Annotated in this window: 48 protein-coding genes (1 of these 48 only partly in view); 25 read left to right on the forward strand and 23 right to left on the reverse strand. The window is 72.9% G+C overall.

From position 1 onward, the window contains the following. Together ACFY2L_RS10340 and ACFY2L_RS10345 are read left to right on the forward strand one after the other, a co-directional pair. On the forward strand, nucleotides 1-164 hold the 3' portion of the coding sequence (locus ACFY2L_RS10340; protein WP_390656486.1) for a hypothetical protein. Its footprint begins 97 nt before the window's first position; only the last 164 of its 261 coding nucleotides appear in the window; its start codon lies beyond the left edge, outside the window; it ends in the stop codon at nucleotides 162-164. A 22-nt stretch (nucleotides 165-186) separates the two neighbouring features. After that, nucleotides 187-1,248 carry an NAD(+)/NADH kinase gene (locus ACFY2L_RS10345; RefSeq protein WP_390656487.1) on the forward strand — a complete coding sequence of 354 codons (1,062 nt, stop codon included), beginning with the start codon at nucleotides 187-189 and terminating at the stop codon, nucleotides 1,246-1,248. Nucleotides 1,249-1,319: 71 nt separating this feature from the next. On the opposite strand, the gene ACFY2L_RS10350 is transcribed toward ACFY2L_RS10345, so the two are convergent. The 5 genes from ACFY2L_RS10350 to ACFY2L_RS10370 all read right to left on the reverse strand — a co-directional run bounded on the left by ACFY2L_RS10350 (nucleotide 1,320) and on the right by ACFY2L_RS10370 (nucleotide 4,401). Further along, a complete protein-coding gene (locus ACFY2L_RS10350; RefSeq protein WP_390656488.1) occupies nucleotides 1,320-1,862 on the reverse strand; it encodes a GNAT family N-acetyltransferase in 543 nt (180 codons plus the stop codon). Nucleotides 1,863-1,993: 131 nt separating this feature from the next. Continuing rightward, entirely contained in the window at nucleotides 1,994-2,347 is a 354-nt protein-coding gene (locus tag ACFY2L_RS10355; protein WP_390822032.1) for a VOC family protein, read from the reverse strand. 88 nt (nucleotides 2,348-2,435) lie between these two features. Then, nucleotides 2,436-3,401 (reverse strand): pirin family protein, encoded by a 966-nt coding sequence (locus tag ACFY2L_RS10360; RefSeq protein WP_390656490.1) that lies wholly within the window; start codon nucleotides 3,399-3,401, stop codon nucleotides 2,436-2,438. Nucleotides 3,402-3,454: 53 nt separating this feature from the next. Next, entirely contained in the window at nucleotides 3,455-3,943 is a 489-nt protein-coding gene (locus tag ACFY2L_RS10365; RefSeq protein WP_390656491.1) for a hypothetical protein, read from the reverse strand. Next, nucleotides 3,940-4,401 carry an ATP-binding protein gene (locus ACFY2L_RS10370; RefSeq protein ID WP_390822033.1) on the reverse strand — a complete coding sequence of 154 codons (462 nt, stop codon included), beginning with the start codon at nucleotides 4,399-4,401 and terminating at the stop codon, nucleotides 3,940-3,942. Before ACFY2L_RS10370 ends, ACFY2L_RS10365 begins: the two co-directional genes overlap by 4 nt. 175 nt (nucleotides 4,402-4,576) lie before the next feature. Here ACFY2L_RS10370 and ACFY2L_RS10375 point away from each other — a divergent pair, with 175 nt between their 5' ends. Further along, nucleotides 4,577-4,798, forward strand: a complete 222-nt coding sequence (locus tag ACFY2L_RS10375; protein ID WP_390657112.1) for a DUF397 domain-containing protein — start codon at nucleotides 4,577-4,579, stop codon at nucleotides 4,796-4,798. A gap of 109 nt (nucleotides 4,799-4,907) precedes the next feature. Next, nucleotides 4,908-5,822, forward strand: a complete 915-nt coding sequence (locus ACFY2L_RS10380) for a helix-turn-helix domain-containing protein (protein WP_390656493.1) — start codon at nucleotides 4,908-4,910, stop codon at nucleotides 5,820-5,822. A 36-nt stretch (nucleotides 5,823-5,858) separates the two neighbouring features. On the opposite strand, the gene ACFY2L_RS10385 is transcribed toward ACFY2L_RS10380, so the two are convergent. Next, the gene (locus tag ACFY2L_RS10385) at nucleotides 5,859-6,677 is read right to left on the reverse strand and encodes an SAM-dependent methyltransferase (RefSeq protein ID WP_390822034.1); all 819 of its coding nucleotides are present in this window, start codon (nucleotides 6,675-6,677) and stop codon (nucleotides 5,859-5,861) included. A gap of 170 nt (nucleotides 6,678-6,847) precedes the next feature. Here ACFY2L_RS10385 and ACFY2L_RS10390 point away from each other — a divergent pair, with 170 nt between their 5' ends. The 3 genes from ACFY2L_RS10390 to ACFY2L_RS10400 all read left to right on the forward strand — a co-directional run bounded on the left by ACFY2L_RS10390 (nucleotide 6,848) and on the right by ACFY2L_RS10400 (nucleotide 9,023). Continuing rightward, nucleotides 6,848-7,546 (forward strand): transcriptional regulator, encoded by a 699-nt coding sequence (locus tag ACFY2L_RS10390; protein ID WP_390822035.1) that lies wholly within the window; start codon nucleotides 6,848-6,850, stop codon nucleotides 7,544-7,546. Further along, nucleotides 7,543-8,520 carry a threo-3-hydroxy-L-aspartate ammonia-lyase gene (locus ACFY2L_RS10395; protein ID WP_390656496.1) on the forward strand — a complete coding sequence of 326 codons (978 nt, stop codon included), beginning with the start codon at nucleotides 7,543-7,545 and terminating at the stop codon, nucleotides 8,518-8,520. The genes ACFY2L_RS10390 and ACFY2L_RS10395 overlap by 4 nt, the downstream gene beginning before the upstream one ends. Nucleotides 8,521-8,657: 137 nt before the next feature. Continuing rightward, complete coding sequence (locus ACFY2L_RS10400; RefSeq protein WP_390656497.1) at nucleotides 8,658-9,023, forward strand: cupin domain-containing protein; 366 nt, start codon at nucleotides 8,658-8,660, stop codon at nucleotides 9,021-9,023. Nucleotides 9,024-9,085: 62 nt separating this feature from the next. Here ACFY2L_RS10400 and ACFY2L_RS10405 read toward each other — a convergent pair whose 3' ends face one another. Continuing rightward, nucleotides 9,086-10,438 carry a VWA domain-containing protein gene (locus ACFY2L_RS10405; RefSeq protein WP_390822036.1) on the reverse strand — a complete coding sequence of 451 codons (1,353 nt, stop codon included), beginning with the start codon at nucleotides 10,436-10,438 and terminating at the stop codon, nucleotides 9,086-9,088. Then, nucleotides 10,435-11,292, reverse strand: coding sequence for an AAA family ATPase (locus tag ACFY2L_RS10410; RefSeq protein ID WP_390656500.1), 858 nt, complete (start codon nucleotides 11,290-11,292; stop codon nucleotides 10,435-10,437). Before ACFY2L_RS10410 ends, ACFY2L_RS10405 begins: the two co-directional genes overlap by 4 nt. Nucleotides 11,293-11,399: 107 nt before the next feature. Between ACFY2L_RS10410 and ACFY2L_RS10415 the strand changes: the two genes are divergently transcribed. Both ACFY2L_RS10415 and ACFY2L_RS10420 read left to right on the forward strand, forming a co-directional pair. After that, nucleotides 11,400-11,972 carry a hypothetical protein gene (locus tag ACFY2L_RS10415; RefSeq protein ID WP_390656501.1) on the forward strand — a complete coding sequence of 191 codons (573 nt, stop codon included), beginning with the start codon at nucleotides 11,400-11,402 and terminating at the stop codon, nucleotides 11,970-11,972. Between the two features lie 392 nt (nucleotides 11,973-12,364). Further along, entirely contained in the window at nucleotides 12,365-13,903 is a 1,539-nt protein-coding gene (locus ACFY2L_RS10420; protein WP_390822037.1) for an FAD-dependent oxidoreductase, read from the forward strand. Between the two features lie 139 nt (nucleotides 13,904-14,042). Here ACFY2L_RS10420 and ACFY2L_RS10425 read toward each other — a convergent pair whose 3' ends face one another. The 6 genes from ACFY2L_RS10425 to rhaI all read right to left on the reverse strand — a co-directional run bounded on the left by ACFY2L_RS10425 (nucleotide 14,043) and on the right by rhaI (nucleotide 21,820). Further along, nucleotides 14,043-14,684, reverse strand: a complete 642-nt coding sequence (locus ACFY2L_RS10425; RefSeq protein ID WP_390656504.1) for a lactate utilization protein C — start codon at nucleotides 14,682-14,684, stop codon at nucleotides 14,043-14,045. Continuing rightward, entirely contained in the window at nucleotides 14,681-16,168 is a 1,488-nt protein-coding gene (locus tag ACFY2L_RS10430) for a LutB/LldF family L-lactate oxidation iron-sulfur protein (RefSeq protein ID WP_390656505.1), read from the reverse strand. Before ACFY2L_RS10430 ends, ACFY2L_RS10425 begins: the two co-directional genes overlap by 4 nt. Beyond that, entirely contained in the window at nucleotides 16,165-16,941 is a 777-nt protein-coding gene (locus ACFY2L_RS10435) for a (Fe-S)-binding protein (RefSeq protein ID WP_390656506.1), read from the reverse strand. The genes ACFY2L_RS10430 and ACFY2L_RS10435 overlap by 4 nt, the downstream gene beginning before the upstream one ends. Before the next feature lie 106 nt (nucleotides 16,942-17,047). Then, complete coding sequence (locus ACFY2L_RS10440; RefSeq protein ID WP_390822038.1) at nucleotides 17,048-18,499, reverse strand: rhamnulokinase family protein; 1,452 nt, start codon at nucleotides 18,497-18,499, stop codon at nucleotides 17,048-17,050. Between the two features lie 5 nt (nucleotides 18,500-18,504). Further along, complete coding sequence (locus ACFY2L_RS10445; protein ID WP_390822039.1) at nucleotides 18,505-20,544, reverse strand: bifunctional aldolase/short-chain dehydrogenase; 2,040 nt, start codon at nucleotides 20,542-20,544, stop codon at nucleotides 18,505-18,507. A gap of 115 nt (nucleotides 20,545-20,659) precedes the next feature. Continuing rightward, nucleotides 20,660-21,820, reverse strand: a complete 1,161-nt coding sequence (rhaI, locus tag ACFY2L_RS10450) for an L-rhamnose isomerase (protein WP_390656509.1) — start codon at nucleotides 21,818-21,820, stop codon at nucleotides 20,660-20,662. A 271-nt stretch (nucleotides 21,821-22,091) separates the two neighbouring features. Here rhaI and ACFY2L_RS10455 point away from each other — a divergent pair, with 271 nt between their 5' ends. The 11 genes from ACFY2L_RS10455 to ACFY2L_RS10505 all read left to right on the forward strand — a co-directional run bounded on the left by ACFY2L_RS10455 (nucleotide 22,092) and on the right by ACFY2L_RS10505 (nucleotide 33,709). Further along, nucleotides 22,092-23,609 (forward strand): sugar ABC transporter ATP-binding protein, encoded by a 1,518-nt coding sequence (locus ACFY2L_RS10455; RefSeq protein WP_390656510.1) that lies wholly within the window; start codon nucleotides 22,092-22,094, stop codon nucleotides 23,607-23,609. A gap of 28 nt (nucleotides 23,610-23,637) precedes the next feature. Then, on the forward strand, nucleotides 23,638-24,708 hold the full coding sequence (locus ACFY2L_RS10460) for an ABC transporter permease (protein WP_390656511.1): 1,071 nt from the start codon (nucleotides 23,638-23,640) through the stop codon (nucleotides 24,706-24,708). After that, nucleotides 24,701-25,702: an ABC transporter permease gene (locus tag ACFY2L_RS10465; protein WP_390822040.1), complete on the forward strand. Its 1,002-nt coding sequence runs from the start codon at nucleotides 24,701-24,703 to the stop codon at nucleotides 25,700-25,702. Before ACFY2L_RS10460 ends, ACFY2L_RS10465 begins: the two co-directional genes overlap by 8 nt. Before the next feature lie 36 nt (nucleotides 25,703-25,738). Beyond that, entirely contained in the window at nucleotides 25,739-26,818 is a 1,080-nt protein-coding gene (gene rhaS / locus ACFY2L_RS10470) for a rhamnose ABC transporter substrate-binding protein (RefSeq protein WP_390656514.1), read from the forward strand. A gap of 19 nt (nucleotides 26,819-26,837) precedes the next feature. Next, entirely contained in the window at nucleotides 26,838-27,158 is a 321-nt protein-coding gene (locus ACFY2L_RS10475; protein WP_390656516.1) for an L-rhamnose mutarotase, read from the forward strand. Between the two features lie 48 nt (nucleotides 27,159-27,206). Beyond that, nucleotides 27,207-28,631 carry a BNR repeat-containing protein gene (locus tag ACFY2L_RS10480; protein ID WP_390822041.1) on the forward strand — a complete coding sequence of 475 codons (1,425 nt, stop codon included), beginning with the start codon at nucleotides 27,207-27,209 and terminating at the stop codon, nucleotides 28,629-28,631. 91 nt (nucleotides 28,632-28,722) lie between these two features. Next, nucleotides 28,723-29,748, forward strand: a complete 1,026-nt coding sequence (locus ACFY2L_RS10485) for a LacI family DNA-binding transcriptional regulator (protein ID WP_390656519.1) — start codon at nucleotides 28,723-28,725, stop codon at nucleotides 29,746-29,748. A gap of 103 nt (nucleotides 29,749-29,851) precedes the next feature. Further along, the gene (locus ACFY2L_RS10490) at nucleotides 29,852-31,153 is read left to right on the forward strand and encodes an alpha/beta fold hydrolase (RefSeq protein ID WP_390656520.1); all 1,302 of its coding nucleotides are present in this window, start codon (nucleotides 29,852-29,854) and stop codon (nucleotides 31,151-31,153) included. 28 nt (nucleotides 31,154-31,181) lie between these two features. After that, on the forward strand, nucleotides 31,182-31,925 hold the full coding sequence (locus tag ACFY2L_RS10495) for a PIG-L deacetylase family protein (protein WP_390822042.1): 744 nt from the start codon (nucleotides 31,182-31,184) through the stop codon (nucleotides 31,923-31,925). Nucleotides 31,926-31,954: 29 nt separating this feature from the next. Next, nucleotides 31,955-32,854, forward strand: coding sequence for a sigma-70 family RNA polymerase sigma factor (locus ACFY2L_RS10500; RefSeq protein ID WP_390656523.1), 900 nt, complete (start codon nucleotides 31,955-31,957; stop codon nucleotides 32,852-32,854). 24 nt (nucleotides 32,855-32,878) lie between these two features. Beyond that, a complete protein-coding gene (locus ACFY2L_RS10505; protein ID WP_390822043.1) occupies nucleotides 32,879-33,709 on the forward strand; it encodes a pentapeptide repeat-containing protein in 831 nt (276 codons plus the stop codon). Here the strand turns inward: ACFY2L_RS10505 and ACFY2L_RS10510 are convergent. Next, the gene (locus tag ACFY2L_RS10510) at nucleotides 33,671-35,209 is read right to left on the reverse strand and encodes a cytochrome P450 (protein WP_390822044.1); all 1,539 of its coding nucleotides are present in this window, start codon (nucleotides 35,207-35,209) and stop codon (nucleotides 33,671-33,673) included. The two genes, ACFY2L_RS10505 and ACFY2L_RS10510, sit on opposite strands and share 39 nt — an antisense overlap. Before the next feature lie 106 nt (nucleotides 35,210-35,315). On the opposite strand from ACFY2L_RS10510, the gene ACFY2L_RS10515 reads away from it, so the two are divergent. Together ACFY2L_RS10515 and ACFY2L_RS10520 are read left to right on the forward strand one after the other, a co-directional pair. Further along, nucleotides 35,316-35,927, forward strand: a complete 612-nt coding sequence (locus ACFY2L_RS10515) for a TetR/AcrR family transcriptional regulator (protein ID WP_390822045.1) — start codon at nucleotides 35,316-35,318, stop codon at nucleotides 35,925-35,927. A gap of 125 nt (nucleotides 35,928-36,052) precedes the next feature. Beyond that, nucleotides 36,053-36,778 (forward strand): DUF2470 domain-containing protein, encoded by a 726-nt coding sequence (locus ACFY2L_RS10520; RefSeq protein ID WP_390822046.1) that lies wholly within the window; start codon nucleotides 36,053-36,055, stop codon nucleotides 36,776-36,778. Here ACFY2L_RS10520 and ACFY2L_RS10525 read toward each other — a convergent pair. The 4 genes from ACFY2L_RS10525 to ACFY2L_RS10540 form a co-directional block, all read right to left on the reverse strand. Next, entirely contained in the window at nucleotides 36,746-37,984 is a 1,239-nt protein-coding gene (locus ACFY2L_RS10525) for a lactonase family protein (RefSeq protein WP_390656529.1), read from the reverse strand. The genes ACFY2L_RS10520 and ACFY2L_RS10525 overlap by 33 nt on opposite strands. A gap of 103 nt (nucleotides 37,985-38,087) precedes the next feature. Beyond that, nucleotides 38,088-39,173, reverse strand: a complete 1,086-nt coding sequence (locus ACFY2L_RS10530) for a hypothetical protein (RefSeq protein ID WP_390822047.1) — start codon at nucleotides 39,171-39,173, stop codon at nucleotides 38,088-38,090. Nucleotides 39,174-39,219: 46 nt separating this feature from the next. After that, nucleotides 39,220-40,473 carry an FUSC family protein gene (locus ACFY2L_RS10535; RefSeq protein ID WP_390656531.1) on the reverse strand — a complete coding sequence of 418 codons (1,254 nt, stop codon included), beginning with the start codon at nucleotides 40,471-40,473 and terminating at the stop codon, nucleotides 39,220-39,222. Between the two features lie 120 nt (nucleotides 40,474-40,593). Then, entirely contained in the window at nucleotides 40,594-41,088 is a 495-nt protein-coding gene (locus ACFY2L_RS10540) for an FBP domain-containing protein (RefSeq protein ID WP_390656532.1), read from the reverse strand. Nucleotides 41,089-41,356: 268 nt separating this feature from the next. Here ACFY2L_RS10540 and ACFY2L_RS10545 point away from each other — a divergent pair, with 268 nt between their 5' ends. After that, the gene (locus ACFY2L_RS10545; protein WP_390822048.1) at nucleotides 41,357-42,646 is read left to right on the forward strand and encodes an ROK family protein; all 1,290 of its coding nucleotides are present in this window, start codon (nucleotides 41,357-41,359) and stop codon (nucleotides 42,644-42,646) included. A gap of 64 nt (nucleotides 42,647-42,710) precedes the next feature. Continuing rightward, nucleotides 42,711-42,938 carry a hypothetical protein gene (locus ACFY2L_RS10550; protein WP_390656534.1) on the forward strand — a complete coding sequence of 76 codons (228 nt, stop codon included), beginning with the start codon at nucleotides 42,711-42,713 and terminating at the stop codon, nucleotides 42,936-42,938. Nucleotides 42,939-43,087: 149 nt separating this feature from the next. Here ACFY2L_RS10550 and ACFY2L_RS10555 read toward each other — a convergent pair whose 3' ends face one another. The 4 genes from ACFY2L_RS10555 to ACFY2L_RS10570 form a co-directional block, all read right to left on the reverse strand. Continuing rightward, nucleotides 43,088-44,116 carry an SDR family oxidoreductase gene (locus ACFY2L_RS10555; protein WP_390656535.1) on the reverse strand — a complete coding sequence of 343 codons (1,029 nt, stop codon included), beginning with the start codon at nucleotides 44,114-44,116 and terminating at the stop codon, nucleotides 43,088-43,090. A 69-nt stretch (nucleotides 44,117-44,185) separates the two neighbouring features. After that, nucleotides 44,186-45,157 (reverse strand): SDR family NAD(P)-dependent oxidoreductase, encoded by a 972-nt coding sequence (locus ACFY2L_RS10560; RefSeq protein WP_390656536.1) that lies wholly within the window; start codon nucleotides 45,155-45,157, stop codon nucleotides 44,186-44,188. A gap of 60 nt (nucleotides 45,158-45,217) precedes the next feature. Then, nucleotides 45,218-45,874: an HAD family hydrolase gene (locus tag ACFY2L_RS10565; RefSeq protein ID WP_390656537.1), complete on the reverse strand. Its 657-nt coding sequence runs from the start codon at nucleotides 45,872-45,874 to the stop codon at nucleotides 45,218-45,220. 37 nt (nucleotides 45,875-45,911) lie between these two features. Then, the gene (locus ACFY2L_RS10570) at nucleotides 45,912-46,952 is read right to left on the reverse strand and encodes a PHP domain-containing protein (protein WP_390822049.1); all 1,041 of its coding nucleotides are present in this window, start codon (nucleotides 46,950-46,952) and stop codon (nucleotides 45,912-45,914) included. Nucleotides 46,953-47,147: 195 nt separating this feature from the next. Here ACFY2L_RS10570 and ACFY2L_RS10575 point away from each other — a divergent pair, with 195 nt between their 5' ends. Further along, entirely contained in the window at nucleotides 47,148-47,384 is a 237-nt protein-coding gene (locus ACFY2L_RS10575; RefSeq protein WP_390656539.1) for a hypothetical protein, read from the forward strand. The last annotated feature ends 111 nt before the right edge of the window (nucleotides 47,385-47,495 follow it).

Below are 47,495 nucleotides of genomic sequence, written 5' to 3' on the forward strand. Positions count from 1 at the left end.
CCGATGGCCGGGCGTCCGGGGTGAAGGCCGTCGGAGGGGCCCCGCCGCACCGGGAACCCGGCTCCCCGCGCACCCTTGCCGGCTGGCGGCCGCGTCCGGCCACCGACTACGTTCGCAAGGAGGACACCCGGGTCGTGCCGCGCACCGAGGCCACCACCTGGTGACCGAGATCGTCCGGAGGCGGATGTGACAGTGAACCGGCTGGGCCTGGTCGTGCACGGCGGCCGTCCGGAGGCCGTGGCAGCGGCCGGACTGGTCCGCGCGTGGTGCGGGGAGCACGCCGTGCACTGCTCGGACATCGACGTCTGGCAGGGCGGCGGCCGGCGCGGCGCCCGTGCGGAGGTCGAGGCGGCGGGTGACCCCGACCTCGTGGTGACCCTGGGCGGCGACGGCACCTTCCTGCGCGGCGCCCGGCTGGCCGCCGCGAACGACGCCCTGGTCCTGGGTGTCGACCTGGGCCGGGTGGGCTTTCTGACGGAGGTGTCGGCCGCCGCGGTGCGGTCGGCGCTGGACGCGGTGCGGGAGGACCGGTTCGAGGTCGACCCCCGCATGCTGCTCGCCCTGCGTGCCTCGCGCCGGCTGGAGGTGCCGTCGGGCATGGAGTCCCTCATCGAGTACGGCCGGGGTCCCCTGCTGCCGCCGCCGCAGGTGCGCCAGGACTGCGAGGCCGACAAGGACTGGGGCATCGCCCTGGACGTGACCGCGCTCAACGACGTGGTGGTGGAGAAGCTGGTCCGGGACCGGCAGGTGTCGGTCGGGGTCTACATCTCCGGCCGGCTCCTCGCCTCCTACTCGGCCGACGCGCTGCTCGTGGCCACGCCGACCGGCTCGACGGCCTACAGCTTCGCCGCGGGCGGGCCCGTCGTCTCGCCCCGTGCGGAGGCCCTCGTCTTCACGGCGGTCGCCCCGCACATGGCCTTCGACCGCTCGGTCGTCACCGCCCCCGACGAGCCCGTCGGGCTGCGTCTCCTGGAACGGTCCGGTCCGGCCGCGGTCAGCATCGACGGCCAGCTGCGCGGCGTGCTCGACCCGGGGGACTGGGTCGGCGTGTACGCCGCCCCGCGCCGCCTGCGGGCCGTCCGGCTGAGCCCGATGGACTTCTACGGCCGGCTGCGCGAGCGGATGAACCTGACCGACGCCCCGGCCGCGATCGCCGATGGTTCGCCCGCCCCGCTGTGGTCGGTCACCACTCCGCCGCCCGGCGACCTCGCCCATCTGTCCCTGCTGACGGCCCCGGACGGTTCCTGACCGGCCGGTTCGGCTCGCCCGCGCGAGCGCCGGTCACGCGCGGGCGGAAGACGCCACTTTCGCCACAGGCCCTAGCCTCGCGCGTCGGGCTTGTAGTCCTGGACGAGGAGACCGAGCAGCACCTCGTCCAGGAACTCGCCCATCACCCAGGAGGAGGAGCGCAGCACGCCCTCGCGGACGAAGCCGTTGCGCTCGGCCGAGCGCAGCATCGCCGCGTTGTCCGACAGCGTCTCGATCTGCAGCCGCTGCAGGCCGCGCACGACGAAACCGTAGTGGCACAGCACCGCGACCACGTCGGCGCCGTAACCCTTGCCGCGGGAGGAAGGCAGCAGTCCCAGCCCGATGTGCGCGGAGCGGTTGTGGTTGTCGATGTTCCACAGCGTCGCGGTGCCGACCAGCGTGCCGCCGTCCAGCTCCACCACGGAGAACGGGACGTGCTGGTGATCCTTGTCGTCCACCGCGAACGGCGAGTCCTTCGCGCCGGGCGCGATCGGCCGCCAGGGCCGGCCCGCGGCCCGCGACTGGGTGACCACGTCGTCGTGAAGGCCGGCCTGCAGGATCGGGATGTCGTCCTCGTGCCGGGCCCTGAGCCCGACCTTGCTGCCTGTGAGCATGCGAGCTTCCTATCCGACCGTTCGGCCGGTGGCAAACCAATAAGCGAGCGGAGCCGACCCTGCCCGCGCCCGGTCACAGCGCTGAACGAGGGCGCCGGAGAGGGGAGTTGGGCACGGCGGACCGGACGCGGTCAGGCGGGCTGCCACAGCTCGACCCGGTTGCCCTCCGGGTCGGTGACCCAGCCGAATCGGCCGACACCCTCCATGTCCTGCGTCTCCTCGGCCACGTCCGCTCCCTTGGAGCGCAATTGCGCGAGCATCGCGTCCAGGTCGCGGACCCGGAAGTTGAGCATGGTGTGCTGGGCGCGGGACCCGAAGTAGTCGGTCTCGGACGCGAACGTCGCGAACACCGTCGGCCCTGCCTGCGGATGCCACAGGCCGTGTTCGTCCAGGTCGAGGCCCAGGCAGTCGCGGTACCACGCTCTCAGCGCCGCCGGGTCGGCGGCCCGCATGAAGTATCCGCCGATTCCAAGCACACGTTCCATGCCGCCATCCTGCCAGGCCCGCGGTCCGCCGGACTGCCACCACACCGACTCGCCCGGTTCCGGCCCCGCGGGGTGGGAGCGGTCCGGATCAGCGCGTCCTTCCCCGCGGTTTCAGCGGTGTGGGCGGCAGTTCCGGCGCGGGCAGCGGAGCCCCGTCGTAGCCCCGCACCTCGCCGAACCGCGTGCCCGTCATCCAGTCCTGGCGGGCCTGTTCGATCTCGGCCTGGGTGCGGCCGACGAAGTTCCACCACATGATCAGTTCCTCCTCGAACGGCTCACCGCCGAGGAGCATGAGGCCGGCGTCGGACTCGGCGCGCAGCGGCAGCTCGGTGCGGCCGCAGCCGAGGTAGAGCATCGAGCCCGGCAGCACCGGCACTCCGTCCACGTGCACCTCGCCGGACATCGACAGCACGCCGTACTCGAAGTCGGGTACGAGCGGCAGTCGTACGTCCGTCCCGTGGGCGAGGGCGAGGTCGGCGCCCACGATCGGGGTGTACGCCGTTCCGGGGGAGCGCGAGCCGTCGAGGTCGCCCAGGATCAGGGTCGCCGTGAGGCCGGGAGCCGTGACCGTCGGCAGTTCGGCGTGGTGTTCGAAGCGGGGCTCGGTGTGGCGGTGGGCGTCCGGCAGCGCGACCCAGAGCTGGGCGCCGTGCAGGAACCGGGCGTGCGCCCTGGGGCTCTCCTCGGAGTGGCTGATCGCCCGCCCCGAGGTCATCAGCCCCAGTTCCCGGGGCCGGACGGTCTGCAGGCTGCCCGTCGAGTCGCGGTGCAGCACCTCGCCCTCGTGCAGCCAGCTGACGGTCTGCAGGCCCATGTGCGGGTGCGGCGGGACCTGCATACCGGGTTCGTCGGCGATGTCGTCGGGGCCGTAGTGGTCGACGAAGGCCCAGGCGCCGATCATGCGCCGGCCCAGGTTCGGCAGCAGCCGGCGCACCTCGGTCGACTCGCCGAGCTTCACCTTCCGGGGGCTCAGCAGCTCGCGCACGGGCTCGGCGACGACGAATCCGCGCCCGCCGCACAGGCTCGGCACGGGCGCACGGTCAAGGTTGCTCATGCGGTCAACCTAGCGGTCGGGCGGGCCGGGTGGGCCGACCGGGGGCCCGGGCTTCAGTCGTTCAGCGTCGCCGCGAGTTCCCGGCCGGCCGCGGCGATCTCGCTGTCGCGGTCCCTGAGGACGTCCTGCAGAAGGCCGCGCTGGGCGCGGACGGCGCGGCGGGCCTCGCGTTCCCAGGTCACGTGGTTGCCCGGGTGGCGCAGCAGCTTGGGGTACGCCTCGGCCGTGGTCTCCCACTGGCGGGCGTCCGCGATGCTCTTCAGCAGGCGCAGTATGTCCGCGCGGCAGGTGACCTGCGGGAGCCGTACCAGCTCCCAGAGGAAGGGGACGGTCGCGGCGGTCGCCTGGTCCACGACGAAGCCGTAGCGGCAGATACGGCGGCGCAGTTGGCCGAGCGCGGTCGCCGCGGTGTCGGCGTCACCCAGGGCGACAGTGGTGAGCAGGGCGGGGATGCCGGCCGCGGATCCGGTGGTGTCCTGGATCTCGGGCCACGGGACGTGTCCCAGGTCCTTCAGGGGCGGGGTGCTCTTCGTGGCGGTCATGTCAACGGGGCGGTGCGGGTCGGCAGCATGGCCCAGACGGTCTTGCCCACGGGGGACCGGCGGGTCCAGCCCCAGTGCTCGGAGAGGGCGTCGACGATGCGCAGTCCACGGCCGTGCTCCAGCAGGTCGTCGCCGTCGTGCGGGTAGAGGGGCGGGCTGTCGCTGGGGTCGGTGACGGCGCACATCAGGTGCGCGCGGCGCAGCGTCAGTCTGAGCCGTACGTCGAAGTGGTCCGCCGAGGGATCCGGAAGGCCGTGCAGCACCGCGTTGGCGGCGAGTTCGGTGACCACGGTGAGCGCGTCGTCCGCGCAGTGCTCCAGCGACCAGGCGTCGAGGGTGCGGTGGGTGAAGTCCCGTGCCTCGGCGAATCCCTCCCGGCTGCCCTTGAGGTGCAGGATTGCGGTTCTGGACGAGTCGCGGACGGACTCGTGGCTCCGGAACTGCGCAGGTGCTGACACGGGGCATCTCCCTGAGGCGAGGTCAGGACGGCGGGCCGGAAGTGCGGTTGACGGCATGGTTATTATCCACGCTGACGATGTCCTCGTGCAATTTCACGGGAAATTGCGCGTAAGAGCGAGGAGAGTTGCCGTGTCGTCAGTACCGAACGCAGTGCCGGAGTCCGTGCCGGGTCCAGTGCCGAACGGAGTGCGGGCGAGCTCGCTGGGCGTCCGCTGGGTCAAGAGCAGTCACAGCAACGCGGAGGGCAACTGCGTCGAGGTCGCGGCGCTGGGCGGGGGAGGTGTGGCGATGCGCAACTCCCGCGATCCCGAAGGGCCGGCCCTGGTCTACACGCCGGCCGAGGTGGCGGCGTTCCTGGCCGGGGCTAAGGACGGCGAGTTCGACCACCTGCTGTGAGGGTGTCGTCCGGCACGGCGCACGGTTCAATTCCCGTGCTCCATACGGTTGTAGGCCGGAGGATGCGATAATGGGCTCTGTCGTCCGCCGGTCCGTGGGGAGTCACAGGATGTCCGCCGAGTCACCTCGAGTCTCCCGTCTCGAACCGTATCTGAACCGGGCCGAGCCCGCCCCGACCTTGCTCAAGATGCTGGTCGGGGTCCAGCTCGCCGGTATGCGGGAGGACGCCGGCCTCGCCCAGGACCAGGCCGCGCGTGCCGTGCGCTTCAGTCCGGCGAAGCTGTCGCGCATCGAGGCGGGCAAGGGACGCCGGCCCCCGACGGAGGCGGACGTCCGCGCGCTCCTGACGCTGTACGGCGCGGACGAGCACGAGGCCTCCGTGCTGCTGCGGTTGCTGCGGCAGGCGGGGGAGCCTGGCTGGTGGCAGCGGTACGACAAGCGGCTGATGCCCGAGTGGTTCGACCGGCTGGTCGGACTGCAGGAGGCGGCGACCGCGATCCGTACGTTCGAGATCCAGTACGTGCCGGGCCTGTTGCAGACCCCCGCCTACACCCGCGCCGTGGTGGAACGCGGGCTGCCCTCGGCCTCGGCCCGCGAGGTGGAGCGCCGGGTGGAGCTGCGGACCCGGCGCTCCCAACTGCTGCACCGCGCCGACGCCCCGCGGGTCTGGGCGATCCTCGACGAGTCGGTGCTGCTGCGCGTCCTGGGCGGCCGCGAGGTGATGCGGGAACAGCTCGCGCACCTCGTGGAGCTGGCCCGGCTGCCGCACATCACCGTGCAGATCGTCCCGTTGGACGTCACGCACGCCTCCGCGCCCGCCATACCCGTCACCTACCTGCGGTTCGGTGGCGCCGATCTGCCCGACGTCGTCTATCTGGAGCAGATCAGGAGCGCGACGTTCCTGGAGGACCGGGACGAGACGGAGGAGTACCGGGTCGCCCTGGACCGGCTGGCCGACCAGGCGCTCCAGCCGCGCGAGTCCGTCGGGCTGATCGAAGGGACCATACGGCAGCGGTACGCCTGACGGCCGGGCCGGGCCGGTGCGGCCCGGCCCGGTGGGTCAGCCCAGTCGGCCGACGCCGCCGAACTCGATCCACTCCTGCGTCAGCTGGCGGGGGGCGACCTCGCTGTCGGGCCGCCAGGTGGAGACCTCCACCAGCCCCGGTTCGAGGATCTCCAGCCCCTCGAACCACTCGGCGACGTCCTTCTCCTCCCGCACCCGGCCCCAGTGCCCCTGGGTGGCCTGGTCCATGAAGTCGGTGACGAACTCCCGGACCTTCGGGTCCTCGCTGACGAGCTGACACATCACCAGGAAGCTGCCGGGGGCGAGCCGTTCGGTGACCCGGCGCACCACGGCGGGCGGGCCGTCGGTCTCGCTGTCGGGGATGCAGTGGAAGACCGAGTTGAACAGCACGGCCACCGGCTGGGAGAAGTCGATCAGCCGCTCGGTGTCGGGGTGGGTGAAGATGGCCTCGGTCTCGCGCAGGTCGGCGTGGATGACCGTGGTGCGCTCGTCCTGTTCCAGCAGCGCACGGCCGTGGACGAGGACCATCGGGTCGTTGTCGACGTAGACGACGCGGGCGCTGGGGTCGACGCGCTGGGCGACCTGGTGGACGTTGTCCTGGGTGGGCAGGCCGGAGCCGTGGTCCAGGAACTGCCGGATGCCGAAGTCCTGGGTCAGGGTCCTCACGACCCGCTGCAGGAAGCGCCGGTTGTTCAGCGCGAGGGCGCGGGTGCTCGGGACGACCTTGTCGAGCTCCTCGCAGGCGGCCCGGTCGGCCGCGTAGTTGTCCTTGCCGCCCAGATAGTGGTCGTACATGCGCGCGGCTGTCGGAACCGTGGCATCGATCTTCGTGGACAGAGGCTTTCCAGACTGCATGTCTTCCCCCAGCTCCCAGCCGCGACCCGCTGCGTCGCGGTTGACAACACATCCTAGGGAAACGGCAATTGGCCACACCACCCCTTGATCGGCGGTTCCCCGGAAGGTGGTCCTCCGGGAGCGGATCCTGGACTACTGGTCCAGCTGCTGGACGTATGGTCTAATCAAGTATGGATTCCAGGGAAGCGGAGCGGGACGCCGTCCTGCGCGCGCTCGCCCCCGTCGTGGACGGGATCGCCGCGACGTTCGGGCCGGTCTGCGAGGTCGTCCTGCACGACTACCGGCAGCCGGAGAGGTCCGTCGTCGCCGTCGCCGGCTCGGTCACCGGGCGGACGGTCGGCGGGGCGATGAGCGAGATCGGCATGCGCGTCCTCGCCCGCGGTGACGACGCCCGTGACGAGCTGAACTACGTCACCCGTACCGGCACCGGCAAGCTGGTGAAGTCGTCCACCATGGTGCTGCGCGACTCCACCGGCGCGGTGTTCGGCGCCCTGTGCGTCAATGTGGACGTCACCGAGGTGGACCGGGTGCGGGGCCTGCTGGCCGCGCTCGCGGGGACCGCGGGAGGGCCGGAACAGGCGCCGGTGACCACCTTCGGCGACGACATCGACTCCGTCGTGGACGCCCTGCTCGACGATCATCTGCGGCGCCAGGACCAGACCTGGGCCGGTCTCGACCGGACGCGTCGCCTCGCGCTCTTCCGGGGCCTGGACGCACGCGGGGTGTTCGCCGTGCGCCGTGCCGTCGAACTGGTCGCCGGCCGCCTCGGCATCTCCCGCGCCTCCGCCTACCACTACCTGTCCCAGGCCAGGGCGACGGCCCCCGGCGGCACCCGAACCCACGACACCTCCGAGGGAGCACACCCGTGACCACCACACCCCCGCCGATCACCCTCGACGACGTCCGCGACGCGGGCGCCCGCCTCAAGGGCGTCGCCCACCGCACGCCCGTGCTGCGCTCCCGCACCCTGGACCAGGCCGTCGGCGCCGAAGTGCTCCTCAAGTGCGAGAACTTCCAGCGGGTCGGCGCCTTCAAGTTCCGCGGCGCCTACAACGCGGCCTCCCGCCTCACCCCCCGGCAGCTGGCCCGGGGCGTCGCCGCCTACTCCTCCGGCAACCACGCCCAGGCGGTCGCCCTCGCCGCCCGCGAACTGGGCACCACCGCGGTGATCGTCATGCCCGAGGACGCGCCGCGCTCCAAGCGGGCGGCGACCGAGGGCTACGGCGCCGAGATCGTGACGTACGACCGCTACACCGGGGACCGGGTGGCGATCGCCGAGGCCCTGGCCGCCGAGCGGGGACTGACGCTGATCCCGCCCTACGAGCATCCGCACGTCATGGCCGGACAGGGCACCGCCGCCCTCGAACTCATGGAGGAGGCGGGGGAGCTGGACGCGCTTCTCGCGCCCGTCGGCGGCGGCGGGCTGATCGCCGGGAGCGCCACGGCGGCGAAGGGGCTGCGGCCGGGCATCCGGATCGTCGGCATCGAGCCCGAGGCCGGCGACGACACCAAGCGGTCGCTGGAGGCGGGCCGGCGGATCGGGATCCCGGTGCCGCACACCATCGCCGACGGCCAGGCCCTGCACACGCCCGGTGAACTGACCTTCTCGGTGAACCGGCGGCTCGTCGACGAGATCGCCCTGGTCTCCGACGACGAGATCCGCGCCGCGATGCGGTTCGCCTTCGAGCGACTGAAGATCGTCGTGGAGCCGAGCGGGGCCACCCCGCTGGCCGCCCTGCTCGCGGGGCGCGTCGGCGCCCTGCCCCGGCGGGTCGGAGTGATCGTCTCCGGCGGCAACATCGACACCGGCCGCTTCGCCGAGCTGTGCGGCGGCGGTTCCTGAGCGGATCGCCCGAATGGCGGCCCCGGGTGGACGGACGGACGATGGAGGGGTGGGGTGCGGCCTCTCCCGGTGACGTCCAGGGCCGCCGGGGGGCCGGCCAGGGCCGTGGCGCAACACGGCCGGAAGGGAGAAGCGCCATGCTGGAAGTGAAGACGCTCGACAAGCCGGACGAGCGGCGCGACTTTCCCCGAGGACACATCGAAGCCGTCCACATGACGGGGCTCGACTTCGCGATGGCGACCTTCGAGCCCGGATGGCGCTGGACGGAGTCGGTGGCGCCGATAGCGGGAACCGACAGCTGCCAGATCCACCACAACGGCTATGTGGTCAGCGGGCGTATGCACATCACCATGGACGAGGGCGGCGAGACCGAGGTGGGCCCCGGCGACGTCTTCGTGGTCTCGCCGGGACATGACGCCTGGGTCGTGGGCGACGAACAGTGCGTGGTCTACGACTTCCAGGGATCGATGGCCAAGGAGTACGCCAAGTCCCAGGAGAGCTAGGTCGTGTCCGCAGAGTCCCGCCTGCCGCGCGACGCCCGGCACGCGCTCTCGCACCGGTTCGTTCAGACGGGAAGCAGCCTGCCGACCAGCACGCCGAGTTGGTGAGCGTTGCGGCACTCGTGCATCGCGACCAGCTCGGCGTACTCGGGTGCGGCCGAGTCACCCGTGCCCCACAGCGCACGCGGCTCCGGGTTCAGCCAGTGTGTGCGGCGGGCCCGTTCGGCGATCTCCCGGACCGCCGGCAGGTTCGGGTCGCTCATGTTCGTCCGCGCGTCCCCGAGCACGAACACCGTCGTGCGGGGGCCCACGGCGGCGCCGTACCGCTGCGCGAACTCGCCGAGCGCGACACCGTAGTCGCTGCTGCCGTGATAGCCCGTCAGCCGCGCCTCGGCCTGGATACGGGCACCGAGCCCCGCCGGGTCGGCCGCACCGCGTTGGAGCAGCCCCGTCACCTCGTCGATCCGGTTGACGAAGGCGAACACCCGGACCTTGCTGAACTGGTCGTGCAGCGCCTGCACCAGCAGCATCGTGAAGTCGGAGAAGCCGGATACCGAGCCCGACACGTCGCACAGCAGCACCAGCTCGGGACGGGCCGGACGCCGTCGGCGCAGCACGGGCCGCATCGGCACCCCGCCCGTGGACAGCGAGCCGCGCAGGGTGCGGCGCAGGTCGATCGTGCCGCGTGCGGCACGGCGGCGGCGCGCGGCCAGCCGGGTGGCCAGCTTGCGCGCCAACGGCTGTACCGTCCGCCGCAGTTCGGCCAGCCGGTCCCGCCCCGCGTACAGGAAGTCCACCCGGTCGGCGGTGGGTGCCACCGCGCGCCGCGCGATCTCGTCCCGCCCGCGCCGCTCCGCCACCCGGCGCCGCGCCTCCGCCGCCACCAGGCCCCGGAAGGCCTCGATGCGCCGCCGGATCTCGTCCTCCAGGAGCCGGCCGGTGAAACCGTCCGCACCGCCCCGGCGCCGCATGTCGTCCCGCACCCGCGCCAACAGCGTCTGCGGGCGCAGCCGTTCGAGCGTCTGGTACGACGACCAGCCGTCCGCCCCCGGCGAACTCCCGTAGCCGCCCAGCCCGTCGACCGCCTCGATCGCCAACCGGCCCAGCAGGGACGGGTCATTGACGGCCAGGGCCTCGGCGAGCCGGTCGCGCAGCTCCTCCCGGCCGCCGGGCTCCCCTCCGGGCGCGCCGACGCCGTAGGGGAAGTACAGGTCGAAGACGGTGTCGAACAGCCGCCGTTGGTCCGTCGTGTGCAGCAGCGTCGCGGCGAGCCCCTCGCGCAGCATCCCGCGGTCGGCGAACCCGAGCACCGCCGCCGCCTCGGCCGCGTCCACGGTCTCGCCGGTGCCGATCCGCACGCCGTGCGCCCGCAGCGCGGACACGAACCCGGTCAGCCGCCCGGCGGCGTCGCCGTTCACACGGCGTCCAGGTCGAGCTTGGCCCCGGCCTTCAGGACGTCGTCCTGGTGCTTGAGGATCACGCCCAGACTGTCGCGGACGACGGTCTCGTCCAGGGTGGTGGCGCCGAGCGCGAGCAGGGTGCGCGCCCAGTCGACGGTCTCGGCGACCGACGGCGCCTTGCGCAGGTCCATCGCCCGCAGCGCGGCGATCACCCGGACCACCGAGTCGGCCAGGGCCGCGTCGATGCCGGGCACCTTCAGGCGGACGATCCTGCGCTCCAGCTCCTCGTCGGGGAAGCCGATGTGCAGGAACAGGCAGCGGCGGCGCAGCGCCTCCGACAGCTCGCGGCTCGCGTTGGAGGTGAGGACGACGAAGGGCCGCCGGGCCGCGGTGATCGTGCCCAGCTCCGGGACGGTGACCTGGAAGTCGCTGAGCACTTCGAGGAGCAGGCCCTCCACCTCGACGTCGGCCTTGTCGGTCTCGTCGATCAGCAGCACCGTCGGCTCGTCGCCGCGGATCGCGGTCAGCAGCGGGCGCGGGAGCAGGAACTCCTCGCTGAAGATGTCCGTGCGGGTCTCGTCCCACGTCTCGTCGCGGCCGGCGCTGATGCGCAGCAGCTGCTTGGCGTGGTTCCACTCGTACAGCGCCCGGGACTCGTCCACGCCCTCGTAGCACTGGAGCCGCACCAGCCGGGCTCCCGCCACCTGTGCGACGGCCTTGGCGAGTTCCGTCTTGCCGACCCCGGCCGGGCCCTCCACGAGCAGCGGCTTGCCGAGCCGGTCGGCGAGGAAGACGGTCGTGGCGACGGCGGGGGAGGCGAGATAGCCGGTCTCGGCGAGGCGCGCGGAGACTTCGTCGACGGATGAGAACAACGTGGGCCTCCGGCAGTCGGTCGCGGATGGACGGGTCCGGGCACATATCTAAGCGCTTGTTCAGTGCTCTTGTCGATGTTGTCGGTGGCGGCGGCTACGGTGCGTCCATGGGTGTGTATCTCGTGAGCGTGAGCGCGCAGGACTGGTCGACGGCGGGGGAGGACGGCCACGGAGACCTCGCCTCGGCGCTGAACACGGAGCTGGAGCGGCGCGGGCTGCCGCCGTACCAGCCGAGGAGCCCGCAGGCCCCGGGCTGGTTCGAGGAGAAGATGAGCCCGCCGATGGACGGCTTCGACGCGCTGTGCCGGGAGCGGCTGACGCCCGAGGAGCGGCACACCCTGCTCAGCTGGTCGCTCCTGGTCCCGTTCGCCCTGGAGGAGGGCGTCCTGCTGCCCGTCGGCTCGGCGTACACGGACGAGACGCTGGTCGTCGGAGCGCCGTACGTGCTCGCCCTCGCCGAGCGGCTCGCCGGAGCGCTCGGCCTGCCCCTGGACCTGATTCCGGCGACTTTCGGCAACCTCGAACTGACCCTGTGGTTCCTGGAGGGCGAGGCGGAGAAGGCGGCGGCGACCCGGCCGGGCCCGTGGGCCGACGACCTGCCCACCGCGTTCTACACGGCGGTGTACCTGCGGGCCGCCCAGTACGCGCTGCGGTACGGCAGCGCGCTGACGTACTCCTGACCGCGGCGCCCCGGTGCCGCGCGACCCCGCTTCCCGCCCGCCCGGCCGGCCGCCCCCTCCATCCCGCCCGGCTGGCCCGTCCCTCCCGCCCGGCCGGCCTCTCCCTCCCGCCCGGCTGGCCCGTCCCTCCCGCCCGGCTGGCCCGTCCCTCCCGCCCGGCCTCTCCCTCCCGCCCGGCCGGCCTCTCCCTCCCGCCCGGCCGGCCTCTCCCTCCCGCCCGGCCAGCCTCTCCCTCCCGCCCGCCTCGTGCGTCGCTCCCACCCGGCCCGCGTGTCCCTGCCGCCCGGCCGGCCCGTCCCTCTCGCCCGGCCGGCCCGTGCGTCTCGCTCGCCCGGCCGTGCGTCCCTCTCGCCCCGCCGTGTGACCCGGGCGGTCGCGGGAACTCGGGGCGCATGGATCAGCAGGCGCGTCTTCACGGGTCGTACTGGCTGCAGACTGCCCCGCCCAGGGATCCGGCACCCCCACCGGAGGGGCCGCTCACCGTCGACGTCGCCGTCGTCGGCGCGGGGATCGCCGGACTGAGCACGGCGTGGGAGCTGGCCCGGGGCGGTCACTCGGTGGCGGTCCTGGAGGCCGGGCGGATCGCGGCCGGCGTCACCGGCCACACCACCGCCAAACTGACCGCCCTGCACACCCTCGTCTACGACCGGCTGCGCCGCACCCGGGGCCCGGAGGCGGCCCGGCTCTACGCCCGCTCGCAGAGCGAGGCCGTCCAGCGGGCCAAGGAGATCGCGGACCTGCTCGGCGCCGACTGCGACTGGGAGGAGGCCGCCGCCTACACCTACGCCGAGGATCCCGCCCGGGCCGACGACCTGCGGGCCGAGGCGGAGGCCGCGCGGGAGGCCGGACTGCCGGCCGAGTTCGTGACCGAGACGGAGCTGCCGTTCCCCGTCTCGGGAGCGGTCCGAGTCGCCGGCCAGGCCCAGTTCCACCCGCGCAAGTACCTGCTGGCCGTCGCCGACGGCATCCGGCGGCTCGGCGGCACGATCCACGAGTACACCCGGGTCACGGACCTCGTGGAGGGCGAGCCCTGTGTGCTGACCGCACGCTCGCCCGCGTCCGCGACCACGGTGACCGCCCGGCACGTGGTCGTCGCCACGCACTACCCCGTCTTCGACCGGGCCCTGCTCTTCACCCGGCTCTCCCCGCGCCGCGAACTGGTCGTGGCCGCCCCCGTCGGCGCCGCCGAGGCCCCCCGCGGCATGTACATCACTCCCGAGCGGAACACCCGCTCCCTGCGCACCGCGCCCCTGGACGACGCACACCGGCTGCTCGTCGTGACCGGCGAGCACTTCACGCCGGGCACGGGAGGCGACGTCGAGGAGCGCTTCGCCCGCCTCCTGGGCTGGGCGAAGGACCACTTCGGCGACCTGACCCCGACCCACCGCTGGGCCACGCAGGACAACGAGTCCACCGACACCGTCCCGCTCGTCGGCCCGCTCCACCCCGGCACCCACCAGGTCCACGTCGCCACCGGCTTCGGCGGCTGGGGCCTCAGCAGCGGCATCATGGCCGGCCGTCTGCTCGCCGATCGGATCGACGGCCGCCCCTGTGCCTGGAGCGAGCTGTACGACCCCCGCCGCATCGCCTCCGTGGTGCGCGAGGGCGCCGCGTTCCTCAAGCACCAGGCCGACGTGGCCCGCCACTTCGTCGGTGACCGGCTGCCGGCGCCGTCCGGTCCGTCGGTGGACGACATCGCCCCCGGCGACGGCGCGGTCGTCCGTGTCTCCGGCGAGCGCTGCGCCGTCCACCGCGACGACGACGGAAAGCTGCACGCCGTCTCCGCACGCTGCACCCACCTGGGCTGTCTGGTCGCGTTCAACCGCGCGGAGCGCGCCTGGGAGTGCCCGTGCCACGGTTCCCGTTTCGACGTCCACGGAGGGGTCGTCCAGGGACCTGCGATCGATCCCCTCGAGCCCAGGGAGCTATGAGGACCGGGGGCCTCGCAGGCCCTGACGCCTTCGCGGCCCGGAGGCTCGGCGGCGCATGAGGGCACCCGCCGTGGCGGCGTGGGACCGCCCCGGAGGGGGCGTGCGCGCGGCGGACGCCGCGAGGGCACCCGTCGGCCCCTCAGCCGACCAGGATCACCTCCAGGGTGCGCGGACCGTGCACCCCCTCCACCCGGTCCAGTTCGATGTCGCTGGTCGCCGACGGACCGGAGATCCACGTCAACGGGCGGGCCGGATCGAGGCGTTCGAGCGCCTGCGGCACGGACGCCACCACCTGCCCGGGCACGCGCACCACGCACACATGGTGGTCGGGGACGAGCGTGATCCGGCGCCGCCCCTGGTCCGGCCCGCCGTCCAGCACGATCGTCCCGGTCTCGGCGATCGCCACCGCACACGCGGTGACGACGCTGTCGACCCGGTCGAGCTCGTCCGGGGTGCTCCCGGCGAGGTCCTCGACCCGGTCGGCACCGGTCGCCGAGAGCCACCCCGCGTCCAGCCCCGGCGGCACGACCACCGACTTCGCCCCGCGCTCGGCCAGCAACCGACCGATCAGGGACGGCAGTTCATCCTCCGAGCACCGGTGCACGAGCGCCCGGTAGTCCGCCAGGTTCTCGGCCAGCAGCTCCACCGTCTCCTCGACGCCCAGGCCTCCGTGCTCGCGCAGGTACGCGCGGGGGACCGCCTGCTCGTACGGCGTGCCGTCCCGCGGCACATCGGCCAGCGCGCGGCGCACCCGCCCCAGGATCCGTTCCCTGTCGCTCACTTGGCGCTCCCCTTGCCGCTGTCCCCGCCGTTCGTACGCTGCCACCAGTCCCGGAACGGCTCCGCCGGCACGGCCGGCAGGTCCCGTGTGCCGCTCCACGCCCTGCCGGGCCCGGGAAGCGTACGGGGATGCAGGCGGCGCGTGCGGGACGCCAGCCGCTGGCCGCCGCGCAGGGCGGCGGGGTGGGAGAACGCCCAGCGTGCCGCGCGCATGGCCGCCCGCTCGGCCGCGTGTCCCTTCGCGGGCTTCAGCACCACCTTGTTGCCCTCCCGGGTCACCGGCCCGCCCTCCACGACCCGTTCCCGCAGGTGCACCAGCACCTCCGGGATGTCGATGGCGACCGGGCACACCTCGTAGCAGGCCCCGCACAGGGAGGAGGCGTACGGCAGCGAGGCGTCGATCTCGCTGCCCGTGCCCCGGAGCTGGGGGCTGAGGATGGCGCCGATCGGGCCCGGGTAGACCGAGCCGTAGGCGTGGCCGCCGGCCCGCTCGTAGACCGGGCAGACGTTCAGACAGGCCGAGCAGCGGATGCAGCGCAGGGCCTGGCGCCCGACCTCGTCGGCGAGGGTGTCGGTGCGGCCGTTGTCCAGCAGCACCAGGTGGAAGGTCCGCGGACCGTCGCCGTCCGTCGTACCGGTCCACGTCGACGTGTACGGGTTCATGCGCTCGGCCGTGGAGGAGCGGGGCAGCGTCTGGAGGAAGACCTCCAGGTCGCGCCAGGTCGGCACGATCTTCTCGATGCCGACGACCGAGATCAGCGTCTCGGGCAGGGTCAGGCACATCCGCCCGTTGCCCTCGGACTCCACGACGACCATGGTGCCGGTCTCGGCGACCATGAAGTTGGCGCCCGAGACGCCGACCCGGGCGCGCAGGAACTTCTCCCGCAGGTGCAGCCGGGCCGCCTCCGCGAGCTCGGCGGGCGTGTCGGTGAGGCCCTCCGGCGCCGGCCGCCCCCACGCGCTCATCTCGCCGCGGAAGATGTCCCGGATCTCGCCCCGGTTGCGGTGGATGGCGGGGACGAGGATGTGCGAGGGCCGGTCCTTGCCCAACTGCACGATCAGCTCGGCGAGATCGGTCTCGTACGCCCGGATGCCCTCCGCCTCGAGGGCCTCGTTGAGCCCGATCTCCTGCGTGGCCATCGACTTGACCTTGACGACCTCCGACTCGCCCGTCGCCTTCACCAGACGGGTCACGATCCGGTTGGCCTCGTCGGCGTCGGCGGCCCAGTGCACCGTCCCGCCCGCCGCGGTGACCGACTCCTCCAACTGGACCAGATACCGGTCGAGATGACGGAGCGTATGGTCCTTGATCCGCTTGCCGGCCTCCCGCAGCTCCGCCCAGTCGGACACCTCCGCGACGGCCTTGGCCCGCTTGGCACGGATGGTGTGGGTGGCGTGCCGCAGATTCCCGCGCAGGGTCGGGTTGTTGACGGCCTCGCGCGCGGCCTCCGGGAACGCGGGCATCCCGACGAAGGTCCCGCTCATACGGCGGCCCCCTCGCGCGTGCCGGCCGGCTCGTCCTCCGTGCTCGCCAGGATCTCCGCGAGGTGCACCGGCCGCAGGCCCGCCTTCAGCCGGGACATGGTCCCGCCGATGTGCATCAGACACGAGTTGTCGGCCGCGCACAGCACCTCCGCGCCCGTCGCCTGCGCGTTGCGCACCTTGTCCGCGCCCATCGCCGCCGAGACGTCGGCGTTCTTCAGGGCGAAGGTGCCGCCGAACCCGCAGCACTCCTCCGCCCCCGGCAGCTCCACCAGCTCCAGACCCCTGACCGCCTGAAGGAGCCGCCGCGGCCGGTCCCCGAGCCCGAGTCCGCGCAGCCCGTGACAGGTCGGGTGGTAGGTCACCGTGTGCGGGTAGTACGCGCCGACGTCCGTCACGCCGAGCACGTCCACCAGGAACTCGGTCAGCTCGTACGTCTTCGGCACCACGGGCGCCAGGGCCGCGGCGAGGGAGTCCCCGCGCCCCTCCGCCCGGGCCCGCTCACCCATCCGGGGATACAGCTCCCGCACCATCGCCCCGCAGGACCCCGAGGGGGTCACGATCGCCTCGTACTCGCCGAAGACATCGGAGAAGTGCCGGGCGAGCGGTTCGGCCTCATGGCGGTAGCCGGTGTTGTAGTGGGCCTGTCCGCAGCAGGTCTGCGCCATCGGGAAGTCGACCTCGACGCCCAGTCTGGTCAGCAGTTTCACCACGGCACGGCCGGTGTCCGGATAGAGCGTGTCGTTGACACAGGTCAGGAACAGTGCGACACGCATCGCGGCTCCTCGGGGTTGGTCATCGGATGAGTGCTGGGGTCCCACCCACACGCGTTCAGCGTAGTGGGGGAGGCCGTCCGGCACGGGTCGCGGGGGAGACCCCGGCTCACCGCGGGGCGAGCCGGGCCTGCGCCTCCCGCCACCGCCCCGTGCCGCCCTGCGGCTCGTAGCGCGTGAGGGGCTGGGTACGGGCGAGCAGACGCCGCATGCCGGAGCGGTCCCCGACCAGTCCGTGCGCCCGGGCCTGCACGAGCACGTTGCCGAGCGCGGCCGCCTCGGTCGGCCCGGCCACCACCGGCAGCCCGCAGGCGTCGGCGGTGAGCTGGCAGAGCAGCGTGTTGCGGGTGCCGCCGCCGACGACGTGCACGACGTCGACGGGATGGCCGGCGAGCCGCTGGGCGTCCTCGACCGCCCGCCGGTGGGCCAGGGCCAGCGAGTCGAGGATGCACCGGGTGATCTCACCCGGCGTCCGGGGGACCGGCTGCCCGGTGGCCCGGCACGCCTCGGCGATCCGCTCCGGCATCCGCCCCGGCGCGAGGAAGGCGGCGTCCCCCGCGTCCACCACCGACCGCAGCGCGGGAGCGGCGGCCGCCTCCCGCAGCAGGGCACCCAGATCCGGGTCGCCCCAGGCCCGTACGCACTCCTGGAGCAGCCACAGCCCCATGATGTTGCGCAGGTACCGGACCGTGCCGTCCAGCCCCAGCTCGTTGGTGAAGTTGGCGGCCCGGCTCTCCTCGGTGAGCACGGGCGCGTCCAGCTCCAGACCGGCCAGGGACCAGGTGCCGGTGCAGATGTACGCGAACCGCTCACCGGTCGCCGGCACGGCCGCCACCGCGGACGCCGTGTCGTGCGACCCGACGGCCGTCACCGGGACGGGCCCGGTCAGCCCCGTCTCCTCCAGCACCTGCGGACGCAGCACGCCGGCCGGGTCACCGGGCCGCCGCAGTGGCGCGAACAGCTCCAGGTCGATGCCCAGCCGCGCGGCGACGTCGTACGACCAGTCGCCCGTCCGGGGGTCGATCAGCTGGGTCGTGGAGGCGTTGGTCAGCTCGGTGCCCTGCTCACCGGTCAGCCAGTGGGACAGCAGATCGGGGACCAGCAACAGCCGTGCGGCGTGGCCCAGTTGGGCCGAACCGGCCGCCGCGGTCAACTGGTAGAGGGTGTTGAAGGGGGCGTACTGGACACCGGTCGCCGCGTACAGTTCGGCCGCCGGCACGGTGGCCCACACCTTCTCCGCGACGCCCTCGGTCCGCGCGTCCCGGTAGTGCACCGGGTTGCCGAGCAGGGCCCCGTCGGCGTCCAGCAGGCCGTAGTCCACGGCCCAGCTGTCGATGCCGACGGAGTCGAGCCGTCCACCGCTGAGGGCACCCGCCGCGCGCAGGCCCTCCAGGACGCCGGCGTACAGGGAGAGGATGTCCCAGCGCAGCCCTTCCGGCACCCGGACCGGCCGGTTCACGAACCGGTGCGCCTCCGCCAGCTCCAGCGAGTCGGTACCGACCCGGCCGACCATGACCCGTCCGCTGGACGCGCCGAGGTCGACCGCGGCGTACGACCGCACGGCCGTCACCGGAGGAACGCGGCCGCCACGCCCGCGTCGACGGGCACGTGCAGCCCGGTGGTGTGCGTGAGCTCCCCGCCCGTCAGCGCGAACACGGCGTTCGCGACGTGCTCGGGCAGCACCTCCCGCTTGAGGATCGTCCGCTGCGCGTAGAACTCGCCCAGCTTCTCCTCCTCGATCCCGTAGGTCGCCGCGCGCTGGGCGCCCCAGCCCCCCGCGAAGATCCCGGAGCCGCGGACGACGCCGTCCGGGTTGACGCCGTTGACCCGGATCCCGTGCTCCCCCAGCTCCGCGGCCAGCAGCCGCACCTGGTGCGCCTGGTCGGCCTTGGTGGCGGAGTAGGCGATGTTGTTGGGCCCGGCGAACACGGCGTTCTTGGAGGCGATGTAGACGATGTCGCCGCCCAGCCCCTGCGCGATCATCACCCGGGCCGCCTCACGCGAGACCAGGAAGGAACCCCGCGCCATGATGTCGTGCTGGAGGTCCCAGTCCTTCACCGAGGTCTCCAGCAGCGGCTTGGAGATCGAGATCCCCGCGTTGTTGACCACGAGATCGACTCCGCCGAAGGCGAGCACGGCGGCCCTGAAGGCGTCGGCGATGCCCTCCTCGGAGGTCACGTCCACGGTCACGGCGACGGCCTTGTCGGACCCGCCCAGCTCCTCGGCGACGGCGGCGGCGTTCTCGGCGTGGAGATCGGCGACGACCACACAGGCGCCCTCGGCGACCAGCCGGTGCGCGATGGCCTTCCCGATCCCGCTGCCTGCCCCGGTGACCAGGGCCACCCGGGTGGCGAGCGCCTTCGGCCGCGGCATCCGCCGGAGCTTGGCCTCCTCCAGCGCCCAGTACTCGATGCGGAACTTCTCCCGCTCCTCGATCGGCGCGTACGACGACACCGCCTCGGCCCCGCGCATCACGTTGATGGCGTTGACGTAGAACTCGCCCGCGACCCGGGCGGTCTGCTTGTCCTTGCCGAAGGAGAACATGCCCACGCCCGGCACGAGCACGATCGCGGGGTCGGCGCCGCGCATCGCGGGGGAGCCGGCCTCGGCGTGGCGCCGGTAATAGGCGGCGTACTCCTCCCGGTAGGCGGTGTGCAGCTCCTTCAGCCGCGCGACCGCCTCCTCCAGCGGGGCGGTGGGCGGCAGATCGAGGACCAGGGGGCGCACCTTGGTGCGCAGGAAGTGGTCCGGGCAGGAGGTGCCCAGCGCGGCGAGCCGCGGATGCTCGGCCCGCGCCACGAAGTCGAGCACGGCCTCGGAGTCGTTGTAGTGCCCGACCTGCGGCCGGTCCTGCGAGGCGATCGCCCGCACGTGCGGCGCGAGCGCGGCGGCCCGTTCCCGCCGCTCACCCTCGGGCAGCGCCTCGTAGCCCTCGACGACGGGCCCGAAGGGCTCGGCCCTCCCCCGCTCGGCGAGGAACTTCTCCGCGGTCCGGATGATGTGCAGCGAGTTGTGCTCGCACTCCTCGGCGGTGTCGCCCCAGGCGGTGATCCCGTGCCCGCCGAGGATCACGCCGATGGCCCGCGGGTTGGCCTCCTTGATGGCGGCGATGTCCAGCCCCAGCTGGAACCCCGGCCGCCGCCACGGCACCCACGCCACACGGTCCCCGAAACACTCGGCGGTCAGCTTCTCCCCGTCGGCGGCGCAGGCGAGCGCGATCCCGGAGTCCGGGTGCAGATGATCGACGTGGGCGGCGTCCACGAGCCCGTGCATGGCGGTGTCGATGGACGGCGCCGCCCCGCCCTTGCCGTGCAGGCAGTAGTCGAACGCGGCGACCATCTCGTCCTCGCGCTCGACGCCCGGATACACGTCGACGAGTCCCCGCAGCCGGTCCAGCCGCAGCACGGCGAGCCCGCTCTCGGTGAGCGTACCGAGGTCGCCTCCCGACCCCTTCACCCACATCAGTTCGACGTCGGAGCCGGTGACGGGGTCGGTGTCCGTCCCCTTGGCGGACGCGTTGCCGCCGGCGTAGTTCGTGTTACGGGGATCGGAGCCGAGCCGACGGGACCGGGCGAGCAGGGCTGCGGCTTCGGGATGGGTGGACATGGGGATTCCTCGCTTCTGGAACACGGGTGACGGAGCGCGCCCCCAGGGGCGCGGGGAACTGCGTGACCAGCCACGAGGGGCCCGCAGTCCGCGATGCACAGGTGAAGGCGGACGCTCACGCGCCCCAACCGGCCTGTTCCCCTCCCACTCGCTCAGCGACGATCTTCTCCGCCCACCCGGACGCCCGGTACGCGGCGATGGGGTCGGGGTCCAGCCCCATCTCCTCCCGCACCTCACGCAGCAGCGGACGCACGTCCGTGTTGTACGCGTCCATCAGCACGGCATTCGCCTCCAGCACATCCCCGGAGGCCTGCGCGGCGGCCAGCGCCGGCCGGTCGACCAGCAGGGCCTTCGCGGTGGCCTCCTGCACGTTCATCACGGACCGGATGATCGCCGGGATCTTCGCCTCGATGTTGTGGCACTGGTCCAGCATGAACGCCACCTCGGAGGTGAACCCGCCCCCACGCACGACCTCGTACATGATCCGGAACAGCTGGAAGGGATCCGCCGCGCCCACCATCAGGTCGTCGTCGGCGTAGAACCGGGAGTTGAAGTCGAACCCGCCGAGCTTCCCCTCCCGCAGCAGCGTGGCCACGATGAACTCGATGTTGGTCCCCGGCGCGTGGTGCCCGGTGTCGACCACGACCTGCGCCTTCGGCCCCAGCTTCAGACAGTGCGCGTACGCCGTGCCCCAGTCCGGGACGTCGGTGGTGTAGAAGGCCGGCTCGAAGAACTTGTACTCCAGCAGCATCCGCTGCCCGTCGCCCAGCCGTTCGTACACCTCGGCCAGCCCCTCGGCCAGCCGGTCCTGCCGGCCCCGCACATCGTCCTGGCCGGGATAGTTCGTGCCGTCCGCGAACCACAGCTTCAGATCCGCGGAGCCGGTCGCGTCCATGATGTCGACGCACTCCAGCAGATGACCGACGGCCTTGCGCCGCACCCCCGCGTCGGGATGGCAGACGCTGCCCAGCTTGTAGGCGTCGTCCTGGAAGGTGTTGGAGTTGATCGCCCCCAGCTTCACCCCCCGGTCCTCGGCGTGTTTCGCAAGTGCGGAGTAGTCCTCCACCTTGTCCCACGGGATGTGCAGCGCCACCGTCGGGGCCACACCGGTGACCGCGTGGACCTGCGCCGCGTCGTCCAGCTTCTCCTGCGGGGTACGCGGCACACCCGCTTGCGCGAACACCTTGAAACGGGTCCCCGAGTTCCCGTACGCCCACGACGGCGTCTCGACGGCCTGGGTCTTCAGCGCGGCCTTCACCGCGGCGAGGTCGGTCACTTCGGGCTCCTGTGACATCGGTCCGGCACCAGGGCCGGATGAAACGATTCAGAACGGGAAGCTATGAGGCCGCGGCGGGAGTGTCAACCCTTTCGTCCGTGCACCCTTTCCGTGACCGCCGCGTGACCTTCGGCTATCGAAAGATTTTCGAGACGGACCCATTGACGTGACATGCCCCGCATGCCTAACGTCCCGGCAATCCAGTTGAAACCTTTCACGACGCTGTGACGCCCCGATGGGACGGTCCGCAGCAGTCGTCGAGGAGCCACCCATGACCCACCCGTCCGACACGGGACCGGCCCCGGTGCTGGCGCTGAGGGACGTCGCCAAGTCCTTCGGCGCCGTACGCGCCCTGCGGGGCGTCTCCCTGGAGCTGTTCCCCGGCGAGGTGCACGCCCTCGCCGGCGAGAACGGCGCGGGCAAGTCGACCTTGATCAAGACCCTCGCGGGGGTGCACCGACCGGACGCCGGCCGGGTGCTGCTCGACGGCGAGCCCGTCGTCTTCCACGGCCCCGGCGACGCCCGGGACGCCGGCATCGCCGTGATCTACCAGGAACCCACGCTCTTCCCCGACCTTTCGATCGCCGAGAACATCTTCATGGGCCGCCAGCCCCGGCGCGCCCTCGGCCGGATCGACCACAAGGCCACCCACGCCGCCACCACCGCCCTGATGGCGCGGCTCGGCGTCGACCTCGACCCCGACCGCCCGGCGCGCGGACTGTCCATCGCCGACCAGCAGATCGTCGAGATCGCCAAGGCGCTCTCCTTCGACGCCCGCGTCCTGATCATGGACGAGCCGACCGCCGCCCTCACCGGCAGCGAGGTCGCCCGCCTCTTCGGCGTGGTGCGCACCCTGCGCGAGCAGGGCGCGGCCGTCCTCTTCATCTCCCACCGCCTGGAGGAGATCTTCGAGATCTGCCGGCGGGTGACGACCCTGCGCGACGGCGCCTGGATCGCCAGCGAACCGGTCGAGGGCATGACCGAGGACGACCTGGTCCGCCGTATGGTCGGCCGCGACCTCGACGAGCTCTACCCCAAGCAGGACGTCACCCCGGGCGAGGTCGCCCTCAGCGTCCACCGCCTCACCCGCGAGGGCGTCTTCACCGACGTCTCCTTCGAGGTCCGGCGCGGTGAGATCGTCGGTCTCGCCGGGCTCGTCGGCGCGGGCCGCACCGAGGTCGCCCGCGCGGTCTTCGGCATCGACCGCTGGGACGCCGGCGAGGTGACGGTCGACGGCCGCCCGCTCACCAACGGCGCCCCCTCCACCGCGATGGCCGCGGGCCTCGCCCTGGTGCCGGAGGACCGGCGCGCCCAGGGCCTGGTGATGGACATGTCCATCGAGCGCAACATCGGCCTCACCGGCCTGCGCACGACCGTCAGGGCCGGCCTGATGGACCGGAACGCCGAACGCAGCCGCTCCCTCGACTGGGCGGTCAAGCTCCAGGTGAAGTACGCCCGGATCGCCGACGCCGTCAACACGCTCTCCGGCGGCAACCAGCAGAAGGTGGTGCTCGCCAAATGGCTGGCCACCGCCCCCAAGGTGCTGATCGTCGACGAGCCGACGCGCGGCATCGACGTCGGCACCAAGGCCGAGGTGCACCGGCTGCTGAGCGAGCTGGCCGCCGACGGGGTCGCCGTCCTGATGATCTCCTCCGACCTGCCCGAGATCCTCGGCATGGCCGACCGCGTGCTCGTGATGCACGAGGGCCGGCTCACCGCCGAGATCCCCCGCTCCGACGCCACCGAGGAAACCGTGATGGCCGCAGCCACCGGGAGGGCCGCCGCATGAGGCCCACCACCGTCGGGAGGGCCGCCGCATGACGGTCACCGCTCCCGGACAGGCCCCCGTCGCCGAGGCGCCCAGGTCCAGTGGCACCCGCCTCGTCGACCGCGTCTTCAAGATGCGCGAACTCGCCATCCTGCTGGTCTTCCTGGTGATGATCGCCGTCACCCAGGCCGGCAACAGCGAGTTCCTCTCCGAGCAGGGCATCAAGGACCTGCTGCTGAACGCGACCATCCTGGTGCTGGTCGCCACCGGCCAGTCCCTGGTCGTCATCACCCGCAACGTCGACCTGTCGGTCGGCTCCACCCTCGGCATCACCGCCTTCGCCGCGGGCACCTACCTGCACGGCGGCGGCAACCCGGTGATCGCGATCGCGCTGGCCGTGCTGCTGGGCACCGGCTTCGGGCTCCTCAACGGCCTGCTCGTCAGCCTCGGTCAGGTACCGGCCCTCGTCGTCACCCTCGGCACGCTCTACATCATCCGGGGCATCGACTCCATCTGGGTCGGCTCCCGGCAGATCACGGCCGCCGACCTGCCCGGCGGCTTCGTGGACTTCGGCTCCGGCGGCATCTCGGCCGTGCCGTATCTCGCGCTGATCGCCCTGGCGGTGCTGGTGGCGACGGCGTACTACCTCAAGCACTTCGGCAGCGGCCGCGAACTGTACGCCCTGGGCTCCAACCCGGAGGCCGCCCGCCTCGCCGGCATCCCGGTGCGCAAGCGGATCCTCGCCGCGTACACCTTCTGCGGCGGACTGGCCGGCCTCGCCGGCGCGATGTACCTGGCCCGGTTCGGCAACGTCGACTCCGGGACCGGCAACGGCTACGAACTCACCGTGGTCAGCGCGGTCGTGGTCGGCGGTGTCGTCTTCACCGGCGGCTCCGGCAGCGTCTACGGCGCCGCACTCGGCGCGCTGCTGCTGACCTCCATCAACAGCGTCCTGCCCGCACTCGGCGTGAGCTCGGTCTGGGTGCTCGCCATCAACGGCGTCCTGCTCCTGCTGGCGATCGCGGTCGACCGGATCGTGGCCCTGCGGGTGGCGCTCGCCCTGAAGAAGAAGTCGGCGTCCGTGAAGCCGGCCGCAGTGAAGGGGGACGCACGTGCCTGAGTCCGGAACCCTCGCGCATCGCGTGGTCCGCTGGGACACCGTGGTGAGCGCCCTCCTGATCGTCCTGCTGCTGTTCTCCTTCTCCTTCGTCGACGGCTTCGGCAACGCGCTGAACCTGTCCTTCCTGATCGGCAACACCCTGCCGATCGCGCTGATCGCCCTGCCGATGACCCTGCTCGTGGTCTCCGGGGAGATCGACCTCTCGGTCGCCTCCACGGCCGGTCTGTCCGGCGCGGTGATGGGCGCCCTGTGGAACCAGGGCATGACCATCGAGACGATCATCCCGGTCTGCCTGCTGCTCGGGGTGGTCTGCGGGCTGGTCAACGGCCTGCTCGTGACCCGTCTCGGGCTGCCCTCCCTCGCCGTCACCATCGGCACCCTCGCCGCCTACCGGGGCATCGCCCAGATCGTGCTCGGCTCCGACGCGGTGACCGACTTCCCCTCCCCGTACCTGGACTTCGCGGCCGGACGGGTCGGGAACAGCTTCCTCCCACAGGCCTTCCTGCCCTTCCTGGTCCTGCTCGCGGTCGCGGTGGTCGTCCTGCACGCCACCCCCTTCGGCCGCTCGCTCTTCGCGATCGGCGCCAGCGAGGAGGCCGCGCGGTTCGCCGGCATCCGCGTCAAGCGGCAGAAGCTGATCCTGTTCACGGTGACCGGCCTGATGGCCTCCCTCACCGGGATCTTCTGGGCCCTGCACTACGCCAGCGCCCGCTACGACAACGCCACCGGCCTCGAACTCTCCGTCGTCGCGGCCGTCCTCCTCGGCGGCATCGACTTCGACGGCGGCAAGGGCACGCTCGGCGGGGCGATTGCGGGAGTCTTCCTGCTCGGCGCGCTGCAGAACGTGATGAGCCTGCTCAACGTCTCCGCCCAGTCGCAGATCGTCGTCACCGGCGTCCTGCTCGTCGTCTCCGTGCTCGGCCCCCGGGTCGCACGCCAGATCTCCGTCGCACGGGCGGGCCGTAGGGCCGCAGCCTCGACCCCGACGGCGTAAACCCCGCTTCGCTCACCTTCGTAAAGGAACCCCGTGATGCGCAAGTCTTCCCTCCGTCGTGCCTGTGCGGCCCTCGCCGCCGTCTCCTCCCTCGCCCTCGCCGCCACCGCCTGCGGCGGCACCACCAAGGAGGACGTCAAGAGCGAGGGCGCCTCGGCGGCCGCCACCGGCAAGGCCGACCCGAACGCGGCCACCAAGAAGGGCCTGACCGTCGGCTTCCTGCCCAAGCAGGTCAACAACCCGTACTTCACCTCCGCCGACAAGGGCGGCGAGGCGGCCCTGAAGGAGCTGGGCTCCAGCTACAAGGAGGTCGGCCCGTCCAGCGCCACCGACACCTCCGGGCAGGTGTCGTACGTCAACACCCTCACCCAGCAGCAGGTCGACGCGATGGCCGTGTCCGCGCAGGACCCGGGCGCCCTGTGCACCGCGCTCAAGCAGGCCATGAGCAACGGCATCAAGGTCGTCACCTACGACTCCGACACCAACGCCGGCTGCCGCAACGCCTTCGTCTCGCAGGCCTCCGCCGAGGACCTGGGCCGCACCGAGGTGCAGCTGCTCGCCGAGCAGATCGGCTACAAGGGCGAGATCGCGATCCTGTCCGCCGCGCAGACCGCGACGAACCAGAACACCTGGATCGACTTCATGAAGGACGAGCTGAAGGACGCCAAGTACAAGGACGTCAAGCTCGTCAAGGTGGCCTACGGCAACGACGACGCCCAGCAGTCCTTCCAGCAGACCCAGGGCCTGCTCCAGGAGTACCCGAACCTGAAGGGGATCATCTCCCCGACCACGGTCGGCATCAAGGCCGCCGCCCAGTACCTGTCGGGCTCCAAGTACAAGGGGAAGGTCAAGCTGACCGGCCTCGGCACCCCCAACGACATGCGCAAGTACGTCAAGAACGGCACCGTCGACGCCTTCGAGCTGTGGGACCCCTCGAAGCTCGGCGCGCTGGCCGCGCAGACCGCCGTCGCGCTGGTCTCCGGCCAGATCACCGGCAAGGAGGGCGAGACCTTCAAGGCCGGCTCCACCACCTACACCATCGGCAAGGACGGCGTGATCAGCCTCGGCAAGCCGACCGTGTTCGACGCCAAGAACATCGACCAGTTCAACTTCTGATCCGAAGGAGCGGTACTTCATGCAGCGCGTCTGCTTCCTGCTCAAGGTCCGTCAGGACAAGCTCGCCGAGTACCGCGAACGCCACGCCGCCGTGTGGCCGGAGATGCTCGAAGCTCTCTCGGCCACCGGCTGGCACAACTACTCCCTCTTCCTCAGAGACGACGGCCTGCTCGTCGGCTACCTGGAGACCGACGACTTCGAGGCCGCCCAGGCCGGCATGGCGGCCACCGACGTCAACGCCCGCTGGCAGGCGGAGATGGCGCCGTTCTTCGAGTCCCTCGACGGCGCCCGCCCCGACGAGGCCATGAAACCGCTCACCGAGGTCTTCCACCTCGCCTGACCCGTTCGTCCCCCCGCCCTTCCTCGTACGACGATGGAGTCCCCCGCGATGAAGAGACGTACGCTCCTGGGAGCCGCCCTCACCTCGGCCGTGCTGACCCCCGCCCTCACCACCGGCACCGCACGCGCCGCCGACCCCGGCCCCTCGGTCACCCGCACGAGCACCACCCGACTCGACGCCACGGCCCTCTTCTTCGTCTCCTACGACGGCCTGGTCAACAACAACTCGTTCCAGAAGAACGGCCTGCTGACCTACAAGGGCTACCAGTACGCCACCTGGTACACCTCCACCGGCAACGCGGTCGTCGGCCGCCGCGTCCTCGGCGGCGGCACCTGGTCGACCGTCACCCTCCCGCACGTCCTCAAGGCGAGCGACTCCCACAACGTCATCTCCATGGGCGTCTCCAGGACCGACGGCCGGCTGCACCTCAACATGGACTCCCACAGCAACGGCTACTTCTACGTGAAGTCGGTCGCCGGGCTCATGGACAACCCCGCCTCCACCGCCTGGACCTCGTCCGTCTTCGGCGCCGTGCAGACGACCATGGACGGCCTCTCCCTCACCACGCAGTTCACCTACCCGCAGTTCGTCTCCACCCCTGAGGGCCGGCTCCAGCTCAGCTACCGGGTCGGCGTCTCCGGCAACGGCCGCAACGCCCTCGCCGAGTACGACGGTTCGACGTGGACGGCGCTCGGGGAGTGGACCAGCGCCACCGGGACCTACACCAGCGAGCACGGCTCCTCGACCGCCCGCAACATGTACCTCCACGGCATCGACTACGACGTCAACGGCCGGCTGCACTCCTTCTTCACCTGGCGCGAGCAGAACGCCGCCGTCATGTGCAGCAGCGGCGGCATCACCAACCACGACACCGGATACGTCTACTCCGACGACCGGGGCCGCACCTGGCGCAACAACGCGGGCACGGTCGTCGGCACCACCGGCGGCTCCGACAAGGTGGCGGTCACCGACAGCGGCCTGGTCGTCGACCCCCTCAACCCGGACCACTCCCTGATGAACCAGGAGAGCCAGTTCACCGACTCCGCCGGCCTCCCGCACGCGATCATCAGCTACGTCCCCGGCCGCTTCGGCCAGTGCACCACCGGCTACGTCGGCGACCGCACCGCCAACGGCCGCGCCTTCCACGTCCGCAAGAACTCCTCGGGCACCTGGCAGAAGACGGAGATCCCCGTCGTCCTCGGCTCGAGCCAGCGCACCAAGCTGATCCTCGACAAGTACGACAACGCCTACGCGATCTTCCCCTTCGGCCGGATCGCCGGCGCCTCGAAGTCCTCCGGGTACACCGACTGGACGGTGTTGTTCGACGGCAGCGGGCTGAACGCCTTCGGCGAGGTCGTGATCGACGAGCTGCGGGTCAAGGCCGACAACACGCTGTCGTTCATGTACCAGGAGAAGTCGAGCGGGACGACCCCCTCGGCGCTCCACGTCATCGACTTCGCGCTGCCCGCATGACGCGGACAGCTTCCCGGACAGCGGTGCGGCGCGGTGACGGTAATGTGAAGGCCGTCCCGCCGTACCGCGCTCACCTGGAGGTCCCCGCCTGATGGCCCAGTCGGTGGGTATCAAGGACGTCGCCCGTGCCGCCGGAGTCTCCGTCGGCACGGTGTCCAACGTCATCAACCGCCCGGACACCGTCGCGACCGAGACCCGGGCCCGGGTGCTGTCCGCGATAGACCGGCTCGGTTACGTGCGCAGCGAGTCGGCGCGCCAGCTGCGGGCCGGCCGCAGCCGCATCATGGGGCTGCTCGTCCTCGACATGGGCAACCCCTTCTTCGTGGACGTCGCGCGTGGCGCCGAGCGGGCCGCCCGGGACGCCGGGCTCGGTGTGATGGTCTGCAACAGCGCCGAGAGCGTCGGCGAGGAGGCCGAGTACCTCTCCCTCTTCGCCGAGCAGCGGGTGCGGGGCGTGCTGCTCACCCCGGCCGACGCGACCGGCCGCAACATCGAGTCCTTCCGCCGCCACGGCATCCCGTTCGTGCTGGTCGACCGGGTCTCCGAGGGCACCACCGAGTGCTCGGTGTCGGTGGACGACGTGGCGGGCGGCGCGCTCGCCGTACGCCATCTCGTCGACGCCGGACACCGCTCCATCGCGTACGTCAGCGGGCCGCCCGGCTTCAACCAGGTCCGCGACCGCCGCACCGGCGCCCTGAACGCGCTCGCGGAGGCGGGCCTCGGCCCGGAGTGCCTGCGCGAGCTGCCCACCGAGCGGCTCGACGTGGCCGCCGGCCGGGACGCCGGCGCCCGGCTGCTCGGGCTCGCCGACCGCCCCACGGCCGTGTTCTGCGCCAACGACCTGCTCGCCCTCGGTGTCCTGCAGGCCATGTACGCGGCCGGCGTCGGGGTCCCCGACGATCTCGCCATCGTCGGCTACGACGACATCGAGTTCGCCGCCGCCGCGGCCGTCCCGCTCACCTCGGTCCGCCAGCCCGCCGTCACCATGGGCGCCCTGGCCGCCGAGATGCTGCTGGAGGAGACCGAGGAGAGCGGGAGCGGCCGCAGGCACGAGCACCGGCGGGTGGTGCTCCAGCCGGAACTGGTGGTGCGCCGTTCCAGCCTCTCGGCGCGCTGAGCCGCCGTTCAGTAGCCGTTCATGATCCCCCGGGCTCCGCACGCGCCCGGACATGTGCTGAAGTGGGACGCGGCCCGTACACCGAGCGTCCAGGAGACCCCTGTTGTCCTCCAGCTACCGCCAGCCCGGCGTCGTACTCACCGACCGCCGTTTCACCGTCCCCCTCGACCACACCGACCCGTCGGGGGAGACCATCGAGCTGTACGCCCGTGAGGTCGTCGCCGGCGACAAGGCCGGCCAGGACCTGCCCTGGCTGCTGTACCTCCAGGGCGGCCCCGGCTTCGGCGCCCACCGCTTCGTCGGCAGGCCGGCCTGGCTCGGGCGCGCCCTGAAGGAGTTCCGCGTCCTCCTTCTCGACCAGCGCGGCACCGGCCACTCCACCCCCGCCAACCGCCAGACGCTCCCGCTGCGCGGCGGCCCGGCCGAGCAGGCCGGCTACCTCACGCACTTCCGCGCCGACTCGATCGTCCGCGACTGCGAGACCATCCGCCCCGAGGTCACCGGCGGCGCCCCGTGGACCGTCCTCGGCCAGAGCTTCGGCGGCTTCTGCACGGTCAGCTACCTCTCGCTCGCCCCCGAGGGCCTCGCCGCCGCCTTGATCACCGGCGGCCTGCCCTCCCTCGACGCCCACGCCGACGACGTCTACCGCGCCGCCTACCCGCGCATGGAACGCAAGACCGCCGCCCACTACGCCCGCTACCCGCAGGACGTCGAGCGGGTCCGCCGGATCGCCGACCACCTGCTGCGGCACGAGGTCACCCTCCCGAGCGGCTACCGGCTCACCGTCGAGGCCTTCCAGACCCTCGGCATCATGCTCGGGGGCGGCGAGGGCAGCCACCGTCTGCACCACCTCCTCGAAGAGGCCTTCGTCCGCACCCCGCACGGCCCGGAGCTCTCCGACGCCTTCCAGGAGGAGATGCAGAGCAAGCTCTCCTTCGCCGGCCACCCGCTGTACGCCCTCGTCCACGAGGCGATCTACGGCCAGGACGCCCGCCCCACCGCCTGGTCGGCCGAACGGGTGCGCGCCGAGTTCCCGCAGTTCGACGCGGCGAAGACGCTCACCGGCGACGGACCGCTGCTGCTGACCGGCGAAACGATCCACCCCTGGATGTTCGACACCGACCCCGCACTGCGCCCGCTGCGCGAGACCGCAGAACTCCTAGCCGCCCGCACCGACTGGACGCCGCTCTACGACCCCGCCCGCCTCGCCGCCAACGAGGTCCCGGTGGCCGCCGCGATCTACCACGACGACCTGTACGTCGACACCGCCCACTCGCTGCGCACCGCCCGCGCGATCCATGGCCTGCGCACCTGGGTCACCGACGAGTTCGAGCACGACGGCGTCCGGGCCGGCGGTCCCCGGGTCCTGGACCGGCTGCTGGCCCTCGTCCGTGACGAAGTGTGATGTCGGTGTCACCGATTAGTCTTCAGGCATGACCGAGCCGACGATCACTCAGCTCCTGCCCATGCCGGAGGACTGGCGGCGGGCCCTGGCCGTCGTGGCGCACCCGGACGACCTGGAGTACGGGTGCTCCGCGGCCGTCGCCGCCTGGACCGACGCCGGCCGCGAGGTCGCCTACGTCCTGGCGACGCGCGGCGAGGCGGGCATCGACACGATCGCGCCCGCCGAGTGCGGCCCGCTGCGCGAGCGTGAGCAGCGGGCGAGCGCGGCGGTCGTGGGGGTGTCGACGGTGGAGTTCCTGGACCACCGGGACGGAGTGATCGAGTACGGCCCCGCCCTGCGCCGGGACATCGCCGCCGCCGTCCGCCGGCACCGTCCCGAACTCGTCATCACGCTGAACCACCGCGACACCTGGGGCGGAGTCGCCTGGAACACGCCCGACCACGTCGCCGTGGGCCGCGCCGTGCTCGACGCCGCCGGGGACGCCGGCAACCGCTGGATCTTCCCGGAGCTCACCGAGCAGGGCCTCGAGCCCTGGAACGGCGTGCGCTGGGTCGCGGTCGCCGGCTCGGCCACCCCCACCCACGCCGTGGACGCCTCGGCGGGCCTGGAGCGCGCGGTGCGCTCCCTGCTCGAACACCGCGCCTACCTGGAGGCGCTCACCGACGAGGACCCGGAGACGTACGTCCGCCGCTTCCTGACCGGGGTCGCGCACTCGGTGGGGGAGCGGTTCGGCGGCCGGCCGGCCGTGGCGTTCGAGCTGTTCAACCGATAGGGACCAGGGCCGACAGGGGGAGAGGCTGAGTGAACGACACAGACGTACTGGCGGAGCGCTTCGAGGAGCACCGGGCGCATCTCAAGGCCGTCGCCTACCGGATGCTGGGCTCGCTCAGCGAGGCGGACGACGCCGTGCAGGAGACCTGGCTGAGGCTCGGCCGCAGCGACGTGGGGGACGTACGCAACCTGGGCGGCTGGCTGACCACGGTGATCGGCCGGGTCTGTCTGGACCTGCTGCGCTCGCGCACCGCCCGCCGCGAACAGCCCATCGACGAGGGGTACGACACCTTCGTGCCCGACCCGGTGATCAGACCCCTCGACCGGACCGACCCCGAGCAGGAGGTGCTCCAGGCCGACGCGGTGGGGCTCGCCCTGCTGGTCGTCCTGGAGACGCTGGAGCCGGCCGAGCGGCTCGCGTTCGTGCTGCACGACATGTTCGCCGTCCCCTTCGACGACATCGCCCCGATCGTGGAGCGCGGCACGGCCGCGACCCGCCAGCTGGCCAGCCGCGCACGCCGCAGGGTGCAGGGCGCCACGCCGTCGGCGGAACCGGATCCCGGCCGTCAGCGCGAGGTGGTGTCCGCCTTCCTGGCCGCGGCCCGCGCCGGGGACTTCGAGGCGCTGCTCTCCGTCCTCCACCCCGATGTGGTGCTGCGGGCCGACGCCGGGGCGCTGGTGCGGGGCGCGGCCGCCTCCAAGGTCGTGCACGGCGCGAAAACGGTCGCCGAACAGGCCATGTTCTTCCGGCAGATGGCGCCGTCCGGGCGGCTGGCGCTGGTCGGCGGCGCGGTCGGGATCCTCAACGGTCCCGAGGGCGAGGTGCGCTCGGTCATGGGCGTCACCGTCGTCGACGGCCGGATCGTCGCCCTGTACATCCTCGCCGACCCGGAGCGCGTGGCCGCCCTGGACGTCCCGGAGGGAGTGTGAGGGCAGGTCAGTAGGGTGGAGGGCATGCGAGACCAGACAGCGGGCCGGAAAGAACTGCGCGGCGACTGCGGGAACTGCTTCGGCCTGTGCTGTGTGGCCCTGCCCTTCGCCCGCTCCGCGGACTTCGCGCGCGACAAGCCCGCGGGCAGCCCCTGCCCCAACCTGGCGGCGGACCACCGCTGCGGCATCCACGACCGGCTGCGGCAGCAGGGCTACACCGGCTGCACGGTCTACGACTGCTTCGGCGCCGGCCAGCAGGTCTCGCAGGTCACGTTCGGCGGCCGGGACTGGCGGGGCGCCCCGCGCGAGCACGCCCGGCTCATGTTCGAGGTGTTCCCGGTCGTCCGCCAGCTGCACGAGCTGCTCTGGTACCTCACCGAGGCCCTCGCCCTGCCGGCCGCCCGCCCGGTCCACCCGGAACTGCGCCGGCTCCTGGAGCGCACCGAGGCGCTCACCGGCGGGACCCCGGAGGAGCTGGCCGCGCTGGACGTCCCGGCCCACCGCCAGGAGGTCAACGTCCTGCTGCTGAGGACCAGCGAGCTCGCCCGGGCCGGCGTCGGCGGACGCAGGAAGGACCGCCGGGGCGCCGATCTGATGGGCGCCCGGCTCAAGGGCGCCGATCTGCGCGGCGCGAACCTGCGGGGCGCCTACCTGATAGCCGCCGACCTCACCGGCGCCGATCTGCGCGGCGCGGACCTGATCGGGGCCGACCTGCGCGACACCGACCTCACCGACGCCGACCTGACCGGGGCGTTCTTCCTGACCCAGCCGCAGCTGAACGCGGCCCGGGGCGGCGCGGGCACCAGGCTGCCGGGGTCAGTCACCCGCCCGGTGCACTGGACAGCGCACCGCTGACCCCGCTTCCTCCGGCCCGGTCCCGGCCGGTTCCGGCCCGGTCCCGGCCGGTGCCGCGGGCGCCGTACGCCGCTCCAGGCGCAGCCGCAGTCCCTCCGGCATCAGTGTCAGCCGCTCGGTGACCCGCAGCCGGTACGCCGGGTCGGGCCGCAGGTCGTAGCGGCGCAGCAGCAGGCCGAGCACCAGCGTGGCCTCGTGCAGCGCGAACTGGCGTCCGATGCAGGCCCGCGCACCCGTGCCGAACGGCTTGTAGGTGTGCGGGGGACGGCCCCGTACGGCCGAGGCCTCGAAGCGGTCCGGGTCGAACCGGTCGGCGTCGGCGCCCCACACCCGCGGATCGCGGTGCAGCATCGCGGTCAGCACCAGGGCCCAGGCCCCCTGCCGCATCGGATGCTCCCCGCCCAGCAGGGTGTCCTCGCGGGCCTCCCGCGCGAAGGCGGGCGCCGTCGGCCACAGCCGCAGTGCCTCGTCGAGGACCCGGCGCACATACCGCAACTTGGCCACCTGGTCGTACCCGGGCACGGCCGTGGTGCCCCACACCCGGTCCACCTCGGCGCGGGCGCGGGCCGCGATCCGCGGGTTCAGGGAGAGGTAGTGCAGGGCGAACGAGAGCGCGCCGGAGGTGGTCTCGTGGCCCGCGACCAGGAAGGTGATGACCTGGCGGCGCACGTTCTGCGCCGACAGCCGCTCGCCCGTCCCGGGGTGCGCGGTGTCGAGCATCCGGTCGAGCAGGTCCCCGTCCCCGCCGCCCCGGCTGCGACGCGCCCGTACGAGTGCGTCGACCGTGCGGTCGAGATAGGCGATGTCCGCCTCGTTCTGCCGCGCGGCCCGCCGCAGCAGACCGGGGAACGGCAGGGTGTTGAGGCGCTGGGCGTAGGTGAGCGTGCCCACCATCGCCGTCACGAAGGGATGGAGCCGGGCGCGCTCGAACGAGCCGAAGTCGTGCCCGAATCCGGTGCGCGCGATCGTCTCCAGGGTGAGCTTGGTCATGTCCCCGGGCACGTCGACCGAGCGTCCGGCGGCCAGCTCGCGGTCCCAGTGGCCGGTGAGCCGGTCGGCGACGTCCAGCATCATCGGGTGGTAGGCCGCCATGGCCTCCCGGCTGAACCCCGGAGCCAGGACGTCGTGCGCCAGCTGCCAGTTGGGCTCGTGGTTGTACGCGGTGAACAGCGCGTCGCCGACGACCGGCCGCAGGTTGGCGATCCCCAGCCCCACGTGCTTGGCGAACCGTGACTCGTCGGCCATGTCGGCGGCGAGCTCCGCGCCCCCCACGAACACGAACTCCCTGCCGAACACCTTGCGCCGGAAGATCGGCCCCAGCTCCCGGCCGTACCGCAGGGAGTCCTGCAAGGGGGTGCGCCGGCCGGCACCCACGATGTCGCCGAGCAGCGGGAGCCGGTACGGGGGATGCGGAATGCGGTGCAGTTCGGGCCACCCGAGCTCCGCGCTCCGGAAACCCTTGGGCAGCACGGCCCCGGCCGTCGTCGCCGTCTCCGCCATGACGCGATCTCCCTTGATGCAGCGGCAGGTGGAACTGTTGTACGTGGGTTCAATAGCGCGCCCAGTGTCGGCCTGCCGCCGAACCGGCGTCAAGTAGAGTGCGGGCATGGCCGCGAACCAGGGCGAGCGCACCCGGCGCCGACTCAGCACCGCGGAGCGCAGGGAACAACTCCTGTCGGTGGGCGCGCGGCTGTTCTCCGAGAGTCCGTTCGACGACGTCTGGATCGAGCAGGTCGCCGAGATCGCCGGGGTCTCGCGCGGGCTGCTCTACCACTACTTCCCGACCAAGCGGGACTTCTTCGCGGCGGTCGTCGAGCGCGAGAGCGAGCGGATGCTCCGGATGACGGCGGCGGTGCCGGGTGTCCCGGTCCGCGAACAGCTCGCCTCGGGCCTCGACACCTATCTGGAGTACGTCGAGACCCATGCCCACGGCTACCGCGCCTTCCATCGCGCGGACGCGGCCGGGGACCAGACCGTCCGCCGTGTCTACCAGCGGGCCCTGGCCGCGCAGGAGCAGCAGATCCTGGCCGCCCTGGGCGCCGACCCGGAGTTCGGCCCTCTCTTCGAGCGCCGTCCCGAGGTGCGCCTCGCGGTGCGCGGCTGGCTGGCGTTCATCACGGCCGTCTGTCTGGAATGGCTGCGGTGTCCGGACCTCACGCGGGAGCAGGTGCGGGAGTTGTGCGCGCGGGCGCTGCTCGGGGTCATCGCCGCGGGCTGAACGGTCGCGGCGCGGGCCGGCCGGTCTCGTCGCGGACGGAAGGGCGCCCCGCAGGATCACCTGTGCGGTTGGCGCGCGCCCTGAACTCCGATAGGTTAGGCAAGGCTTACCTAAGGAGGTCTGGGATGGGTGACAGCCACAGCTGGACGGCCGTGCCCGGTACGGCCGAGCGGGCCCGTTCGGTGCTGGCCGCCGCGTGGTCCTGCGCGGTCACCGCGGACGGCGGACGCGAGGAGTTCGTCGGCGCGCACACCGTCGACGAGGACGGCCGGGTGCATCTGCGCGTGCCCGAGGACAGTTCCCTGCGCACGGCGGCGATCTGCGCGCCCCGCGGGGAGCCGTCCGCCGTGCTGGAGTTCGCCGACGTGGCGCCCGTCCCCGTACGCCACCGGGTCCGGGCCCGGCTCTGGCTCGCGGGCTGGTTCGCCCCCGAGGACGACCACCTCGCCTTCCACGCCACCCGGATCGTGCTGAAGCAGCCGCCCGGCGCGGTCGCCGTCGCCCTCGACGAGTTCGCCGCGGCCGCGCCCGACCCCCTCGCCACGGCCGAGGCCCAGCTGCTCACCCATCTGGCCGACGCCCACCCGGACGCCGTCGAGCGGCTCACCCGGCTGGTCCGGCGCGACAGCCTGCACGGCGCCGTACGGGTCCAGCCGCTCGCCGTCGACCGCCACGGACTGACGCTGCGCATCGAGCGCGTCCGCGCCCACGGCGACGTGCGCCTGCCCTTCCACGCGCCCGCCGACGACGTCGGGCAGCTCACCGAGCGCATGCACGTCCTGCTCACCCAGGCGAGCGCCGCGTCCTGCCCGCGCGCCCTACAGTGGCAGCGCACAGACCGCGACGGGTGAGACGAACGGCTCGCCCGCGAGCCGCAGCTCCCCGCTCCCGCCGTCCACCTCGAACACGCTGACCGTGCCGGAGCGCTGGTTCGCCGCGAACAGCAGGTGGCCGTCCGGCGAGAGGGCGATCTGCCGGGGGAAGTCCCCCTCGACCGGGACCGTGCCGAGCGGCCGCAGCCGGGCCCCGTCCGCCTCCACCGCGTACCGCGCGAGCGTGTTGTCACCGCGGTTGGCCAGGTACGCGTACCTGCCGTCCGCGGTGACCGCGAACTGCGCCGGATAGCTGGGATCCGCCTTCGCGCCCGTGGACTGCGGCGCGCCGATCGTCAGACGGCCGCTGGACGCCTCGTAGGAACACACGGCCACCGTGTCGTCGGCCTCGTTGGCGAGGTAGGCGTGGCGGCCGCCGGGGTGGAACGTGAGGTGGCGCGGTCCCGCGCCCGGCCGGGTGTGCGCCTGCGCCACCTCGGTGAGGGTGCCGGCCTTCTCGTCCAGGCGGTAGCTGTACACCGTGTCCGTACCGAGGTCGACGGCCAGGACGTGCCTGCCGTCGGGCGCGGTGACGAACTGGTGGGCGTGCGGTCCCCGCTGCCCCGGCCCGGGGGCCGGACGGGCGTGGGTGACCCGGTCGGTGCGCTCGCCGAGCGCGCCCGAGGCCTCGATCGGGTGCACGGTCACGCTGCCCGACCCGTAGTCGGCGCTCAGCAGCCAGCGCCCGCCGGGGTGCACGGAGACCTGACAGGTGTGGGACCCGCCCGTCGCCCTGCTGCCGAGGACCCTCCGGTCCGACAGCCGCACGGCGGTCACCGCGCCCCGCGCCCGCTCGTTCACCGCGTACAGCGTCGTGCCGTCCGGGTGCACCGCGAGGTACGACGGGTCCGGGACGCCGGTGATCGTGCCCCGGCCGGTGATCCGCCCCGACGCGGGGTCGTACGAGGCGACGCCGATGCCCTTCCCCCCGCCCTCGGCGGAGGTGTAGGTGCCCAGGTAGAGGGGCCGGGGGCCGGAGGGGCTCGGTGCGGGCTCCGGGGCGGCGGGCGACGTGGACGACGACGGTTGCCGGGCCGTCGGGGCCTCCCGCGCCGTCGAGGCCGCCGGCGGCGAGCCGCCGTCACCGGCGCAGCCGGCCGACGCGGACGCCACCGCCGCACCGCCCAGCACGCCGACGAAGCGGCGCCTGCTCCAGCCTCCCGCCGCGCCGGTCCCACCGTTCATGCCCGCACCTCGGATCGTCCCTCGCCCCACGCCGTCCACAGCACCTTGTCCCGGAAGGCCCGGCGAACGCAAAGCGGGAGCCCGGAGCCCGGGGGAGCGGCGGCTACCAGTCGCCGTCCTCCACCGGCTTCCCCGGCGCGTCCTTGAGGTGGTGCACCTGGCCGGGCGCGGGCGGCTGCCACGGGTCCAGGTCGGTGCCGAGCCACTCGCCGACGGGCTTGACGGCGGCCAGGGTGTCGCTGGGCGCGACGTCCTGCGCGTCCTGGTCGTAGTAGTCGTACCAGGGCAGCCCGGCGTTGGTGTACGCGGCGCGGTCCACGGGGGACGGCGGCGGCTCCTCGCCGGTGATGCGGCGCCACTCCGGGGGCGTCACGAGGTGCACGAACACGCGGCCCGCGGGTTCCTTCGCGTAGTCCGAGACCGGGCGGACGTCCTGGTAGACCTCCTGCCGCATCGAACCGCCCACCCCCAGGCCCATCGCGGCCGCCCGGGCCGGCGGCGCGCTCCCCGGGGCGGCGGCCGCGGCGGGCATCATCGGCATCGCGCCCGGTGCGGGCATCGCGCCCGGCTGCGGCATCGCGCCCGGTGCGGGCGGGGCGCCGTATCCGCCGCCGAAAGCGGGAGGCGGCGGCGGGATCAGGCGCCGACGCTCGGCCTCCCGCCAGGCGGCGCGCTTCTCCTCGTTCAGCGGGAAGGACTGCAACTGGACCCCGCCCCACACCTCCTCGCCGGTGACCTGGCCCTCCACCGTCGCGCCCAGGCCGAGCGGCACCGCCACGAACTGGCGCACCGTGCCCTTCCCGGAATTGATGCCGTCCAGCCAGGGCTGCCGCGGCAGCGTGACGTAGTTCTGCGGGTCACGGGAGAGCCGGCCGCTCCACGGCTTGCCGGAGACCGCGCACACCTTGCCCGCACCGACCTGCAGCGCGGCCGGTTCCGTCGAGCCCCCGAAGCTCAGCCACATCGCCTCGCGCAGGTACATCGGCAGCATCACGCCCCCGCGCGCCAGCCAGTCGGCGGGCACGGTGTCCGGGTGGTCGGAGACCCGGCGGACGGGAAACACCCCCAGCCCGGGCGGCAGGGCGTGCGTGCCGCTCTCCGGCAGCCGCAGCGTCCGCATGAACCGCACCGCCACCCCGCCCGGCAGCCTCAGTGTGTCTCCGTCGATCCGTACCGCGCTTTTGGCCACAGGCCCGCTCCCTCTCCCTCTCGCACCGGCCCCGTCCCGGCGCCTCTCAGGGAGAACGCCTGCTGATGCCCGTGCGGTTCCGCCACAGCTCCTCCTGCACGCCCAGGCGCTCGCGCAGCCGGGTCAGCCGCGGCAGGCGGGCGCGCTGCTCGCCCGACACCCGGTCCAGTTCCTCCAGCAGACGGCGCGAGCGGTGCTCGGTGTCGAGCTCGTCGAGCATCCGGTTCACCTCGGTCAGGAGCGCGCCGTGCAGCTGCCACTGGCGGGCGTCGTGCTGGAGCCGCTCCAGCAGCAACTGGGCCAGCTTGTCGCGGGTGGCCGCGGCCTGCCGCAGCTCGGCGGTGAGCCGGGCCTCGGCGGCGTCCGCGTTCAGGCTGACGTGCGTGGTGACCAGCACCGCGAAGCTGACCACGGCGTCGGCGATCTCCGACAGGAGTCGCTCCACGACCTCGCCGGTCTCGGCCGGGAACAACGGCTGAGGCTCGCGCTCCTTGGCGAGGTCGGTCAGGGTGCGGGCCAGCACCCGCAGGACGACCGTGCAGATCTCCAGGGTGTCCAGACCGGTGCGCAGCACCACCCGGTGCAGCAGCCCCTCCCGCACCCGCGGATTGAGCCGCAGGCTGTCCTCGGCCTGCCGCAGCGCCGCGTCCACGTCCACGATGTCGTGGTCGAGTCGCCGGGCCTCGTGCAACCGCGCGGCGGCCGCCTCGACCGCCGGGCGCCCGGCCGCCTGCTCGCCGATGCGCAGCATCAGCTGGCGCAGCCGCCGGGCCAGCCCCTCGATCGACTCGCCCGCCTCCTCGATCCACACCGGTGGCGGCAGCAGCAGGTTGATGCCGAGTCCGACGACCGCGCCGATCAGGGTCTCGACGATCCGCGCCCACGCCGTGTCCCCGACGGTGGTGACGCCGAGCACCAGCATGGCGCTGATCGCCACCTCGGGCACGTACTCGTCCACCCGCACCAGATGCCCGACGGCCAGTGCCGCGAGGATCAGCAGCGCGAGGCTCCACCAGGTCAGGCCCACCAGCTGGCTGAAGGCGATGGCGACCAGGACGCCGGCCACCACCGAGTTGACCCGCCGGACGCCGTTGGTGAGTGTCGCGTACAGGGTGACCTGGACGACCAGCAGCGCGGTCAGCGGCGCGGTGAGGGGGGCCGCCTCGGGGCTCAGCCGCAGGGCGACGACGTACGCGAGGGTCGCCGCCGCCGTGGAGCGGAAGGCCTGAACGACCACGGGTTCCCGATGGCGCTGTACGAACCGCACGAGCGGCGCCGCTCGCTCACTTACCTGTTCCATCCCCGGACCAGTTCCCCTTCCCCACGCTGCCCGAACGTCCCTTCCGTACCCAGGGTGCGCTCACCGGGTGGGGAAGGACAGTCGGTGGCGGCGGGCCCGCCGGCGTGGGGCGCGGCGCCCTCAGACGTACAGCTTGTCGAGGAAGGCGGACAGGTTGCCCGTCGTCCGGGCGATCTGCTCCTCGGTGGTGAGGCTCTCCTCGAAGCGGCCGCCGCGCTCCGGGACCTTCCTGCCGCGTACGTACAGGGAGCAGGCCAGGTCCGTGCACATGTAGAGGCCGACCGAGTTGCCCTCGCGGCCGGCCGCGCCCGCCTTGCGGGCCGTCATCAGCGACACTCCGCCGCCGGGGTGGGTGGTCAGGCACAGCGAGCACATGCTGCGGTGCAGGAAGCCGCGCTGCGACGGCGGGAAGCGCAGGGTCACACCCACCGGTCCGCCCTGCCGTTCGGCGACCAGATAGCTCCGGTCGGGCGCACCCGGGTCACGCCAGCCCAGGAAGTCCAGTTCCTCCCAGGGGAGTTGGTCGAGATCACGGGGTGTCGGCAGACGCTTGGCCTCCCCCTTCGAGCAGTTGACGAACGAGGTGCGGATGTCGCTCTCGGTGAGTGACCTCATGGGGAGTCTCCCGGGTGCCGTCGTGGACCATGAACCTATGCCCTCTAGGTATCCGCCTAGGGTAAATAGCCGAAGCGAGGAGAACCAGTGAATATCCCCGATGTCCCGCCGTCACGGCGGCGGCCATCGCGCGCACCCCGGCGGTGCGCGCGGGCGCCAGGAAGGCGGACTGCTTAGCTCACATCGTGAACTAAGGGTTGTAGGAAAGTCGCGCCGGGCCCGGCCGTAAGGGTATGTTGCAGCTCGGGCAGGGTGCGAAGGGAGCGTCATGGCGGGGCGGAACGGGCGTACGGTACGCGATCTCAGGCGGGCCAACCGCACGGCCGTCCTGCAACGACTCTACTTCGACGGCCCCCTCAGCCGCTTCGAACTGGGCCCGGCCACCGGCCTGAGCTCCGGCTCGGTCAGCAACGTCGTCGCCGACCTGGTCGCCGACGGACTCGTCGAGGAGGCCGGCAGCGTCGACTCCGACGGCGGCCGCCCCCGCATCCTGCTGCGCGTCGCCCCCGCCAGCGGCCACATGATCGGCGTGGACGTCGGCGAGACCCGGGTGCGGATCGAGCTGTTCGATCTCACCCTCACCGAACTCGCCCGCGCGGAACGCCCGCTGGAGCAGCAGCGGTACGAGGTCGAGGGGATCGTCGGCCACATCCGCGACGGCGTCGCCGAGGTGCTCACGGCGGCGGGCCTCGCCCCGGACCGGCTGCTCGGCGTCGGGATCGGCGTCCCCGGCATCGTGGAGCACACCCCCGAAAGCGGCGCCGTCGTGCACGGCCAGACGATCGGCTGGGACGCCGTCCCGCTGGAGGCGCTGCTGCGCGAGGGCTCCCCGCTGCCGGCGACCGTCCCGTACTTCATCGACAACGGCGCCCGGACCCTCGGCCAGGCCGAGATGTGGTTCGGCGCCGGACGCGGCGCCCACAACGCCGTGGTGGTCCTCTTCGGCTCCGGCGTCGGCGCCAGCCTCGTCACCCCCGAGGCGGAACAGGGCCGTTCCCTGGAGTGGGGCCATCTGACGGTACGGGTCCGGGGCCGCCGCTGCCGGTGCGGGGCCCTCGGCTGCCTGGAGGCCTACGCGGGGGCCGAGGCGCTCCTCGACCGCTGGCGCGAGGAGGGCGGACATCCCCCCGCGGACACCGACGAGGAGACCGCGCTCGCCGCGATGCTCGCCGCCGCCCACCCGGACGACGGCACCGACGCCGACCCCGTCGCCCGCGCCGTCCTGGAGGAGACCGCCGAGTACCTGGGCGCCGGGCTCTCCGACCTGATCAACCTCTTCCAGCCCGAGCGCATCCTCATCGGCGGCTGGGCCGGCCTCCAGCTCGGCGCCCGCTTCCTGCCCGCCGTACGCCGCCACGCCACCGCGTACGCGCTGCGCCACCCCGCCCGGAGGGTCACGGTCGAACTCGGCCGGCTCGGCCCCGACGCGGTCACCGTGGGGGCGGCGATCCTCCCGCTCGCCGACTTCTTCGCCCGCGGCGGCAGGCGCCCCGAGCCGCTGGCCGGCGGCCCGCAGCCCGCCTGGCGCACGGCACTGGAGGAGCGCGCCCCGCACTGAGGTTTGGCCGGTCACGGCGGAGGTACTCGCGCTCCCACGAACGTCATCCGGAAGGGAGCACGCCGTGGCCGACCACCGCGACGAGGGCCCCGGCGAGAACGGCACGCCGATCCCGCGGGACCTGCCCGACCAGCAGGCCGACACCGGCGAGGACCACTGGGACGCGCCGCGACCCCAGGAGCCCGACGCCGACGTCCCCGACACCGACGAGGCGGGCACCGGCCGCCGGGGCGCCCCTCACGCGGCCGGCGCCAACCCGGATCAGCCGGTACCGGACGAGCCCTCGGCCTGAACCGGGACCGCCCCTGCTCGTACGGCACGCGTCCGTCGCCGGCCCGTACGACCCCGGCACGCCGCCGTCGCCGGCCCGTACGACCGGGCCGGCGACGGACGCGTGCCGTACGAGCGGGCCACGGCCGGCCGGGCGGCCGCGAGCGGTGCTCAGCCCACCTTGCGTCCCCGCATCGGCACCGTCGCCTCGCCGTCTCCGCCGCGCAGCCCCCGCAGGAACTCCCGCAGCACCTCCGTCGCCGTACGCTCCGGCCGCCAGCCGAGCTCGGTGCGCGCCCGCGTGCAGTCCATCAGAGGCAGCCGCAGGACCGCGTCGAAGAGGTGCGGCGAGGCCGGCAGCAGATGCAGTCCCCAGGCCGCCGCGATCGCCGAGCGGGCCGCCGTACGCGGCAGACGCACCGGACGGGCGTCGAACATCTCGCCCAGCAGCTCCGCGTCCACGGCCGGCTCGGCCGCCAGGTTGAACGCGCCGCGCACCTCGGTGCGCAGGGCGAGCCGGTACGCCTCGGCCGCGTCGTCGGTGTGCAGGGCCTGGACGCGCAGACCCGGGATGTCGGGCAGGAACGGCAGCAGGTCGGGCCGGGCGACCGGGCCGGGCAGGACCCTGCCGCCGAAGATCCGCCGCTGCTCGCTCGCCGACTCCCGCTTGAACAGGAACGCCGGCCGCATCCGGACCACCCGCACCGCCGGATGGTCCCGTTCGAAGATGTCCAGGGCCCGCTCCAGATAGGCCTTCTCCCGGCAGTACGCGGCGTCCGGCCAGCCGTGCGTCGGCCACGACTCGTCCACCGCGTGCTCCTTCGGACCCGGCGAGTACGCGCCCACCGACGAGGCGTGCACCAGCACGGGCACCTTCGCGGCGGCCACCGCCTCGAACACCCGGATGCTCCCCAGCACGTTGGTGCGCCAGGTCACCGCCGGATCGTGGGTCGGCTGGAACGCCCAGGCCAGGTGGACCACCGCGTCGGCGCCCTCGAACACCTCGGTCAGAGCGACGTCCTCGGACGCCAGGTCCACCCCGGTCCACCCGGTCTTCGGCGGCGCCCAGTCCGGGATCCGCCGGGCCAGACCCCGTACCGAGGCGACCGCCGGGTCCCCCGACAGCAGGCGCACCACACTCGTTCCGACGTTGCCGGTGGCCCCCGTGACGACGATGTCGCTGCCCGTTGAGCTGGTCACCTCAGGCTCCTCTCGGCGGTCCGTGCTGCGGACCGACCGAGTACCCGCCCCACGGGCACCTGGCACACGCTACGAGGCGAACGCGTCCACACCCGTCAGCTCCGCCGACAGCTCCCACAGCCGGGCCGCCTGGCCGGGGTCCGTCGCCCACGCCTTCACCCCGGCCCGCTCGCCGTCCTCGGGGGCGGGCCCGGCGATGTCGCAGTCCTCCAGATAGACGCCGCCCATGCCGTCCAGCTGCGGTGAGGTCGCCGCCCACACCTGGGTGGCCGCGCCCTGCTCCGGCGTCTTGAAGCCCGGCTGCGGGACCGGGTCGCCGTTCTCGTCGATCCACCCGTTCGCCACCATCTCCTCCCGGGGCAGGTGCCGCTGCAGAGGCGTGAGGATGCCGCCGGGGTGGAGGGAGAAGGCCCGTACCCCGCGGTCCCGGGCGAGTGCGTCGAGGTGGACGGCGAACAGCACGTTCGCCGTCTTCGCCTGGCCGTACGCCTGCCACTTGTCGTAGCCGTGCCGCCAGTGGACGTCGTCCCAGCGCATGCCGGAGAAGTGGTGGCCGCGCGAGGACACGCTCACGACGCGGGCCCCGCCGGGCTCGATCGCCGGCCACAGACGGTTGACGAGCGCGAAGTGCCCGAGGTGGTTGGTCGCGAACTGCGCCTCCCAGCCGGGGCCCACCCGGGTCTCCGGGCAGGCCATGATCCCGGCGTTGCCGATGACGAGGTCGACCGTGCGGTCCGAGGCGAGGAACCGGTCGGCGAAGGAACGCACGCTCTCCAGGTCACCGAGGTCCAGCTCGTCCACCTCGACGTTCTCGATGCCGCCGAGGTTCTCGCGGGCCGTCGCGGGGCGGCGCGCGGGGACGACGACACGGGCGCCGGCCTTGACGAGCGCACGGGTGGTCTCCAGCCCGAGGCCGGAGTAGCCGCCCGTGACGACCGCCACCTTCCCGGTCAGGTCGATGCCCCGCAGGACGTCGTCGGCGGTGCTCGTGGCGCCGAAGCCCGAGCCGATCTTGTGCTGTGCGGTGTCGCTGTCGCTCATGCCCGGAACGCTACGGATTGGAGTGCTCTCGAAGTCAAGCGCCGCCCCTGGCGCTCACCCTCACGCCAGCGGGCTCTCCCGCAGCGCCGCCAGCAGGCCGGCCGGATCGTCGTAGACCACCTCCGCACCCGCCTCCACCAGGTCGGCGCGCGGGATGCCGCCGCACAGGACGCCCACACACCGCACCCCCGCCCGGCGGCCCGCCTGCATGTCCCACACCGTGTCGCCCACGAACACCGCACGCTCGGCGGGCACCCCGGCCAGCTCCAGGGCGTGCTCCACCGGCTCCGGCGCGGGCTTGCCCTCCGCCACGTCGTCCGCGCTCGCCGTCGCGGTGATGGCCTCGTCGGCGTCGAGGGCGCGGCGCAGCGCCGACAGCTCGGCCCCGCTCGCCGAGGTGGCGAGGACGACGGTCCAGCCGTCGCCGTGCAGACGTCTCAGCAGCGCGCCGGCGTCCGCCATCGGGGGCAGCCGGTCGAAGTACTGCCCGTAGAGCGCCTTGTGCGCGGCGCTCAGCGCGGCGTCCTCGTCCGTGTCGCGGTCCTCGCCCAGCAGGTGGGCGATCAGGTCGTCGGAGCCGAGTCCCACGGCCCGGTGCACCGCGTGCATCGGCACCCGGTGGCCCGCCTGCCGGAAGGCCTCCCACCAGGTGGTCACATGCAGGTGGTTGGTGTCGACGAGGGTGCCGTCGACGTCGAAGACGGCGGCGCGTTCCATAGGCGGTTCCCTTCTCTCGTGGCGCCCGGGTACCACGTCAGGCACCCCCCACGCCCGCCGGGACGCGCCCTTCCCGGGTCCATGCCAGCAGCCCGTCCACCGGCCAGGTGGTCACCACCCGCTCCGGCGGCACCCCGCACTCCTCCGCCCGCGCGCAGCCGAGGATCTGCCAGTCCAGCTGACCCGGCGCGTGCGCGTCGGTGTCGACCGAGAACAGCACCCCGGCCTCGACGGCCCGGCGCAGCAGCCGCCGGGGCGGGTCCAGCCGCTCGGGCCGGCTGTTGATCTCCACGGCCGTGCCCGACTCGGCGCACGCCGCGAACACCTCGTCCGCGTCGAACTCCGACTCCGGCCGTCCCTTGCCCGTCACCAGCCGTCCGGTGCAGTGCCCGAGGATGTCGGCGTGCGGATCGCGCACCGCGGCCACCATGCGCCGGGTCATCGCGCGGGCCTCCATGCGCAGCTTGGAGTGCACGGAGACGACGACCACGTCGACCCGCTCCAGCAGCTCCGGCTCCTGGTCGAGGGAGCCGTCGTCGAGGATGTCGCACTCGATGCCGGTCAGCAGCCGGAACGGCGTCCAGGTCGCGTTCAGTTCCGCGACCACCTCCAGCTGCCGGCGCAGCCGCTCCGGCGACAGCCCGCGGGCCACCGTCAGACGCGGCGAGTGGTCCGTCAGGACGGCCCACTCGTGGCCCAGGGCCGCCGCCGCCCGGCCCATCTCCTCGATCGGGCTGCCGCCGTCCGACCAGTCGGAGTGCAGATGGCAGTCGCCGCGCAGCAGCGCCCGCAGCCGCCCGCCGGCCCCGTCGGTGAGCGGCCGTCCCACCTCGCTCTCCAGTTTCCGCAGGTAGGACGGCGTCTCCCCGGCGAGCGCCTCGCGCACCACCTGGGCCGTCCTGGGGCCCACACCCTTCAGCGACTCCAGCGTCCCGGCCTCGGCGCGCCGGGCCGTCTCGCCCTCGGGCAGCCGCGCCAGCACCCGGGACGCCGTACGGAACGCCTTCACCCGGTACGTGGGCGCCAGGGACCGCTCGAGCAGGAAGGCGATCCGGTCCAGGGCCTCGACGGGATCCATCGTCACCTCCTGGGTCCAGAGTTCCCCAGGGCGGTGCGTCCCGCACGACGGGCGGCCCGGTTTCGTCCGGTGCACACCCGGGTAGCGCGGACCCCCGTCGCGCCTTCCCGGGGAGCCCGGTCCTGCCCGGCTCCGCCGCGTCGCGGTGAGACGCCGGCGATTCGTACCGGCCGGTTGCGATTTACGCTCTATTACATGACCGAAGTCGCGAGCCCCTACATCTCCCATCCGCGGATCATGGTGCTCGGTGTGCAGCCGGGAAAGCCACCGTTCCGGATCGTGGAAATCGACGGCGAAGTGGTCGGTGAGGCGCACGCCGTCACCGACGTCCTGGAGACGGCCGCCGCCTTCGGCATCACCGTCCACGACCTCGACGATCCCGACGTGGTGCGCTGGGTGGGCGGCGACCGGTACACCTGGAAGCCGCGCTAGGCCCTGTCGTCACATTCCCGTCTGCCGTGGGGCGCCCCCCCCCCCCACCACCCGCGGGGGGGGCGCGGCCGCCGCGCGGGCCGCCGGCCGGCCCCCCCGCCGCCCCCCCCC

This window comes from Streptomyces sp. NPDC001381, from assembly GCF_042895685.1.
Classification (GTDB): Bacteria; Actinomycetota; Actinomycetes; order Streptomycetales; family Streptomycetaceae; genus Streptomyces.

What these genes read in the sequence shown, in the direction of transcription:
- ACFY2L_RS10575 (WP_390656539.1), top strand. Translation starts at nt 47,148, where the DNA reads ATGACCGAAGTCGCGAGCCCCTACATCTCCCATCCGCGGATCATGGTG.
- ACFY2L_RS10505 (WP_390822043.1), top strand. Translation starts at nt 32,879, where the DNA reads ATGCGAGACCAGACAGCGGGCCGGAAAGAACTGCGCGGCGACTGCGGG.
- ACFY2L_RS10400 (WP_390656497.1), top strand. Translation starts at nt 8,658, where the DNA reads ATGCTGGAAGTGAAGACGCTCGACAAGCCGGACGAGCGGCGCGACTTT.
- ACFY2L_RS10480 (WP_390822041.1), top strand. Translation starts at nt 27,207, where the DNA reads ATGAAGAGACGTACGCTCCTGGGAGCCGCCCTCACCTCGGCCGTGCTG.
- ACFY2L_RS10515 (WP_390822045.1), top strand. Translation starts at nt 35,316, where the DNA reads ATGGCCGCGAACCAGGGCGAGCGCACCCGGCGCCGACTCAGCACCGCG.
- ACFY2L_RS10355 (WP_390822032.1), bottom strand. Translation starts at nt 2,347, where the DNA reads ATGGAACGTGTGCTTGGAATCGGCGGATACTTCATGCGGGCCGCCGAC.
- rhaS (WP_390656514.1), top strand. Translation starts at nt 25,739, where the DNA reads ATGCGCAAGTCTTCCCTCCGTCGTGCCTGTGCGGCCCTCGCCGCCGTC.
- ACFY2L_RS10520 (WP_390822046.1), top strand. Translation starts at nt 36,053, where the DNA reads ATGGGTGACAGCCACAGCTGGACGGCCGTGCCCGGTACGGCCGAGCGG.
- ACFY2L_RS10445 (WP_390822039.1), bottom strand. Translation starts at nt 20,544, where the DNA reads ATGTCCACCCATCCCGAAGCCGCAGCCCTGCTCGCCCGGTCCCGTCGG.
- ACFY2L_RS10495 (WP_390822042.1), top strand. Translation starts at nt 31,182, where the DNA reads ATGACCGAGCCGACGATCACTCAGCTCCTGCCCATGCCGGAGGACTGG.
- ACFY2L_RS10385 (WP_390822034.1), bottom strand. Translation starts at nt 6,677, where the DNA reads ATGCAGTCTGGAAAGCCTCTGTCCACGAAGATCGATGCCACGGTTCCG.
- ACFY2L_RS10570 (WP_390822049.1), bottom strand. Translation starts at nt 46,952, where the DNA reads ATGGATCCCGTCGAGGCCCTGGACCGGATCGCCTTCCTGCTCGAGCGG.
- ACFY2L_RS10420 (WP_390822037.1), top strand. Translation starts at nt 12,365, where the DNA reads ATGGATCAGCAGGCGCGTCTTCACGGGTCGTACTGGCTGCAGACTGCC.
- ACFY2L_RS10535 (WP_390656531.1), bottom strand. Translation starts at nt 40,473, where the DNA reads ATGGAACAGGTAAGTGAGCGAGCGGCGCCGCTCGTGCGGTTCGTACAG.
- ACFY2L_RS10460 (WP_390656511.1), top strand. Translation starts at nt 23,638, where the DNA reads ATGACGGTCACCGCTCCCGGACAGGCCCCCGTCGCCGAGGCGCCCAGG.
- ACFY2L_RS10485 (WP_390656519.1), top strand. Translation starts at nt 28,723, where the DNA reads ATGGCCCAGTCGGTGGGTATCAAGGACGTCGCCCGTGCCGCCGGAGTC.
- ACFY2L_RS10380 (WP_390656493.1), top strand. Translation starts at nt 4,908, where the DNA reads ATGTCCGCCGAGTCACCTCGAGTCTCCCGTCTCGAACCGTATCTGAAC.
- ACFY2L_RS10475 (WP_390656516.1), top strand. Translation starts at nt 26,838, where the DNA reads ATGCAGCGCGTCTGCTTCCTGCTCAAGGTCCGTCAGGACAAGCTCGCC.
- ACFY2L_RS10525 (WP_390656529.1), bottom strand. Translation starts at nt 37,984, where the DNA reads ATGAACGGTGGGACCGGCGCGGCGGGAGGCTGGAGCAGGCGCCGCTTC.
- ACFY2L_RS10560 (WP_390656536.1), bottom strand. Translation starts at nt 45,157, where the DNA reads ATGAGCGACAGCGACACCGCACAGCACAAGATCGGCTCGGGCTTCGGC.
- ACFY2L_RS10390 (WP_390822035.1), top strand. Translation starts at nt 6,848, where the DNA reads ATGGATTCCAGGGAAGCGGAGCGGGACGCCGTCCTGCGCGCGCTCGCC.
- ACFY2L_RS10510 (WP_390822044.1), bottom strand. Translation starts at nt 35,209, where the DNA reads ATGGCGGAGACGGCGACGACGGCCGGGGCCGTGCTGCCCAAGGGTTTC.
- ACFY2L_RS10350 (WP_390656488.1), bottom strand. Translation starts at nt 1,862, where the DNA reads ATGCTCACAGGCAGCAAGGTCGGGCTCAGGGCCCGGCACGAGGACGAC.
- ACFY2L_RS10435 (WP_390656506.1), bottom strand. Translation starts at nt 16,941, where the DNA reads ATGCGTGTCGCACTGTTCCTGACCTGTGTCAACGACACGCTCTATCCG.
- ACFY2L_RS10360 (WP_390656490.1), bottom strand. Translation starts at nt 3,401, where the DNA reads ATGAGCAACCTTGACCGTGCGCCCGTGCCGAGCCTGTGCGGCGGGCGC.
- ACFY2L_RS10545 (WP_390822048.1), top strand. Translation starts at nt 41,357, where the DNA reads ATGGCGGGGCGGAACGGGCGTACGGTACGCGATCTCAGGCGGGCCAAC.
- ACFY2L_RS10565 (WP_390656537.1), bottom strand. Translation starts at nt 45,874, where the DNA reads ATGGAACGCGCCGCCGTCTTCGACGTCGACGGCACCCTCGTCGACACC.
- ACFY2L_RS10455 (WP_390656510.1), top strand. Translation starts at nt 22,092, where the DNA reads ATGACCCACCCGTCCGACACGGGACCGGCCCCGGTGCTGGCGCTGAGG.
- ACFY2L_RS10430 (WP_390656505.1), bottom strand. Translation starts at nt 16,168, where the DNA reads ATGAGCGGGACCTTCGTCGGGATGCCCGCGTTCCCGGAGGCCGCGCGC.
- ACFY2L_RS10365 (WP_390656491.1), bottom strand. Translation starts at nt 3,943, where the DNA reads ATGACCGCCACGAAGAGCACCCCGCCCCTGAAGGACCTGGGACACGTC.
- ACFY2L_RS10540 (WP_390656532.1), bottom strand. Translation starts at nt 41,088, where the DNA reads ATGAGGTCACTCACCGAGAGCGACATCCGCACCTCGTTCGTCAACTGC.
- ACFY2L_RS10415 (WP_390656501.1), top strand. Translation starts at nt 11,400, where the DNA reads ATGGGTGTGTATCTCGTGAGCGTGAGCGCGCAGGACTGGTCGACGGCG.